The 50388-nt window shown below is 71.8% G+C and carries 55 protein-coding genes and 2 pseudogenes; 30 read left to right on the forward strand and 27 right to left on the reverse strand.

The window, feature by feature from the left end:
- Positions 1-245 (reverse strand): ATP-binding cassette domain-containing protein (locus ABZS51_RS29255; protein ID WP_355447494.1); only part of this gene is annotated, 245 nt, incomplete at its 3' end.
- Between the two features lie 133 nt (positions 246-378).
- Here ABZS51_RS29255 and ABZS51_RS29260 point away from each other — a divergent pair.
- The 4 genes from ABZS51_RS29260 (at position 379) to ABZS51_RS29275 (ending at position 4449) form a co-directional block, all read left to right on the forward strand.
- On the forward strand, positions 379-1617 hold the full coding sequence (locus ABZS51_RS29260) for a sensor histidine kinase (protein ID WP_355447497.1): 1239 nt from the start codon (positions 379-381) through the stop codon (positions 1615-1617).
- A complete protein-coding gene (locus ABZS51_RS29265; RefSeq protein WP_355447500.1) occupies positions 1614-2270 on the forward strand; it encodes a response regulator transcription factor in 657 nt (218 codons plus the stop codon). The genes ABZS51_RS29260 and ABZS51_RS29265 overlap by 4 nt, the downstream gene beginning before the upstream one ends.
- Before the next feature lie 113 nt (positions 2271-2383).
- Positions 2384-3001, forward strand: coding sequence for a TetR/AcrR family transcriptional regulator (locus ABZS51_RS29270; RefSeq protein WP_355447503.1), 618 nt, complete (start codon positions 2384-2386; stop codon positions 2999-3001).
- Positions 2998-4449, forward strand: a complete 1452-nt coding sequence (locus ABZS51_RS29275; RefSeq protein ID WP_355447505.1) for an FAD-dependent monooxygenase — start codon at positions 2998-3000, stop codon at positions 4447-4449. Before ABZS51_RS29270 ends, ABZS51_RS29275 begins: the two co-directional genes overlap by 4 nt.
- Before the next feature lie 33 nt (positions 4450-4482).
- Here the strand turns inward: ABZS51_RS29275 and ABZS51_RS29280 are convergent, their stop codons facing one another.
- Positions 4483-5340: an SDR family NAD(P)-dependent oxidoreductase gene (locus ABZS51_RS29280; RefSeq protein ID WP_355447508.1), complete on the reverse strand. Its 858-nt coding sequence runs from the start codon at positions 5338-5340 to the stop codon at positions 4483-4485.
- 91 nt (positions 5341-5431) lie between these two features.
- On the opposite strand from ABZS51_RS29280, the gene ABZS51_RS29285 reads away from it, so the two are divergent.
- Positions 5432-6043, forward strand: coding sequence for a TetR family transcriptional regulator (locus ABZS51_RS29285; RefSeq protein ID WP_355447511.1), 612 nt, complete (start codon positions 5432-5434; stop codon positions 6041-6043).
- A gap of 152 nt (positions 6044-6195) precedes the next feature.
- On the opposite strand, the gene ABZS51_RS29290 is transcribed toward ABZS51_RS29285, so the two are convergent.
- From ABZS51_RS29290 to ABZS51_RS29320, 7 genes are all read right to left on the reverse strand, one after another.
- Positions 6196-7146, reverse strand: a complete 951-nt coding sequence (locus ABZS51_RS29290; RefSeq protein ID WP_355447514.1) for a catechol 2,3-dioxygenase — start codon at positions 7144-7146, stop codon at positions 6196-6198.
- Positions 7147-7158: 12 nt separating this feature from the next.
- Positions 7159-8277: a 4-oxalomesaconate tautomerase gene (locus tag ABZS51_RS29295; RefSeq protein WP_355447517.1), complete on the reverse strand. Its 1119-nt coding sequence runs from the start codon at positions 8275-8277 to the stop codon at positions 7159-7161.
- A complete protein-coding gene (locus ABZS51_RS29300) occupies positions 8274-8984 on the reverse strand; it encodes a 4-carboxy-4-hydroxy-2-oxoadipate aldolase/oxaloacetate decarboxylase (RefSeq protein WP_355447520.1) in 711 nt (236 codons plus the stop codon). The genes ABZS51_RS29295 and ABZS51_RS29300 overlap by 4 nt, the downstream gene beginning before the upstream one ends.
- Positions 8981-9733 (reverse strand): PIG-L deacetylase family protein, encoded by a 753-nt coding sequence (locus tag ABZS51_RS29305; RefSeq protein WP_355447523.1) that lies wholly within the window; start codon positions 9731-9733, stop codon positions 8981-8983. Before ABZS51_RS29305 ends, ABZS51_RS29300 begins: the two co-directional genes overlap by 4 nt.
- A 47-nt stretch (positions 9734-9780) precedes the next feature.
- A complete protein-coding gene (locus ABZS51_RS29310; protein ID WP_355447526.1) occupies positions 9781-10434 on the reverse strand; it encodes a GntR family transcriptional regulator in 654 nt (217 codons plus the stop codon).
- Positions 10435-10585: 151 nt separating this feature from the next.
- A complete protein-coding gene (locus ABZS51_RS29315; RefSeq protein WP_355447529.1) occupies positions 10586-11923 on the reverse strand; it encodes a xylan 1,4-beta-xylosidase in 1338 nt (445 codons plus the stop codon).
- Between the two features lie 203 nt (positions 11924-12126).
- Positions 12127-12654, reverse strand: coding sequence for a MarR family transcriptional regulator (locus tag ABZS51_RS29320; RefSeq protein WP_355447532.1), 528 nt, complete (start codon positions 12652-12654; stop codon positions 12127-12129).
- Positions 12655-12774: 120 nt separating this feature from the next.
- Between ABZS51_RS29320 and ABZS51_RS29325 the strand changes: the two genes are divergently transcribed.
- Positions 12775-13668 carry an NAD-dependent epimerase/dehydratase family protein gene (locus ABZS51_RS29325; RefSeq protein WP_355447535.1) on the forward strand — a complete coding sequence of 298 codons (894 nt, stop codon included), beginning with the start codon at positions 12775-12777 and terminating at the stop codon, positions 13666-13668.
- 44 nt (positions 13669-13712) lie between these two features.
- On the opposite strand, the gene gap is transcribed toward ABZS51_RS29325, so the two are convergent.
- A complete protein-coding gene (gene gap / locus ABZS51_RS29330; protein WP_310713792.1) occupies positions 13713-14717 on the reverse strand; it encodes a type I glyceraldehyde-3-phosphate dehydrogenase in 1005 nt (334 codons plus the stop codon).
- 78 nt (positions 14718-14795) lie between these two features.
- On the opposite strand from gap, the gene ABZS51_RS29335 reads away from it, so the two are divergent.
- The 3 genes from ABZS51_RS29335 to ABZS51_RS29345 all read left to right on the forward strand — a co-directional run bounded on the left by ABZS51_RS29335 (position 14796) and on the right by ABZS51_RS29345 (position 17103).
- Entirely contained in the window at positions 14796-15263 is a 468-nt protein-coding gene (locus ABZS51_RS29335) for a MarR family transcriptional regulator (protein ID WP_355447538.1), read from the forward strand.
- A gap of 310 nt (positions 15264-15573) precedes the next feature.
- Positions 15574-16830, forward strand: coding sequence for an NAD(P)/FAD-dependent oxidoreductase (locus ABZS51_RS29340; RefSeq protein WP_355447541.1), 1257 nt, complete (start codon positions 15574-15576; stop codon positions 16828-16830).
- Between the two features lie 132 nt (positions 16831-16962).
- Entirely contained in the window at positions 16963-17103 is a 141-nt protein-coding gene (locus tag ABZS51_RS29345) for a hypothetical protein (protein ID WP_355447643.1), read from the forward strand.
- A gap of 515 nt (positions 17104-17618) precedes the next feature.
- Here ABZS51_RS29345 and ABZS51_RS29350 read toward each other — a convergent pair.
- Positions 17619-17834, reverse strand: a pseudogene (locus tag ABZS51_RS29350) (sigma factor); the annotation flags it as partial.
- A 168-nt stretch (positions 17835-18002) separates the two neighbouring features.
- Between ABZS51_RS29350 and ABZS51_RS29355 the strand changes: the two are divergent.
- A complete protein-coding gene (locus ABZS51_RS29355; protein ID WP_355447544.1) occupies positions 18003-18215 on the forward strand; it encodes a hypothetical protein in 213 nt (70 codons plus the stop codon).
- A gap of 121 nt (positions 18216-18336) precedes the next feature.
- Here ABZS51_RS29355 and ABZS51_RS29360 read toward each other — a convergent pair whose 3' ends face one another.
- The 3 genes from ABZS51_RS29360 to ABZS51_RS29370 form a co-directional block, all read right to left on the reverse strand.
- Positions 18337-18912: a GNAT family N-acetyltransferase gene (locus ABZS51_RS29360; protein ID WP_355447547.1), complete on the reverse strand. Its 576-nt coding sequence runs from the start codon at positions 18910-18912 to the stop codon at positions 18337-18339.
- 555 nt (positions 18913-19467) lie between these two features.
- On the reverse strand, positions 19468-19689 hold the full coding sequence (locus tag ABZS51_RS29365) for an integrase core domain-containing protein (protein WP_355447549.1): 222 nt from the start codon (positions 19687-19689) through the stop codon (positions 19468-19470).
- A gap of 203 nt (positions 19690-19892) precedes the next feature.
- Positions 19893-22595: an AAA family ATPase gene (locus tag ABZS51_RS29370; RefSeq protein ID WP_355447553.1), complete on the reverse strand. Its 2703-nt coding sequence runs from the start codon at positions 22593-22595 to the stop codon at positions 19893-19895.
- 136 nt (positions 22596-22731) lie between these two features.
- On the opposite strand from ABZS51_RS29370, the gene ABZS51_RS29375 reads away from it, so the two are divergent.
- The 6 genes from ABZS51_RS29375 to ABZS51_RS29400 all read left to right on the forward strand — a co-directional run bounded on the left by ABZS51_RS29375 (position 22732) and on the right by ABZS51_RS29400 (position 27631).
- The gene (locus ABZS51_RS29375; RefSeq protein WP_355447556.1) at positions 22732-23817 is read left to right on the forward strand and encodes an alkene reductase; all 1086 of its coding nucleotides are present in this window, start codon (positions 22732-22734) and stop codon (positions 23815-23817) included.
- A gap of 209 nt (positions 23818-24026) precedes the next feature.
- Entirely contained in the window at positions 24027-25217 is a 1191-nt protein-coding gene (locus ABZS51_RS29380; protein WP_355447559.1) for an MFS transporter, read from the forward strand.
- Positions 25218-25312: 95 nt separating this feature from the next.
- The gene (locus ABZS51_RS29385; protein ID WP_355447562.1) at positions 25313-25684 is read left to right on the forward strand and encodes a hypothetical protein; all 372 of its coding nucleotides are present in this window, start codon (positions 25313-25315) and stop codon (positions 25682-25684) included.
- Positions 25685-25810: 126 nt separating this feature from the next.
- Positions 25811-26779, forward strand: a complete 969-nt coding sequence (locus ABZS51_RS29390) for an NAD(P)-binding domain-containing protein (protein WP_355447565.1) — start codon at positions 25811-25813, stop codon at positions 26777-26779.
- 8 nt (positions 26780-26787) lie between these two features.
- Entirely contained in the window at positions 26788-27198 is a 411-nt protein-coding gene (locus ABZS51_RS29395; RefSeq protein ID WP_355447568.1) for a hypothetical protein, read from the forward strand.
- A 301-nt stretch (positions 27199-27499) separates the two neighbouring features.
- The gene (locus ABZS51_RS29400) at positions 27500-27631 is read left to right on the forward strand and encodes a hypothetical protein (protein WP_355447570.1); all 132 of its coding nucleotides are present in this window, start codon (positions 27500-27502) and stop codon (positions 27629-27631) included.
- A 252-nt stretch (positions 27632-27883) separates the two neighbouring features.
- On the opposite strand, the gene ABZS51_RS29405 is transcribed toward ABZS51_RS29400, so the two are convergent.
- The gene (locus ABZS51_RS29405; protein ID WP_355447572.1) at positions 27884-28546 is read right to left on the reverse strand and encodes an MFS transporter; all 663 of its coding nucleotides are present in this window, start codon (positions 28544-28546) and stop codon (positions 27884-27886) included.
- Between ABZS51_RS29405 and ABZS51_RS29410 the strand changes: the two genes are divergently transcribed.
- Positions 28505-29179, forward strand: coding sequence for a TetR/AcrR family transcriptional regulator (locus tag ABZS51_RS29410; RefSeq protein WP_355447575.1), 675 nt, complete (start codon positions 28505-28507; stop codon positions 29177-29179). The two genes, ABZS51_RS29405 and ABZS51_RS29410, sit on opposite strands and share 42 nt — an antisense overlap.
- A 386-nt stretch (positions 29180-29565) precedes the next feature.
- On the opposite strand, the gene ABZS51_RS29415 is transcribed toward ABZS51_RS29410, so the two are convergent.
- Positions 29566-30174, reverse strand: a complete 609-nt coding sequence (locus ABZS51_RS29415) for a dihydrofolate reductase family protein (protein ID WP_355447578.1) — start codon at positions 30172-30174, stop codon at positions 29566-29568.
- 244 nt (positions 30175-30418) lie between these two features.
- On the opposite strand from ABZS51_RS29415, the gene ABZS51_RS29420 reads away from it, so the two are divergent.
- Positions 30419-31123 (forward strand): DUF4328 domain-containing protein, encoded by a 705-nt coding sequence (locus ABZS51_RS29420; protein WP_355447581.1) that lies wholly within the window; start codon positions 30419-30421, stop codon positions 31121-31123.
- Here ABZS51_RS29420 and ABZS51_RS29425 read toward each other — a convergent pair.
- On the reverse strand, positions 31114-31908 hold the full coding sequence (locus ABZS51_RS29425) for a class I SAM-dependent methyltransferase (protein WP_355447584.1): 795 nt from the start codon (positions 31906-31908) through the stop codon (positions 31114-31116). The genes ABZS51_RS29420 and ABZS51_RS29425 overlap by 10 nt on opposite strands.
- 98 nt (positions 31909-32006) lie before the next feature.
- The gene (locus tag ABZS51_RS29430) at positions 32007-32624 is read right to left on the reverse strand and encodes a LysE family translocator (protein ID WP_355447587.1); all 618 of its coding nucleotides are present in this window, start codon (positions 32622-32624) and stop codon (positions 32007-32009) included.
- Positions 32625-32734: 110 nt separating this feature from the next.
- Between ABZS51_RS29430 and ABZS51_RS29435 the strand changes: the two genes are divergently transcribed.
- The gene (locus tag ABZS51_RS29435; RefSeq protein ID WP_310713806.1) at positions 32735-33187 is read left to right on the forward strand and encodes an Lrp/AsnC family transcriptional regulator; all 453 of its coding nucleotides are present in this window, start codon (positions 32735-32737) and stop codon (positions 33185-33187) included.
- Between the two features lie 4 nt (positions 33188-33191).
- Here the strand turns inward: ABZS51_RS29435 and ABZS51_RS29440 are convergent, their stop codons facing one another.
- Positions 33192-33884, reverse strand: coding sequence for a hypothetical protein (locus ABZS51_RS29440; RefSeq protein WP_355447591.1), 693 nt, complete (start codon positions 33882-33884; stop codon positions 33192-33194).
- Between the two features lie 152 nt (positions 33885-34036).
- Between ABZS51_RS29440 and ABZS51_RS29445 the strand changes: the two genes are divergently transcribed.
- Positions 34037-34534 carry a potassium channel family protein gene (locus ABZS51_RS29445; protein WP_355447594.1) on the forward strand — a complete coding sequence of 166 codons (498 nt, stop codon included), beginning with the start codon at positions 34037-34039 and terminating at the stop codon, positions 34532-34534.
- A 310-nt stretch (positions 34535-34844) separates the two neighbouring features.
- The gene (locus ABZS51_RS29450; RefSeq protein WP_355447597.1) at positions 34845-35261 is read left to right on the forward strand and encodes a hypothetical protein; all 417 of its coding nucleotides are present in this window, start codon (positions 34845-34847) and stop codon (positions 35259-35261) included.
- A gap of 1 nt (position 35262) precedes the next feature.
- Here ABZS51_RS29450 and ABZS51_RS29455 read toward each other — a convergent pair whose 3' ends face one another.
- Both ABZS51_RS29455 and ABZS51_RS29460 read right to left on the reverse strand, forming a co-directional pair.
- Positions 35263-36459, reverse strand: a complete 1197-nt coding sequence (locus ABZS51_RS29455) for a HAMP domain-containing sensor histidine kinase (protein ID WP_355447600.1) — start codon at positions 36457-36459, stop codon at positions 35263-35265.
- Between the two features lie 53 nt (positions 36460-36512).
- A complete protein-coding gene (locus ABZS51_RS29460) occupies positions 36513-37172 on the reverse strand; it encodes a response regulator transcription factor (protein ID WP_355447603.1) in 660 nt (219 codons plus the stop codon).
- 339 nt (positions 37173-37511) lie between these two features.
- On the opposite strand from ABZS51_RS29460, the gene ABZS51_RS29465 reads away from it, so the two are divergent.
- A complete protein-coding gene (locus ABZS51_RS29465) occupies positions 37512-39047 on the forward strand; it encodes a hypothetical protein (protein ID WP_355447606.1) in 1536 nt (511 codons plus the stop codon).
- A gap of 23 nt (positions 39048-39070) precedes the next feature.
- Here the strand turns inward: ABZS51_RS29465 and ABZS51_RS29470 are convergent, their stop codons facing one another.
- On the reverse strand, positions 39071-39682 hold the full coding sequence (locus ABZS51_RS29470) for an SUKH-4 family immunity protein (protein ID WP_355447609.1): 612 nt from the start codon (positions 39680-39682) through the stop codon (positions 39071-39073).
- A gap of 219 nt (positions 39683-39901) precedes the next feature.
- Between ABZS51_RS29470 and ABZS51_RS29475 the strand changes: the two genes are divergently transcribed.
- The 8 genes and pseudogenes from ABZS51_RS29475 to ABZS51_RS29510 form a co-directional block, all read left to right on the forward strand.
- Complete coding sequence (locus tag ABZS51_RS29475; protein ID WP_355447612.1) at positions 39902-40432, forward strand: PadR family transcriptional regulator; 531 nt, start codon at positions 39902-39904, stop codon at positions 40430-40432.
- Positions 40433-40563: 131 nt separating this feature from the next.
- The gene (locus ABZS51_RS29480; RefSeq protein ID WP_355447615.1) at positions 40564-41577 is read left to right on the forward strand and encodes an alpha/beta fold hydrolase; all 1014 of its coding nucleotides are present in this window, start codon (positions 40564-40566) and stop codon (positions 41575-41577) included.
- Positions 41574-42023, forward strand: a complete 450-nt coding sequence (locus ABZS51_RS29485) for a nitroreductase family deazaflavin-dependent oxidoreductase (RefSeq protein WP_355447618.1) — start codon at positions 41574-41576, stop codon at positions 42021-42023. Before ABZS51_RS29480 ends, ABZS51_RS29485 begins: the two co-directional genes overlap by 4 nt.
- A gap of 199 nt (positions 42024-42222) precedes the next feature.
- Positions 42223-43965, forward strand: a complete 1743-nt coding sequence (locus tag ABZS51_RS29490; RefSeq protein ID WP_310713826.1) for a cellulase family glycosylhydrolase — start codon at positions 42223-42225, stop codon at positions 43963-43965.
- Between the two features lie 80 nt (positions 43966-44045).
- Positions 44046-45146: a cellulose binding domain-containing protein gene (locus tag ABZS51_RS29495; protein ID WP_355447622.1), complete on the forward strand. Its 1101-nt coding sequence runs from the start codon at positions 44046-44048 to the stop codon at positions 45144-45146.
- An 85-nt stretch (positions 45147-45231) separates the two neighbouring features.
- Positions 45232-46026, forward strand: coding sequence for an SDR family oxidoreductase (locus ABZS51_RS29500; RefSeq protein ID WP_355447624.1), 795 nt, complete (start codon positions 45232-45234; stop codon positions 46024-46026).
- Between the two features lie 71 nt (positions 46027-46097).
- Positions 46098-47477: an FAD-dependent monooxygenase gene (locus tag ABZS51_RS29505; protein WP_355447627.1), complete on the forward strand. Its 1380-nt coding sequence runs from the start codon at positions 46098-46100 to the stop codon at positions 47475-47477.
- Between the two features lie 18 nt (positions 47478-47495).
- A pseudogene (locus tag ABZS51_RS29510) lies at positions 47496-47774 on the forward strand (cytochrome P450); the annotation flags it as partial.
- Positions 47775-47993: 219 nt separating this feature from the next.
- On the opposite strand, the gene ABZS51_RS29515 reads toward ABZS51_RS29510, so the two are convergent.
- From ABZS51_RS29515 to ABZS51_RS29535, 5 genes are all read right to left on the reverse strand, one after another.
- Positions 47994-48347, reverse strand: coding sequence for an antibiotic biosynthesis monooxygenase (locus ABZS51_RS29515; RefSeq protein ID WP_355447629.1), 354 nt, complete (start codon positions 48345-48347; stop codon positions 47994-47996).
- Between the two features lie 391 nt (positions 48348-48738).
- Complete coding sequence (locus ABZS51_RS29520) at positions 48739-49353, reverse strand: substrate-binding domain-containing protein (protein WP_355447632.1); 615 nt, start codon at positions 49351-49353, stop codon at positions 48739-48741.
- Complete coding sequence (locus ABZS51_RS29525; protein ID WP_355447634.1) at positions 49354-49548, reverse strand: LysR family transcriptional regulator; 195 nt, start codon at positions 49546-49548, stop codon at positions 49354-49356.
- On the reverse strand, positions 49535-49855 hold the full coding sequence (locus tag ABZS51_RS29530; RefSeq protein ID WP_355447637.1) for a recombinase family protein: 321 nt from the start codon (positions 49853-49855) through the stop codon (positions 49535-49537). The genes ABZS51_RS29525 and ABZS51_RS29530 overlap by 14 nt, the downstream gene beginning before the upstream one ends.
- 4 nt (positions 49856-49859) lie before the next feature.
- Positions 49860-50388: dienelactone hydrolase family protein (locus ABZS51_RS29535; RefSeq protein ID WP_355447640.1), on the reverse strand; the 529-nt coding region annotated here is incomplete at its 5' end.

Raw genomic sequence — 50388 nt, forward strand, 5'->3', positions numbered from 1 at the left:
CCACGATGCGCATGATCCTCGGCCTGAACCGGCCCACCGCCGTGCCGCCTGAAGGGGCGGCCGCCGATGGTGGCGGTTCCGGCGGTGGGCCGGTTCAGGCCGAGGATCATGCGCATCGTGGTGCTCTTGCCGGCGCCGTTCGGGCCGAGGAACCCGGTGACGTGCCCGGGCCGCACCGTGAACGTCAGGTCGTTCACGGCCGTCACGCCTCCGTAGCGCTTGGTCAGTCCATTGACTTCGATCACGTCGTCAACGCTGCCGTGGGCGGCCTTCCCGCGGCATCGGGCCACGGGCCCGTTCCGGTGCGACGAAGGTGGCCCGCGGGCGTACGCCCCTGGGCCGATGCCCGGCCGGCAGGCGGTGGCTACGATCGACCGCGTGCACCACGACCCGCCCCGCCCGCCTCTGACGCAGCGGCTGCCGCCGGGCGCGTGGACGGCGCTCACCTGGTGCGCGGTGGCGGTCTTCGCCCTCGTGCTGTTCGTCACGCTGCTGAACCAGGACCGGGACGTCCACCCGGAGGCCCCCGCCGCGGCGGCCGCGGCCGCCGTCATGGCGCTGCCCCTGGCCGGGTCGCGGCGCCGGCCGTCGGCGGTGCTCGCGGTGCTGCTGGCCGAGATCCCCGTCGCGGCGGCCGCGGGGGTCATGGCCGATCGGATCTGGCCGGTGTTCCTGGCCGCCGACATCCTGACCGGCCTGGTCACGGCCGGACGCGCACGCCGGGCCGGCGTCGTCGCCGCGGTCGCCGCGCTGGCGGTCCAGCAGGCGGCCTGGCAGTTCGACCTGTGGCGCGGCGGCCACCGCGCCCTCGCGCCGGGTTTCGTCGGGCTGACGCTCGTGCTCGCCCTGGGCGTCCTGGTCGCCTGGCTGGCGGGCACCTCGATCCGCCAGCGGCGCGAGTACGGCCGGGCGCTGCGCGCGCACGCCACCGCCGAGGCGGTCACGGCGGAGCGGCTGCGCATCGCCCGTGAGCTGCACGACATGGTCGCCCACAGCATCGGCGTCATCGCCATCCAGGCCGGCGCGGGCGCCAGGGTGATGGACGCCGAGCCGGCCAAGGCTCGCGAGGCGCTGACCGCGATCGAGACCACCAGCCGCGAGACCCTGAGAGGGCTGCGGAGCCTGCTCGGCGTGCTGCGCCGGCCGGAGCCGCGGCCCGCGGAGCCGGCGCCGTTCGCGGGGCTGGCGGACCTCGACGCGGTCGTGGCCATGACCGCCGCCGCCGGTGTCCGCGTGGACGTGCGCTGGAGGGGCGAACGCCGCCCGCTGCCGGCCGCCGTCGACCGGTCCGCGTTCCGCATCGTCCAGGAGGCGGTGACCAACGTGGTCCGGCACGCGGGCGTCGCCCGCTGCGCGGTGTCGATCGACTTCCGCGACGAGGAGCTGCGCGTCGAGATCGTCGACGACGGGCACGGCCCCGCCCCCGGGGCCCCGCCCCGCGGCGGCGGGTACGGCATCGCCGGAATGCGGGAGCGCGTCGCGCTGCTGGACGGCGACCTCAGCGCCGGCCCGCGGCCCGGAGGCGGCTTCCGGGTCGCCGCCCGGCTGCCCGTCCCGGACAGGCCCGACGACGACCACGCGCCGGGCGCGATGACGAGTGCCGAGGGGGTGCGGTGACGATCCGGGTCGTGCTGGCCGACGACCAGCCGCTCATGCGCGCCGGGCTGCGCACGGCCATCGCCGGGACGCCGGACGCGGACGTCGTCGGGGAGGCCGGGACCGGCGCCCAGGCCGTGCGGCTGGCCAGGGAGCTGCGCCCCGACGTGGTGCTGATGGACATCCGCATGCCCGGCATGGACGGCATCGAGGCCACCCAGATGATCACAACCGGCGAGCCGGCCCCCCGGGTCGTCATCTTGACCACCTTCGACGACGACGACAACGTCTACGCCGCCCTGCGGGCCGGGGCCAGCGGCTTCCTGGTCAAGGACATGGCGCTGGAGGACATCCTGGCGGCCGTCCGCGTGGTCGCGGCCGGGGACGCCCTGATCGCGCCCGGCGTCACCCGCCGCCTCATCGAGGAGTTCGCCGCCCGGCCCCCCTCCACGCCGGGCTCGCGGGATCTCGGCGGTGTGACCGGGCGCGAACGCGAGGTGCTGACCCTGGTCGGGCGCGGCCTGTCCAACGCCGAGATCGCGGCGCACCTGCACATCAGCCCCGGCACCGCCAAGGCGCATGTGGCCAGCCTGCTGGCCAAGCTCGGCGCCCGCGACCGGGTCCAGCTCGTCATCGCCGCCTACGACGCCGGCCTGGTCTCGCCCGCCCGCTGACCGGCCGGGATCGCTGGCCCCGGGCGCGGCGTCCGATCCGGCCTTGTGATGGTGAGCAGTCCGGAGTACGGTCGAACCGTACGGTACGGTTCGACAATGGGAGAGAGGCTCGGATGGAGCAAGAGGACGCCAAGGTCCGCCAGATCCGGACGGCGGCGAAGACGCTGTTCCTCCGGCACGGTTTCGCCCAGGTGAGCACGGCGGCCCTGGCCAAGGAGGCGGGGGTGTCCAAGGAGACCCTCTACACGCGTTACCCGAGCAAGGAGGCGGTCCTCGCCGACGTGCTCGAACACCTGATCACCACCACGGAGGACACGCCGGAGGCGGCTCCGGCCGTCACGTCGAGGGCCGCCCTGGAGAGCGCGCTGCACGTCTTCGCCCGCCGGCTCCTGGCCGGACTCATGGACCGCGAGTACATGGAGCTGGCTCGCATCGTCATCGCCGAGACGCCCAGGTTGCCGCACGTCGGCGAGACGTTCCGGAACGCCGTCCCCGAGCGGGCGCTGGCCGGCGCGAAAGGTCTGCTGACCGCCGCCCGCGAGGCCGGGCTCATCGACGACGTCGATCTGGACGCCGCGGCACTCCTGCTGGTCTCGCCCCTGGTGATCCACGCGCTGCTGCAGGTTCTGCTCGTCGCTCCCTCGGTCGGGCGGCCCCCCGAGGCGCTGGACGTCGACGCGCACGTGGCCCTGTTCCTCAGGGCGATCCCCTTCACGGAGGAAGCATCATGAACACGGACATCATCATCGTCGGAGCCGGCCCGGCAGGGCTCCTGCTCGCCGGGGACCTGGCCGGCGCCGGGGTGCGCGTGACGGTCGTCGAGCGCCGTACCGGCGAGTCGCCGCTCTCGCGGGCCTTCGCCGTGCACGCGCGCACCCTGGAACTCCTCGACATGCGTGGCCTGGCCGACCAGGCTCTCGCCGGCGGCACCACGGTCCCGGGCCTGCTGATCTGGGACCACGTCGTGATCGGCATGACCGACCTGCCGGGCCGGCACCCGTACATGCTCGTCACCCCGCAGTACGAGATCGAGCGGTTGCTGATGCGACGCGCCCTCGGCAACGGCGCCGAGTTGCTGTCCGGGCACGAGGTCACCGGCGTGGAGCAGGACGGCGAAGGCGTCACCGTGCGCGTCCGCGCGCTCGACGGGGCCGACGGCACCCTGCGGGCGTCGTACGTGGTCGGCGCGGACGGCAGGCACAGCACCGTGCGCGAGGCCGCCGGCATCGACTTCCCCGGCCACGCCGTCGCCCGCTCGGTGATGCTCGCCGACGTCAGGCTGACGGAGAAGCCCCGGGAGCTGCTGTCGGTCAACGGCGTTCGCCAGGGCTTCGTGTTCATCGCCCCGTTCGGCGACGGCTGGTACCGCATCATCGGTCGCGACCACGCCGACGGCGACCTCCCGGACGACGTCCCCGTCAACTTCGAGGAGCTGAAGCGGCTGACCCGCGAGTGTTACGGCACCGACTTCGGCATGCACGATCCGCGCTGGATGTCGCGCTTCCACAGTGAGGAACGGCAGGCCACCCACTACCGCGCGGGCCGGGTGTTCATCGCCGGCGACGCCGCGCACGTGCACGCGCCCGCCGGCGGCCAGGGCATGAACACCGGCCTGCAGGACGCCGCCAACCTGAGCTGGAAGCTGGCGGCGGCCGTTCAGGGGTGGGCCCCGGCCGGGCTGCTGGAGAGCTACGAGGCCGAGCGGCACCCCGTGGGCAGGACCGTCCTGCGCACCAGCGGCCTCCTCACCCGGTTGGCGCTGCTGCGCTCGCCCGTGGCGCGCGCGGTGCGCAACCAGGTCAGCGGCGCCGTCATGAACATCCGGCCGCTGCGCCGCGCGGTGGCGCTCAACATGCTCTCCGGCATCGCGGTCCGCTACCCCGCGCCGGACGGCGCCCACGCGTGGGTGGGACGACGCGTCCCCGACCTCGCGCTCGAAGGCGACGCGCCGGGCAGGTTGTACGAGGCGCTGCGCCGCGGGAGGTTCGTGCTCGTCACCCGCCTCGCCCCGCCGGCGGGGTGGAGCGACCGCGTCGACCACGTCGCCCCGGCCGAGGTTTCAGGTGCGGCGAGGTGCATGCTCGTCCGTCCCGACGGCTACCTCGCCTGGGCCGGCGACCGGAGCGACGACGCCGGCCTCGCCGAAGCCCTCACCCGGTGGTGCGGCCCCGCCGCCTGAGGCCGCGGGGGAGCGGCGGGCACGGCCTCACCCTCACGTGCCCAGGCCGAGCATGCGCCTGAACAGGGCGTCCACGGCACGGTCCGGCAGCGCGCGCTGGAGCCGGGTGAGCAGCTTGGCGTGGCCGCCGACGGGGTAGCGCGTTCTCGGCCGGCGGGCGGTCAACGCCGTCACGACGGCGCGGGCGATCGTCTCGGGCGGGCTGCCGCTACGCCGGTGGTTCGCGGCGATCTTCTCGATGACGTGTCCGAACGTGTCGCCGTAGTCGGCGCGGCCCTGGGGGGAGAACCGGTCGGCGATCGCCCGCCGGCCGCTCGCCACCAGCTTGGCCGGGGCGTCGCTGCGGGTGGCGCCCGGCTCGACGATGCTGACGTGCACGCCCCACGGGCGCAGCTCCATGCGCAGCGCGTCGGTGACGGAGACGAGGCCGTGCTTGGCGGCGGTGATCGGGCCGAGGAACGGCAGCGTGATGCGCCCGCCCTCCGAGCCGACGTTGACGATCCGGCCCCGGGCGCGCTTGACCAGCGGCAGGAACGCCTGCGTCACGGCGAGCTGGCCGGTCAGGTTGACCTCGAGGTGACGCCTGAACTCGTCCAGGGGCACCAGCTCGATCGGCCAGGGCGCGCCGATGCCGGCGTTGTTGACGAGGCCGGCCAGCCCCGACGCGCCGACGTTCCGCTCCACCCGGTGGGCGGCGGCCGCGATCGAATCCTCGTCCGTGACGTCGATGCGGACCGGGACGATCCCGCCACCGGACGCGGCCCGCAACGCCTGGCCGTCCGCCTCCTTGCGTACTCCGGCGAAGACCGTGAAGCCCCGGGCATGCAGGGCCAGCGCCGAGGCCCGGCCGATCCCTGACGACGTTCCGGTGATCACTACGGCTGGTGACATGCCGAACCTCTCACGAAATAACTCAACAATGGTGAGTTGAACGTAAACGACACCGGCGCAGAACTCAACAAGGGTGAGCTACTCTGCCGGGGTGACCGAGACACGTGAGAAGGGAGCCGGCGGGCGACGGCCGGGAGTGTCGGGAACGCGCGAGGCGATCCTGGCGGCCGCCCAGCGGAGCTTCGCCGAGCATGGATACCTGGCGACCACCATCCGCGGCGTCGCGTCGGCCGCCGGCGTCGATCCCGCGCTGGTCCTGCAGTTCTTCGGCAGCAAGGACGGGCTCTTCGACGCCGCCCTGCGGGCCGATCCACCCACCCGGCCCCTGACGGCGCTGGTGCGCGACGGCGACGTCGACCACCTGGGGGAGCGGCTGGTGCGGCGTTATCTGGAGCTCTGGGAGGCCCCGGACACCGGAGCCCGGCTGCTCGCGATCGTGCGCGGCGCGTCGGCCTCGCCCAGCGCGTCGGCGATGGTGGCCTCGTTCATGACCGACGAGGTGATGCTGCCCCTCGCCCGCGCCATCGGGACCGACCGGGCCGAGCTGCGCGCGAACCTCACAGGCGCGCACCTGCTGGGCGTGGCGACGGCCCGGTACGTGCTGAAGGTCGAACCGCTCGCCTCGCTCGAACGCGAAGCGCTCGTCGCCATCCTGGCCCCCCTCGTGCGGCACCACCTCACCGGTGATCTGGGACGGCCGTGAGCCTGACCTGACCGCCCGAAGGTCCGCGCCTTCGGTGCAGGCCCCATCACCGCCCCCTCACCTTTCGCGTCACCGGCGACCCGTTCCAGCGCGCCGCCACCTCCTGGGCTCGATCCGTCCTGGCCGCCGCCCGGGTGGGTTCGCAGGGTGGCTCAGTCGAGCGGCGGGGTGCCGTGCGTATGGAACGACTCGATCGTCTTCAGGCCCCACGCCTGGCCCTTGGCCCGCTCGGCCTGGGTCCAGGTGATCAGGGGCCAGTCGGGGGCGAGCACCAGCCGGGTCAGGGGGTTGCACAGCTCGATCCGGTTGCCGCCCGGCTCGTAGACGTACAGGAAGAACGTCTGCTGGATGGCGTGCTTGTGCGGACCGGTCTCGATGTGCACGTCGTTGTCCAGGCACAGGTCGGCGGCCCGCAGGATGTCCTCGCGGGAGTCGGTGGCGAACGCGACGTGGTGCAGGCGCCCTCGCGACCCCGACCGGTCCTCGGTGTAGACGATGTCGTACGACTTGTTGGTGAAGGTCAGCCACTGCGCGCTGAGCCTGCCGCTGTCGAGCACGATCTGCTCGGTCGGCCTGGCGCCGAGCAGCCGGTGCGTGAAGCCGGAGTTGGGCGCGACCTCGGCGGCCAGGAAGTTGACGTGGTCGAGCCGCCGCACGCCGACGCCCTGGCACGGCTTGGCCTGCGGCTGGTTCTTCAGCCCGGGGCGCAGCTCGGGGGGCGCCTCGTACCACTCGCTCTCCCAGTAGAGGGCGATCTCGTGCCCGTCCGGGTCGCGGGTGACGTACAGCGGCCCGATCCCGGGCTCGTCCTCCACCCACGCGCCGCCCATGCCCGCCTCCTCCAGGGCCTTGACGCGGGCGTTCAGCGCCTGCTCGCTCGACGTGCGCAGCGCCGTGCGGCGCAGGCCCGAGGTCGGGTGGGCGGTCAGCGTGAGGCTGTGGTGCTCGTAGTCGTCCCACGTACGCAGGTACACGGACTCGCCCGAGCGGCCGTTCTCGGTCATGCCGAGCAGCTGGGTGAAGAACCACAGGCTGCGGTCGGGGTCGGGGGTGAAGAGTTCGACATGGCCGAGATGGGCGATGTCTCCCAGGGGTGGGGCCATCGGGGAGCCTCCTCAGGAGCCGGATGCGGGCGGGCGCGGGAACACCGTGCCGTCGAAGATCTTGCGGGCCGTCCGGACGACGGCGGTGCGGGCCGCGTGGGGAGCGCCGGAAGGGCCCTTCTCGACAGCGGTCTCGATGTCGAGGAACCCCGTCGGATGCTCGACGCGCACCCGGCCCCCGTTCTCGGGAAGCACGGCCAGGTCCTCGCCCACCCCGCCGGGGACGAGCAGACCGGCGGCGACGCTCGCCGCGCCCAGCACGCCGATGGCGGTGTGGCAGCGCACCGGGATGAACGTCCGGGTGCAGACGGCGCCGCCGCTCCTGGGCGGAGCCAGCAGGGTGAGCTTGGGCACGGTCGTGCCGCTGACGTCGCCGAGGCCCATCAGCTCGGCCGCGGCCAGGCGGATCTCGCGCAGCCGGGCGGCCAGCGACTCGTCCCCCTCCAGCTCGGCGGGGCTCTCGTACCCGCTGACGCCGAGGCCGGCGGCCCGGAGGAGGACGACGGGCATGCCGTTGTCCACGCACGTCACCGTGACGCCGGCCGCCTCGTCGCGGACGCGGCCGGTCGGCAGCAGCGGCCGGCCGCTCGCGCCCCCGGGGAACTCGATGACGATGGCCGCGGCGGTCCCCGGCACGCCGGAGATCTCGGTGGGGCCGTCGTAGCGGACCACGCCGCCCGGGGTCGGGAAGGTGGCCGCGGCCAGCTCGCCGGTGTTGAGCATGCGGACGCGCACGGTGGTCTCGCCGTCGGCGGCCGGGACCAGCCCGCGCTCGACGGCGAACGGGCCCACCCCGGCGAGGAGGTTGCCGCAGTTCTGCCGGTCGCTGACCTGCGCGGTCTCGACGCCCGTCTGCAGGAACAGGTAGTCGACGTCGGCGGCGTCGTCGGCGGAGCGGGAGACGACCGCCACCTTGCTGGTCAGCGGGTGGGCCCCGCCCAGGCCGTCGATCTGGCGCGGGTCGGGGCTGCCCATGACGCGCAGCAGCAGGTCGTCGCGGTCCGCCCGGTCCGCCGGCAGGTCCCCGGCGAGGAAGTAGGCGCCCTTGGAGGTGCCCGCGCGCATCAGCACGCAGGGCAGCCCACCGTCCGGGGTCGGGGCGCCGTGCCGGGGCGTGGGTCCGGACGTCATGGCGCCGTCCCCTCGCGCTCGTACTCCTCGGCCGTCACGTGACGCACGCCGAGCCGGGCCAGCGTCGCGCGCAGCCCGTAGCGGTCCAGGCCCAGCTCGCCCGCGGCGAAGGCGGCCCGCGAGGCCTCCTCCTTCGCCGTCCTGGCCACGGCCGCCTCCACGGCCGTGGCGACCAGGTCGCGGGGCACGAGCATCACCCCGTCGTCGTCGGCGAGCACCGCGTCGCCGGGCCGGACGAGCTGGCCCCCGACGACCACGGGCACGTTGACCGACCCGGCGGTGGCCTTGACCGTGCCCTGCGCGCAGACGGCCGCCGACCAGACCGGGAACCCCATCGCGCGCAGCTCGGCGGTGTCGCGCACGCCGGCGTCGATGACCAGCCCGCGCACGCCGCGCCGCTGGAGGGCCGTGGCCAACAGCTCGCCGAACATGCCGTCGGTGGACGGCGAGGTGGTGGCGACCACCAGCACGTCGCCCTGGCGGCACTGCTCGACCGCCGCGTGGATCATGAGGTTGTCGCCGGGCCGGCACAGGGCGGTCACCGCGGTGCCGCAGACGCGCACGCCCTGCTGGATCGGCCGCAGCCCCGGGCCCAGGCTTCCCGTACGGCCCAGCGCCTCGTGCACGGTGGCCACGCCGAACCCCGCCAGCGCGGCCACCGCGTCCGCGTCCGCCCGGCGGACGCCGGTGACGATCACACCGCTCATGCCAGGACGCCCGTCACCTGCGGGTACGGCCGCATGTACGCCTCGCCGTACGTGGTGTGGGGCAGCCCCAGGTTGGGGCCGGCGTTGCGCTTGAGCTGCACGCCCCGGCGCGTGGCCAGGTCGGTGTAGTAGTCCCACAGGTGCCGCTGGGCGGGCAGGCACTCCATGGCCTTGCGCTTGGTGTCGAAGACCTCGGTGATGTCGAGCAGGACCTGCGGGGTGAAGCCGCACATCTCGGGCTGGTGCGGCTCGAAGAAGAACACCGGCGGCGCCCCGAGCGGCTCGCCCGGCGCCGGGTAGCCGGCGGCCTGCGCCAGCACCCGGGCCTCCAGCGCCATCCGGGCCGCCGCGGGGTGGTCGCCGTTGTACGGGTCCTCCGGCGGGTGGGTGAGCACCACCGTGGGCGCCACCTCCCGGTAGAGGCGTACCAGCTCGTCGACGAGCTCGGGCGTCTCCCCCAGCGGGTAGTCGCCGGCGTCGAGGAAGCGGATGCCGGCCCCCAGGGTGGCCGCGGCCTGCTCCGCCTCCCCGCGCCGCAGCTCCTTGATCTCGTCGAGCGATCTGCCCTCGCGCCAGGCCTTCGCGGACTCGCCGCGTTCGCCGTAGGAGAGGCACACGATCGTCACCTTCTCGCCCCGTGCGGCGGCCAGGGCGATCGCCCCGCCCGCGCGCCAGACGAAGTCGCCGGCGTGCGCGCTGACGACCAGGGTGGACGGCGCCGGAGCTGCCTGGTTCACGGCGTCTGTCATCGGGTTGTCCTCCTCGATGGATGGGGGAGCCGTGCCACCGGACGGCGTCAGGTGCTGCTGAGCGCCTCGATGACGCTGGCCAGGTGGGCGTGCGCGGCGGCCTCGGCCGCCTTCGGGTCGCGGGCGCGGATCGCCTCGATCAGCGCCAGGTGCTCGTCGAGCGACCGCTGGGGCCGCCCGGGGCGAAGCGCGAGCTGGAAGCGGTGCCGGACCAGCTGGGCGTTGAGCCGCTCCAGCAGCTCGACCGCCACCTGCTGCCCGGAGATGTCGCGGATGCGGGCGTGCAACCGATGGTTGAGCTCCGAGTAGGTCAGGGGCTCGCCGTCGGCGACCGCCTTGGCCATCGCCTCGCCCAGCGCGGCGAGCTCGGCCACCTGCTCGTCGGTGGCCCGCGCCGCCGCCTTGGCCGCGCACAGCCCTTCGAGCACCATCCGGCACTCGGTGATGGCGACCGCCTCCTCGACGCTGACGACCCGTACGCGGGCGCCGCGGTTGGGGATGCGCTCGACCAGGCCCGCGGCGGTCAGGTCGATCAGCGCGGCGCGGATGCTCGCCCGGGTCACCCCGAACTGCTCGGCGAGCTCGGCCTCCACCAGGCGCTGGGCGGGAACCATGTCCCCCCGCGTGATGGCTTCGCGCAGCCGTACGAGCGCGTGCTGTTTCGCCTGTTCGCCGGTGATCGGGCCGTCCCGGTGCGGCATCGTCGCCCTTTCCCTCGCGGTGTCCCAGGAGGCTAGATCTCGGGCGACAATATTGTCAACAATCTTGCTGGGCATAGTGCCGACAGAGTTGGGGCGGCCGCCATGACCGGCCGCCCGACGACAACCGTGCCCCGCCGGGGGCTGGGCGGTTCTAGCGGCCGCTCCACTTGATCTCGTACGGCTGGAGCGTGACCTGCCTGCCGTCCACGGTCGCCGTGACGGCCTTGTCCGCCGTGTTGACCGCCAGCAGCTGCTGCTTCTGCGCCAGCACGCGGACCCGCGGGTCGGAGGAGGTGACGTCCTCCAGCTCGGCCCCCGCGGGGAACCACCGGGCGAACTCGCTCACCAGCTGCCCCGTCGGCAGCATCGAGCCGGTGCCGGGCGCCCACATGCAGGCCCGGCATTCCCCCTCCTTGGCCTGCGGGTTCCAGTACAGGGCGGTGGCGGCGCCGCTGCGGGCGAACTCCATCATCGAGACGGCCTGCACGGCCAGGCGCTTCGGCTCGGGCCACGTGGTGCCGTCCTCCGGCACGACGTACCACTCCGACCACCAGACCGGCAGGTCACCGGTCCGCTCGCGCAGCCACGCGGTGATCGCGCCGAACTTGGCCAGCGCCCCGAACTCGTCCGGCCGCAGCTCGTGCGTCTCGGTGGGGGAGGCGCCGTCCACCACGACGAAGTCGGCGCCCTTCTTGTTCTTGAACCAGTACTCGAAGGCGTCGAGCGCGTTCTGGTTGACCACGCCCCACGCGCCGCGCAGCTCCGACGGTCCTTCGTTGTCGCTGTCGAAGCCGATGTACGGGCCGCCCACCTGGGCGTCGGGGCGGGCCACCTTGACCGCGTCGTACACCTTGTTGTACAGCTCCGTATAGCCCTTGACGTCCGCCGGCTTGGCGTGGTCCCGCCAGAAGCCCTTCAGCTCGTTCCAGACCATGAAGTACTTCACGTCGGTGTACCGGGTGGCGACGGCCGCGGCCAGCTTGGCGAAGTCGTCGAAGTGCTCCGGGTACGGGGCGTCCTCCAGGTGCTCCTTCCACGCCGACTCCTCGGTCGGGCCCTGGGGACCGCCCTTCATCCAGTCGGGGGCGCAGCACAGCGTCATGACCGGGGTGGCGCCCGACTCGCGCATGAGGTTCATGCGGCTGTCGAGGTCCTCCCAGAAGAACTCGCCGGGCCGCGGCTCCGGGTTGAGCGCGCCGAAGCCCATGATGTGCTGGTTCTGCAGCATCGGCGTCCGGGCCAGCGCCCCGGCCACGTCCTGCTCGAACCGCGGGCTGACGTTGTTCGCGCTGACGCCCGTGTGGGTGAAGCCCCAGCGCGGCCAGGCGGCGTCCACCGGCGGCGGCTTGCGGATCTCACCGGCCGCGGGCGGCGAGGAGGCGCCGGACGCCTCCGAGGTGGGCGCCTTGTCGCCCGTGCCGTTGCCCGTGGCGCTCTCCGGAGTGCAGCCCGCGAGGACGAGCGCCGCCGCGACGACCGCCGCGGCCATCCACCTGGAACGCCCCCGCCCTGACGACGCAGGGAAACCCGATGACACGTGATCCCCATCCGATCCTTGGTAGACGACGGGGATGTAGCGTTCCACGCGTGGCGTAAGGCCGTCGTATCCCGGACCCGGTTCACAGCCAATCGTTACAACGGTCCCGGCTCATCGGGGATGGAGCGTTTCGGGCAGGAACGTAGGTTGCGGCATCAGGTGTCGGCCGGTTGCCGTCCGTTGTCTCCGAGGGAGATGAGCAGGCGGCGTAGCAGCGCGGCGAGCTGATCGCGTCCGGCCACGGGCAGTCCCTCCAGCAGCCGGCGCTCGTTGGCCAGGTGGTGTTCGACGACCTGGTTCACCAGCCGCAGCCCCTGTTCGGACAAGGAGATCAGGACACGTCGCCGATGCGCCGGGTCCACCTCGCGCTCGACCAGTCCCTTGCTCACCAGCCGGTCGACGCGGTTGGTCAACGCCGCCGAACTCACCATGCCCGCGCTGCTCAGCTCCCCTGCGCTGAGGACGTGCGGCGGCCCCGCGCGCAGCAGTGTGGCCAGCACGTCGAACTCCCAGGACTCCAGGCCGTGCTCGGCGAACTCGTCCTTGATCGCGCGTTCGAGCAGCCGTGAGGCCCGGGAAAGGCGGCCGACGACCGCCATGGGGGAACAGTCCAGGTCGGGCCGCACCGCCTGCCACTCCTGAATGATCACATCGACCCCGTCCTGCTCGGTCGCGTCAGTCACGGTCTTCCCTCTCGGTCAGGCGGCTTCTCTCACAGTCTAAGTCTTCGATGTCGAAGAGTTTGACCTTGGGAGAGTTTCGACCTAAAGTTTCGACATCGAAATTTTCGAGGGAGTGTTGAGATGCGTACTCTGATCGTAGGAGCTCGTGGTTACCTGGGCTCGGCCGTCGCCGAAAGGCTGGCGGCAGCCGGCCACCAGGTCGTGGAACTCGCCCGTCCAGGCGGCGATCGGCCAGAGGAGCGGTACGAGCGGCGAATCGGCGACCTGACCGACCCGGACTCGCTCACCGCGGCGGTCACCCCCGACATCGACGCGGTGATCAATCTGGCCACGCCCACCGGTGACGCCGCGGCCGACGCCGCGGCCGTCGCGGCGTTGACCGCCCCGCTGCGCGGCACCGGGCGCGCGTTCGTCTACACCAGCGGCGTCTGGGTCCTGGGCGCCACGGGGGCGGCGACCGCCCACGAAGAAACGCCCACCGACCCGATCCCGATCGTGGGATACCGGCCCGGCATCGAGCACCAGGTGCTCGCCACCGCCGAGAACGGCGTCCGCGCCACCGTGATCCGACCCGGCATCGTGCACGGCCGCGGCGGCGGCATCCCCGCGTTGCTGGTCGACCTGGCCCGCAAGCATGGGGCGCCCCTGATCATCGCGGACTCGACGGTGCGCTGGCCCATGGTCCACCTCGACGACCTGGCGGACCTTTTCACCAGAGTGGTCGAGCAGGCGCCCGCCGGAACGCTGTGGCACGGCGTGAGCCAGCCGGCGGTTCCCGTCCGGGACCTGGCCATCGCCGCCGGCCAGGCCGCCGGAATCTTCGCCGAGCCGCGGGTCTGGCCGCTGGACCAGGCGCGAGAGGAACTCGGCGCGCTGTTCGCCGACGCCCTGGCACTCGACCAGTCCGTCAGCGGGGAGCAGGCACGCGACCGGCTGGGCTGGCAGCCCCGGCACCCCGACGCCGTCGCCGACCTGCGCGACGGCTCCTACCTCCCGGCCCGTCGTGTTTCATGAGGCGCGGAGCCACACGTTGATGGCGGCCCTGGTGACGGTGGCCCCTAGAGCGTGCCGCCCACGAGGAGGGCCAGGTCGATGAGGCGGTTGGAGTAGCCCCACTCGTTGTCGTACCAGCCGACCACCTTGACCTGCGTGCCCAGCACCCGGGTGAGCTCGGCGTCGAAGACGCAGGACGCGGGGTCGGTGACGATGTCGGTGCTGACGATGGGCGCCTCGGTGTAGGACAGCAGCCCCTTGTACGGGCCAGCGGCGGCCTCGGCGTAGGCCTCCTTGACCTCCTGCACGGTGGTCGGCCGGCGGGTGGTGACGGTCAGGTCGGTGACCGAGCCGGTGGGGACGGGCACCCGCAGGGCGAAGGCGTCGAGACGGCCCTGCAACTCGGGCAGGACCAGGCCGATGGCCTTGGCCGCCCCGCTGGAGGTGGGCACGATGTTGAGGGCCGCGGCGCGGGCGCGGCGCAGGTCCTTGTGCGGGGCGTCCTGGAGGTTCTGGTCCTGGGTGTAGGCGTGGACCGTGGTCATCATGCCCGACTCGATGCCGACGGCGTCATGCAGCACCTTGGCCAGGACGCCGAGGCAGTTGGTGGTGCAGGAGGCATTGGAGATGATCGTGTGGCGCTCGGGGTCGTAGGCGTCGTCGTTCACGCCGAGCACGATCGTGACGTCCTCGCCGCTGGCGGGGGCGGCGATGATGACCTTCTTCGCGCCGCCCTCGACGTGCGCGCGGGCCTTGGCGGCCTGCGTGAAGACGCCGGTGGACTCGATGACCACGTCCACTCCCAGGTCGCCCCAGGGCAGGTCGGCGGGGTCGCGCTCGGCCAGCACCCTGACCGTGGCGTCACCGGCGTGGATCGCGCCCGGCTCGGCGGTGACCTCGCCGGGGAAGCGGCCCAGGATCGAGTCGTAGGCCAGCAGGTGGGCCATGGTCGCCACGTCGCCGAGGTCGTTGACCGCGACGATCTCCACGTCCGCGTTCCGCGCGACGGCGGCGCGGAAGACGTTGCGGCCGATCCGCCCGAACCCGTTGATGCCGATACGAACAGTCATGCGTACCTCTTCTCACGCTGACAGGTGTGTCGGCCAACATCATAAGCATCTTATATAAGTTCGCGATATATTGGGGGCGTGGACGAGACCCCGGACGACGACCTGGACGTGGAGGCCTTCACCGCGGCCGTCGAGAGCTTCAACCGCTTCTACATCCGGCTGCCGACGCTGGAGAAGCTGTCGTTCACGACGCTGTCGGTGCTGGACACCCTCGCGTGCGCCGACGGCCCGATGCGGCTGACCGACCTGACCAGGACGGAGCAGGTCAGCCAGCCCGCCATCACCCAGCTCGTCACCCGGCTGGAGCGCGACGGGCTGGTCGAGCGCCGCCCCGACCCGAGCGACGGGCGCGCCGTCCTCGTCCGCCTCACCGAGGCCGGCCGGCGGATCGGCCGCTCACGCCACGAGGACCGCACGCGCCACCTCGCTCCGCTGGTCGCGCAGCTGACCGCCGAGCAGCGGCGGGCGATCGCCGGCGCCCTGCCCGCGCTGGCCCGCCTGGCCGAGCTCGGCCGGACCCGGCCCCCGGGCACGCCGGGCCGGTGACACGCCGGCTCCGTCGGCGAGCGCCCGGCTGACCCCGGAGGCCGAGCACCCGCCGCAGGTCGGACGTACGTATTCGACCAGCGCGACGTCGTCGCGTCGGCCCGGTGGGCGAGGGGCGCCTGGACCCCCGCAGGCACGTTCTCGCACGCCTCCGGCAGCGAGTCGTCCGAGGTCGCTCACCGCTGCCTGGAGAGCGCCCGGCGAACCTCCGGTCCACACACACCTCCCTGGTCGGTGCACGCCGTTGCCGGTGCCGCCTACGTGAACAATGTACACGTGAACGTTGTTCACCTGGGACGGGAGGGTCACGGTGACACGGATTCTGGCGATCGGGGCAGGGCTCGGCGGGCTGACGATCGCGCACGCACTGGTTCGCGCCGGCCTGGACGTACGCGTGTACGAGGCTGACGACGGCAGCGGCGAGCGGGCCCAGGGCTACCGGATCGGGCTCGCGCCGCCGGCGATGGAGGCGTTGCGCGGCAGCTTGCCGCAACGGCTGTACGAGCTGGTCGAGGTCACCAGCGGCAGCCTGGCCGGGCCGGGGCTGCTGTTCGACGAGCAGCTCACGCTGCTGAGCGGCGACCTGCCGGGACCGCCGGAGGAGGCGAGTGCGTTCGACCGGCAGGTGCTGCGCCGGATCCTGCTCGGGGACCTCGGGCGGCGGGTCGAGCACGGCAAGCGGCTGACAGGCGTCGCCGAGGAGGCGGACGGGACCGTGACCGCGCGTTTCGCCGACGGCACGCGGGCCACGGGCGAGGTGCTGGTCGGCGCCGACGGCGGGAACTCCGTGGTGCGGCGGTACCTGGCGCCCGAGGTCGGTCTCGTCGACGCGGACCTGTGCGGGGCGATGGGCCGCACCCCGCTCACCGGCCGCTTCCTGGAGCTGGTGCCGGGGCGCGGCACGATGGTGAAGGGCCCCGGCACCACGCTGATGCTGGGTCGGATGGAGTTCGGCAGGGAGCCGTCCGAGGCCGCCGCCGAGCTGGCCCCCGGCCTGGGCATGCCGTACCGGGACAGCTATGTGAGATGGGTTCTGCTGGTGCCGCCGAGGCACCCGGCGGCACGCGAGAGCGGCCGGAGCGACGCGCGCGAGCCGGCGCTGGAGCTCATCGACGGATGGCACCCCGACCTGCGGGATCTGGTGCGCGGTGCCGACATGAACGTCGTCGGCCGGTCCAAGGTCTTCGACCGGCCGATGCCGCCCTGGCCGGCAGGCCGCGTCACGCTGCTCGGCGACGCCGCGCACCTCACCCTGGCCAGCGGCGGCAACGGGGCGAACACCGCGCTGCTGGACGCCGTCCTGCTGGCCCAGCGGCTGGCCGAGGCCGGCCGGGGCGAGCGCGACCTCGCCTCGGCGCTCGCGGAGTACCAGGCGGAGCTGCTGGAGCGCGGGAACGCGGCGGTGGAGGCCGGCAAGCGGGCGCAGAGCAGGTTCGTCCCGTCCGCGTCCCGTCCTCAGGGGGGGCCGGCCGGAATACGCCAGAAACGGGCCGCGTGGTGGCGAGAGGGATTGATCGCTAAGGTAGGAGCGCTGCCAGCTCTGATCTTTCCGGGAGTTTTTGGATGACGTCGATCGATCGGACGGCGTATCCGCGGTTTGGGCGGGTGATGCCGACAATCCGGCGGACCTGATCAACGTGGCGTTGGAGGGTTGGTGCGGGCCCGGTGTGAGTTACCGGGCTACACCACGTTGGACGCGATGACCGCGACGATCCGTACGGAGATCAACACCGGCTTGTTCGCGATGGTCGCGGGCCGGGTGGATGGGGCGGCGCGTGCACGGCTGAGCCGGCTGCTGCTGGTGGATCCGGTCAGTCGGCGCGCGAGTTCGACAAGCTGAAGGAGGTGGCCCAGGCCGCCTCGCTGATCAAGTTCAAGACGCGGCTGAAGTTCCTGCGCCACCTGGACGCGCTGGGCCCGACCGAGGACTGGCTGGAAGGCGTGCCGCCGGGCAAGGTGGCGCATTTCGCCGGTGAGGCGAAGGTCACTGACGTGGCCGACCTGCGCAAGGTGCTGGCCGAGGACAAGCGGCTGAGGCTGATCATCAGCCTGCTGCACACCGTGCGGACCAGTACCCGCGATGAGGTGGTGACCATGTTCTGTAAGCGCATGGCCGCCATCCACAAGAAGGGCCGCGACCAGTTGGAGGCGCTGTGCGAGGCGCACCGGGCCGAATCCGAGCGGCGCGGCGGCCAGGCTTCGCTGTACGGCGTGGGCGCTCAGACGCTCGTCGCTGCGCGCGGTGAAGGGTTCGGTGACCGGGTCCATACCGGTACGGGCCAGCAGGTTCAGCTGCCGGGCCTCGGTGCGCTTGTGGCGGCCGATGAGATTGGTGGCGATGCCGTACAGCCAGGGCAGGGCGTCGTGCCTGGCCAGGTCATAGCGGCCGCGCTGGCGGAAGGCAGCGAGAAAGGTCTCCGCCACCACGTCCTCGGCGACGTCGAGTCCGAGGCGGCGGATGACGAATCTCTTGATTTCGGGCGCGTGTCTGCGGAAGATCTCCGCGAACACCTCGGGCTCCTGCCGGGACCGCGCGATGACGGCGGAATCGTATGGGCTCGTTTCTGACATGCTCTGGCTCTCGAGCTTCCCGACGGCCACGCCGACGGGCCCGTCCGCACGCGAGGACCGCTGTTCCTCGCCGACCAGCGGCCGGTCCCCGCACGGCGCCCCGGCCCCGAGCACATCTGCCCGCACACCGGGCAGCCCCGCCTGGGCTACGACCGCGTCCGCGTCCTCATGGACATCCCAGATCGGCCTCGATCCCCACCAGCTCCGCCACTCCGCCACTCCGCCGCCACCCACCTCGGCGAGCAGAAAGTCCCGCTCCAGCTCATCATGGCCAAGACCCGGCACAAGAACCCCCGCACCGCCATGCGCTACATCCGCCCCGGCGGCGAAGCCGTCGCCGAGATCACCGGCATCCTCGCCCCATCACGCCGAACGCACTGAGCCGTGCCGGTGCGGTGGCGTCCCTGGGTTCCAGCCGCAGCGCCGGCAGGAGAGCGGCCGCGTGTATGAGTGACAGCGTGATCTTCCTCCCGGCGGGGGCTCCCAAGCGTCTCCGCCGTAATCACTCGTGAGCGGGCCATTCCTCGGCCAGGAGCGCGTATGAGAGACCGTCGAGCCATCCCTTGGTGCGGTGGAGTGAGTCTCTCACCGTGTGCTGCTCGCGGCGCATCCCGACCCGCTCCATCAGCCGCCACGAGGATTCGTTGTCGTAGAAGCAGTCCGCGTGCAGGCGGCGCAGGCCAAGACTCTTGAAGGAGATGTCGATGAGGGCGCGTACCGCTTCGGTGGCGTAGCCCTTGCCGCCGTAGGAGGGATCGAGCGTCCACCCGAGCTCTCCTTGGACGCTTTCCGCCTGGTCAGCGACCTCTTCCTGGGCCCAACCGTCCTGGACCTTCAGTGTCAGGTCGCCGATCACCCGGCCGTCCAGTTCGACGATGAGCAGGTCCACGAGCCGCTCCTCGCGGAGGAAACGCTCACGGTAGTCGTCGTAGGTCTCTGTGGCGGCCGCGACCCATTCGTGAGTCTCCGGCAGCTGCCGGAAGGCCCAGGTCGCGTCCAGGTCGTCGGGGGAAGCCCGGCGCAACAGCAGCCGCTCGGTGGAAATCGGCCAGTCCAGCGTGTCAAGAGGGTGACGCATGGGCCCTCATACTGACAGCGGGCTGTGGTGATACACAAACGGATTACTTGCGGACGACGTCTCCGACAACGACGCGGCGATCGCCCTACAGGAACCGAAAGGACACCGAAGCGACCAGGGCTCCCGGAAACCCGCGTCCTGAAAATCAAGTGGGCTCGGAGGCCGGGGCGAGATTGGTCGGGTGTCACAGTGCCGGCGGGGTCGTCGGCTCCGTCCGGAGGGCGTCGCGGAGGGCGTCGGCGAAGCTCGGATGAGCAAGGCGCGTTCAGATCAGTCAGTTTGAAGACGACCTCGGGAATCAGTGCAGAGGACTTCAGGAACCGACAGACGTCACGGTTCGCTACTCGATGTCCAATTTTCGAGAGGGGCTTGCAGGGCCCAGCCAGAGGGTGTCGTTAAATCTTCTAATCCCGACGCCCCTCACAAGGACGCCACCCAAGATCAATTCCTACTTTAGGGCTGGGGCCACGCTCGAGAGCGGAGGGCCGACAAGTACAAGGCAATCCGGTCCGCGTTGAGCTTGATCCGCTTTGACGGACATCATCGTTGTGGTGGTCAGGCCGCCGTTACTGCCTCGTAGTCGGCAGGGCTACGGTAGCCCAGGCTGCTGTGCAGGCGGTGCAGGTTGTACCAGCCCTCGATGAACTCGAAGATCGCGCTGCGGACAGCGGCACGGGTAGGCCAGGACCGCTGATCGAGGAGCTCGCCCTTGAGGGTGGCGAAGAACGATTCGGCCAGCGCGTTCTCCCAGCACTGGCCGGTGCGCCCGACCGGCAACCGCACCCTGGAGTTGGCCCGGTCTGGTGGACACCTGATCTCTGGGGAACCCTGGTTCCCGGAAGAAGGAGTCTGCTGTGCCGAACACCTATCCGCCGGAGCTTCGCCGGCAGACGGTGGAACTGGTGCGCGCCGGGCGGACGCCGGAGGAACTTCCATCGCGCTCACGCACGGTCGCAAGGCGGCCGCCGCGTGCTCGGCAGTCATGAGGAAGCCAGGTCGAGGTGGGCCAGCTCGCGGCGGGAGCGGATGCCGAGCTTGCGGAACGCTCGGTAGAGGTGGTGCTCCACGGTGCGCGGGCTGAGGAACAACTGGGCGGCGATCTCCCGGCTGGTGCCGCCGTCCGCGGCCAGCCGGATGACGAGGAGCTCCTGTGAGGTGAGCCGGTCGAGTGGGTTGGCGGCCGTGGGTTCGGCCGCGACGGGTGACTCTCCGGTCGCCGTCAGCTCGGCGCGCGCACGTTCCGCCCAGGGTTGGGCGCGCAGCCGCTCGAAGGTCTTGAGGGCCGAGCGCAACGGGACGCGCGCGTCGCTGCGCCGCCGGGCGCGCCGCAGCCATTCGCCGTACAGCAGCTCGGTCCGCGCCTGCTCGAACGGGCGGTCGACGCGCTCGTGCGCGGCGAGCGCGCGCAGGTAGTCGTCCTCGTCGTTGGTCAGCAGCGCCCGGCCGTGCGCGGCGAGGGCGTGCGCCCACGGCTGCTCGCCCGCCCGCGCCCACTCCTCCAGCCGGCGCAGCGGCTCGGCGGCCCGGTCCGGCTCGCCCAGCCGCACTGCGGCCTCCACCTGGTCCACCCCGGCCGCGACGAGGCCGCCGGCGTGCCGCAGCGGTCCTCGCGTGGCTGTCTCCAGCCGGTGCAGCGCGGCTTCGTACCGGCCGAGGCCCAGGTCGAGCAGACTGAGCGCGGCGATGCCGGCCATGCCGCCGGTGTCTGGCTCGACGGACGCGAGACGTGCGCAGCGTTCCTCGTCGCCCTGGATGGCGGCGACCTTGGCCAGCACAGCGTTCAGCCGGGGCAGCCGCTGTTCCAGCCCGGTGTCGCGGACGATGCGCGCGGCCTCCGCCACGGACGCCTCGGCATCGCGGTGCCGTCCGGTCAGCACCTGCACCCCGGCCAGGTCCTGCAGCACCTGCGGCAGCGTTCCCACCAGCCCGTGCCGGCGGCACCGCGCCACCTGTGCCTCGGCCAGCTCGGCGGCGACCGCGTCCTCGCCGAGGATCATGGCGCAGAAGCAGGCCCACGACATGGTGATGTCGTCGGTGACGGAGTCGTCCGGCTGTTCCGGCCCCGCAGCTCGGGGACCGCTCAGGACGTCCGGCACGGCGCGCGGCGCGCCCGCCACGAAGTCCGCCAGCAGCGGCAGCCCCCGCGCGTAGTCCTCCTCCATCAGATGGGCCAGGCCCAGCACCATCGGGTCGGCCCGGCCCAGCGCGAGCAGGCGCGCCGCCGCCTCCCGGATGGACTCCCGGTCACCGCTGAACCATCCGTACCCGGCGGCGGTGCGCAGCATCGTCACGGCCGAGTCCGGGTCAGCGTGCGCCGACCGTTCCACCAGCACGCGGGCCGCCAGCCGCCGCTCGCCCAGCTCGAACTCCACCACGGCGCGCACCCGAGCCAGCCGCGCCAGCGACTCGCCGTCGTCCACCAGGCGCTCGGCCTCGTCGGCCAGGGCGGCGGCCTGCGCCGCCTGGCCGGCTGACAGGGCCAGTGACGCCGCCTCTCCCAGCCGCGCCGCCCGAATGCGCGGGTCGGGGGTGAGGCCCGCCGCCTGCTCGTACAGGCGCGCCGCGGACGCGTACGTGATGCGGGCGCGGGCACGCTCGGCGGCGCGTGCGATCTGCGCGGCGACGTCCTCGTCGGGCGAGGTGGTGGCGGCGGCCAGATGTCGGGCGCGTGCGCCCTCCTCGATGGCCGTCTCCGCCAGCGCCTTGTGGACGGCGACTCGCCGCGCCAGGGGTACGCCCTGGTAGGCGGCGGTGGCGATGAGGGGATGGCGGAAGGCGATGACGTTGCCCGTGACGTCGACCAGCCCCGCCTTCTCGGCCTCCTCCAGGTCCTCGACCCCGACGCCGAGCGCAGCCGCGGCGCCCACCAGCGTCGGCAGGTGCCCGCGTCCCTCGGCTGCCGCCGTCAGCATCATCAGGCGGGTCCGCTGCGGTAGCTGCCCGATGCGGGAGCGGAACGACGCGAGGAGCCGGTCGGGCACCGGCATGGGTCCGGTGGCGGAGGGGTGGCGGCGTCGCGCGGCGGCGAATTCGATCAGTGCCAGTGGGTTGCCCGCCGAATCGGCGATCACCTCGTCGCGGAAGACCGGCGTGAGCCCGCGCTCCTCCAGAAGCAGCGCCGAGTCCTGCGGTGACAGCCGTGACAGCCGCAGCTCCGGCAGCCCGGTCGCGGGAAAGCCCTCCTCGCGCGTGGCGAACAGCATCGCGACCCCTTCGGCGGTCAACCGCCGGGCCGCGAACAGCAGCGCGTCGGCGCTCGCCCGGTCCAGCCATTGCACGTCGTCCACCAGGCAGAGCAGCGGGCCGTCCTCGGCCGCCTCCGCCAGCAGGGTGAGGACGGCCAGCCCCGACAGGAACCTGTCGCGCCCGACCGTCCCGTCCTCGCCGAGCACCGCGCGCAGCGTGGCGGCCTGCGGGGCGGGCAGCGCCGCGATGTGTTCCTGCATCGGCCACACCAGCTGGACGAGCCCGGCGAACGCCAGGTCGGCCTCAGCCTCCATGCCGGTGACGCGCAGCGTCCGCAGCGGGTCGCCCGCCGCGGCTTCCCGGCAGGCCCACGCCAGCAGCGCCGACTTGCCTATGCCGGGCTCGCCGCGCAGGACCAGGCTTCCGCTGCGGCCGGCGCGCGCGGCGTCGATCAGCTCCCGGATCGCCGCCTGCTCGCTCGCCCTGCCGTACAGCACCGGCGCCTCCGTCCGTATGTACGTACGCCCCAACCTCCGTAGGCAACTACCGAAACCTTACCGATTCGGCCCGTAATCGCCCGCTCATACCGTCGGATCAGCGCAAACACACCAAGCAAGACGGAGGGAGACCGTCGTGGACGATCTTTTCGAGCCCATGACCATGGGTGAGCTGACCTTGCCCAACCGCCTTGTGATGGCGCCGATGACGCGCAACCGGGCCCGGGGCGGGCTGGTCACCGAGCTGACCGCGGAGTACTACGGCCAGCGCGCCGCCGCAGGGCTGATCATCACCGAGGGCACCCAGCCGTGCGCGCTCGGGCAGGGCTACATCGACACCCCTGGCCTGCACACGCCGGAACAGGCGGCCGCCTGGCGGCGCGTCACCGAGGAGGTGCATCGGCGTGGCGGACGCGTCTTCGTCCAGCTGATGCACTCCGGACGCATCGGTCACCCCGTCCTCTATCCCGGTGGAGAGCTGCCCATGGCTCCCTCGGCGATCGCCTCGGGAGAGCGGCTGTACACCCCCGAGGGATTGCTCGACCATCCCACGCCCCGCGAGATGACCATGGCCGACATCGCCCGTGCCGTCGACGACTTCGCGACCGCGGCCAGGTACGCGATCGAGGCCGGGTTCGACGGAGTGGAGCTGCACGGGGCCAGCGGCTATCTGATCCACCAGTTCCTGTCGGACAACACCAACCGGCGCACCGACGCCTACGGCGGCTCGGTGGAGCGGCGCGTCAGGTTCGCCACGGAGGTGGCCATGGCGGTCAGCGACACGATCGGACAGGCTCGCACCGGCATCAGGATCTCGCCCGGCATCACCTACAACGGCATGGCCGAGAGCGACACCGAGGCACTCTACGCCGAGCTGGCCCGCGCCCTTAAGTCGCTGGGGCTGGCGTACCTGCACGTGTCGGAGAACGGCACGCGCGGCGTCACCAAGCTGCTGCGCGCCGAGTGGCCCGGCACGCTGATCCTGAACCCGCATCCCACGGACGGCGACGCCCAGGCCACCCCGCAGGACGGGATCGAGGCGCTGCGCTCAGGCCTCGCGGATGCCGTCGCCTACGGCCGGCTGTGGCTGGCCAACCCCGACCTGCCGGCCCGGATCGCGGCGGGCGGGCCGTACACGGAGGCCGATCCCGCCACCTTCTACGGCGGCGACCACCACGGCTACACCGACTACCCGGCCCTCACTGAAGCGGGCGCCCGATGAGGCGCGACTTCCTGCCCGGCGCCGACGATCGAGCAGGGCGTCATGGCGAGGCCCCCGCAGCAGGGTCGCGCGGCCCGCACGCAGCCCGTGCGGAGGTGACACGCACCCCGAAAGGCGATTCGGAGGTGAGCAGCGGCCCTTCAGGGAGTGGGCTCACCACCCACGCCCGTGGCGAGGAGCGCGTCGCGCAGCGGCGCACAGCTGGGCGCGTGCCCAGCGGGTGGCTGGGACTGCTGGCCGGACCGATGTCCTTCGGCATCGCCGGACCGGCGCTGGTCCTGCCGGACGCCGCCCGCGACCTGGGCCTGACGACCCCCGCGATGACGTGGATCGTCACCGCGTTCGGCTGGGCCATCGCGGTCGGCACCCCGCTGATGGCGGGCCTGCAGATCCGGCGCGGCACCCGCACCGCCCTGGCGGCCTGCGCCGCGCTGGTACTGCTCGGCACGGTCCTCGTTGTGACAGCGCCGCTACTGCCGCTGCTGGTGGCGGGGAGCGCGCTACAGGGCCTCGGCACCGCGGGACTGACCACGATCGCGATGAGCCGCGCCGCCTCGGCCCGGACGATGGGCCTGGTCACAGCGTCGCTGGCAACGGTCGGCTCCACCGCGCCGCTGGCCGGCGACCTGGCCGCGAGCGTGCTGCACTGGCGCGCCGCGCTGGCACTGCCCGTACTCAGCGTGCTCGCCGTGCCGGCCGTGCTGAGCCGGCGGCCGGACACGCCGCTGTCGGCCGCCCGGCTCGACCTGCCCGGCGCGATGCTGCTGACGGCGCTGGTCACGGCGCTGGTGTTCGTCCCGTACGCCTGGCAGGCGGCCGGCGCCGTCGCGGTGGCCGCCGGGGTGGCCCTGGCGCTGTGGGTACGCAAGCGGCCGGACGGGTTCGTGCCGGCCGTGGTGCTGCGGTCCCCGGTCTTCCCGGTCGCGGCCGGAGCGGCTTTCCTGCTGGCCGTGGCGAACTTCGGGATGATGTACGCCCTGCCGCCTCTGCTCACGGAGGGCGTGGGCTGGACCGGGGCCCAGGTCGGAGTGGCGATCACGTGGCCGCTGCTGTTCGGCGGGCTCGCGTCCTACGGAGTGATCGCGCTGACCGCGAGAGTGTCGTTCAGCGTCCTCGCCACGCTCTTCCCCGCGCTGGCCGTGGCAGGCGTCGCACTGGCGGGCCTGGTGGCCGCCACGGCGCTGCCTGCCGGCGCCGCTCTGGGGGCGTCTCCCCTCGCCCTGCTCGTCGCCCAGGGGCTCACCTCGGTCGCGGCCGCCTCCGGACAGGGAGCGTTCGCCACCCGCGCCGGCGCGGCCGTGCCAGAAGCGGCGCGCCCCGCGGCGATGGGCCTTTTCAACCTGGCCTACCTGCTCGGCGCCGCCTTCGGCCCGGCGATCGCCACGCTGCTGGTCGGCTGACCGGTCGTGCGGTGTAGTCGTGATGGATGGCTCGCAGGATCGCCCACGCCGTATCCCACTGCGGTACGCCAGGAAATCTGCGAAGTCCACCAAGAATGTCGAGAACCCGCGTGTGGCGCGCCGAGATCCTCGCCAGCCCGTTCGCGACCTGCCGGCGGTGGCATCACCGGGCGGTGGGGCGCCTGGTCGGGGGCCGCGGCCGGTTCACCCCGGCCACCAGCGACCACACCGAGCTCCTTAAGCGTTTCCTGAGCGCCGCACAGAACGGCGACGTGACGGAGCTGGCGGAACTGCCGGCCGAGGACGCGATCGCCTACAACGACGGCGGCGGCAAGGTGCGCGCCGCGCTGCGGCCGGTCACCGGTCGCGCCAACGTGCTGGCGTTCGTGGCCGGGCTGATGTCCCGGTATCCACTGGAGGAGGCCCGCCTGGTCGAGGCCAACGGCGAGCCCGCGATCTGGCCGTGATCGGCGGGCAGCGGCAGCTGGTCACCTTTGGCATCCGCGACGGACGCGTCCACGAGATCTTCGGCAGCCCCAATCCCGACAAGCTATCGAGCGTCGACCCGGCGAGCACAGCATGACCGCTGTTGGATGGGCTTCCCGGGTCGAGCCGGCGGCAATTACTTCACCCAATCCGACACGAAAGGGATCGCCATGATGGCGACAACAGAGATGACCGACAACCCCACGACCGCGGCGAGCCGGGTCACCGTGCTCGGGCTGGGTGCCATGGGCTCGGCAATCGCCAGGACGTTCGTCGAACGCGGATATCGCACGACGGTCTGGAACCGGACGGCGAGCAAGAGCGCGCCGCTGGTCGACGCCGGCGCCACGGCGGCCGCGACGGCCGCGGAGGCGGTGGCGGCCAGCCCGCTCGTCGTGGTCTGCCTCCTCGACAGCGCGGCGGTCGACGAAGTGCTGGCCTCGGTCGATGACGTCGTCGCGGGCAAGGTGCTGGTGAACCTCACCAGCGGCTCACCCGCCCAGGCGCGCGCCAAGGAGCGCTGGGCGAGTGAGCGCGGTGCCGAGTACATCGACGGCAAGCTCATGGGAGACCCGCCGTACGTCGGCACACCGAACGTCACCGTCCTGCTCAGCGGTTCCCGCAGCGCCTTCGATGCCCACGCATCGACCCTGCGGGAGCTGGGCGGCGTCGGCTACCACGGCGAGGACGCCGGCTTGGCCGCCGTGGAGTTCATGGCCCAGGTCGCCATGGGCTACGAGATGCTCATCGGCTTTCTGCACGTGCTCAAGCTGGTTCGGGCGGAAGGGGTCGACGTGACGGAGTTCGGCGAGCGCGTCGCCGGCTCGCTGGCCGCATATCCGCCGTTGCTGACCGCGATCGCCACGGCGGTCGCGAGCGGGGAATACCCGCCGGACCTCGGTCCGATCCGCGTCCAGGCCGCGCTGATGGACGACATGATCGACCACCGGGAGTCCGTCGGCGTGGAAGCCGTGCGGATGCGCCAGGTCAAGGAACTGATGGATCGCCGGATCGCCGACGGTCACGGCGAACAGGGATTCTCGAGCCTGTTCGAGCTGCTGGCGAAGGAAGGCTGAATCGCGTCATGAGCCACCACGACGAAACAATCCTCCTCTTCCGCAACACCATGCGAATCACCGACGGCCACCTGGAGGATTTCCGCAACGCCATCGCCCGAGCCGTGGAGTTCGCGCAGCAGCACGGCCCGCAGCTGATGGTGCAGACCTTCGTGGACGAGAAGCGGATGCTCGCGCACAGCTTCCAGCTCTATCGGGACTCCGACGCTGTCCGCCTGCACTGGAAACTCGCGGACCCGTTCATCCAGGACGTCATGAAGCACTGCCGGGTGGAGCACTTCGAGGTGTTCGGTGAGCCGGACGCCGAGGTGGCGGCGGGTCTGCGCTCGTCGCTCGGCGAGCAGACCCCGCTCACGTTCTCCCCCCGTATCGCCGGCTTCCTACGCTTCGGCGCGGCCCTGGATATCGCTGCCGAGTGAGGTGCCGCCGGTCGCTGCGTTCAAGGCCCGGCACTCGGGTCGCCGTCACTCAGGGCAAGTAGCTCTGCGTGACAGTTGTCAACAATGTCGTTCGCCTTAAGTGTCCCCTGCCGGGATCGCGGGGACTGACTGTACGGCTTTCCGGACACACCCCGTTCTGGAGCGCGCTCAACGCGTAGCGCTTGTAGGTGAGTTCTGACAGCGGTTGAAGATCAACACGAGGCGAAATGTTGGTGAGAAATGACAGCGCCCGCTCCGCCATGATCCCGTGGAGGCGGGCGCTGGATGGTCCTCAGCCGCGGTGGGAAGGAGCGACATCGCCCAGGTCACCGACCCCGACGGCGCCCGCCGACAGGACCTGAGCTGGAAACAGGAGATCGACGCGGCCGTGCCCGGGATCGAACGGGCCGGAGTGAGGCCCGCCCGGCTGTAGCGCAGCACCCCCGCCTACGGCCCGGCCGAGCAAGCCCGGTGCGTGGTGCTGGTCACCCGCGACTTCGACGGCCCGGACCTCGAGCGGGCCCGCGCCCTGGTGGAGGCGATGTTCGACGGCGGCTCGGACACACCGCCCGCCGCCGGGATGATCTCCGCCCACTTCTACTGCAGCCTGGACGGCTCCCAGGTGTTCAGCTATGCCCTGCAGCGGGCCGTAGCCGAGCACGTGCTGCAGGGACAGGGTCAGGAATTACCACATCGGGTTCAGGCCCGCCCCGGCCAGCAGCATGGCCAGGTTGCCCAGCCAGATCGGGCGTGGCCGCAGCAGGCGCGGCGGCAGCAGCGGCGCGCGGGCCAGGCACGCCTCGACCAGCACGAACAACCCCAGCAAGACGGTGGCCGCCGCGGCGGTCAGGGGGACGGTGAGGGCGGCGGCGGGCGGGCCGGACAGGCTGTAGGCCAGCATGGCCAGCCCGCCGGTGGCCAGCAGCGCGCCCGGCACGTCCAGGCGCTGCCCGCGCCGGGTCGGGCCGATGGGCAGGGCGCGGGTCGCGGCCAGGCAGGCCAGCCCGATCGGCACGTTGATCAGCAGGATCCAGCGCCAGGACAGGTACTCGGTCAGCGCGCCGCCGATGAGGTTGCCCGCGGTGCCGCCCGCCAGGCTCACCGCCGTCCACACCGCGATCGCCCGGGTGCGGCGCGGCCCCTCGGGAAAGGGGGTGGTCAGGATCGTCAGCGTGGCCGGGGCCAGGACGGCCGCCCCCATCCCCTGGCTGGCGCGGGCGGCGATCAGCAGGCCCGGCGAGGTCGCCAGCCCGCCCGCCAGGCTGGCGACGGTGAACAGGGCCAAACCGATGGCGAAGATGCGTCGGTGCCCGTACAGATCGGCCAGCCGCCCGCCGAGCAGCAGCAACCCATCGAGAAGATTGGAGCGGTGATGGGCCGGGGACCGGGAGCACACCACGCCCAGCGGCGGGCGGAGATCGCCGACGCGGTGCTCGCCATCGTCGCCGAGCGCGGCCTGGCCGCCGTCTCCCAAGCCGAGGTGGCCGCCCAGGCGGGCATCTCACCCGGCCGCGTGCGGCACTACTTCCCGGCCAAACGCCAACTCCTCGAGGCCGCCTTCGAACGCGGCAACGAACTGTCCAGCCTGCGCATCCAGGCCAAGACCGGCGCCGACCTGCAAGCCGCCGACCCGCGCCTGGTGCTCACCACCGTGCTCACCGAGCTCATCCCCTACGACGCCACCACCGAGGCCCACATGCGGGTGCGCCAGTCCTTCCACGCCTACGCCTTCGCCTTCGCCGATGAGACCATCGCCGCCCACCTGCGCGTCCTCTACGCCGACTTCCACCGGCAAATGGCCGACCTGATCCACAAAGACCAGCAGACGGGCCGCATCCCCAGCGATGCGGACCCCGAGAGAACGGCGCTGGCTCTGGTGGCGCTGACCGAAGGACTGGCCGCCTACGTGCTGACCGGTGTCACTCCCGCCGTCCACGCCCGCGAGCAGGTGCTGGAGGCCATCGCAGCCCTCTACCGCTGAGCCGTCACCCACCCTCCAGAACCGTCTCACCCGGCTCCGACACACTGGATTCCGACACTTCACCGTGGGGTGGGATCGCCAGGTCACAGGCAGGACTGCCCCTTTCTCCCGTACTTGGTCTGCCCCCTCGAAAGCCTGTCCCCGGCGGACGTGCGGATCCTCCTGTAGCGAGGGCCACTCCAACTGGTCTGCGGTGGACGTGTGGTCCGCGATCAGCACCGTCGTGCACAATCGTCACTGCACCTGAAGCCGCAGGTGACAGCTAATCAGGGACTTCACGTGGCCCGTTTCTGGCGTATTCCGGCCGGCCCCCCTCAGTCGCGGGCGACGGGAAGGGGGAGCGCCCGGCCGGAGGGACCCCCCGAACGGCCCGGCCCGCGTGCGCGTCAGACGACGGAGCCGTACGAGGGCTTGCCCGCCCAGTCGTAGGTGACGTAGACGACGCCGGCGCCCGTGGTCCTCGATCCGGTGAGCTTCAGCCCGGCAGGGGCGGTGCCCTCGGCGAACAGGCGCTTCCCCTCGCCCAGGATGACGGGGAAGACCAGCAGGCGGTACTCGTCCACCAGCTCGGCCCGCTGCAGGGTGCGCAGCAGGTCGCTGCTGCCCTGGACGAGGATCTCGCCGTCGGTCTCGCGCTTCAGGTCGGCGACCGTCTGGGCGGCGTCGCCCACCAGCACCCGGGTGTTGCGCCACGTGGCGTCCATCGGCGTCCTCGTGGTGACGTACTTGGGCATGCTGTTGATCTCGGCGCCGCCCTCCTCGTCGGGCACGTTCGGCCAGTGCGAGGAGAGGATGTCGTACGACCGGCGGCCCAGGAGCATCCCGTCCGCGCGGGCGAGCTGCTCGCCCATGATCTCGCCGAAGCCCTCGTCCACGTGCGGGGGCAGCCATCCGCCGTGCGGGAAGTCGTGGGAGTCGTCCTCGCCGGGGCCGCCGGGACCCTGCATGACGCCGTCCAGTGAAAGGAACGCCGAGACCACCAGCCTGCTCGCCATCTTCTGCTCCCTGTGTCGCGTTTCGTCGCGGCGCCCTCGTGAGGGCCGCCGTCCTCATGTGCCTTCAGCTTGGCGCAGCCCGTTTACGGCTTCCTTAAGGCTTTCCTACGGTGCGAGCGGGCGCGGCCGGGGAGTCCCAAGTTGATCACGAAAGGGTGCGGGGTGGAAGACGCCCTCCCGCGGGGCCCGCTGTGCCGGTGATACTGGCGGGTCGTCCCATGGGATCCGTTGTGAAGGGCGTGAGGTGTACCCCCCATCGTCGCCATCGGCATGGCAGCCACCGCTGCCGCTGCTGCCGGTACGCAGCCTGGCCAACCTCGCTCTCGGCGCGCTCGCGCTCGACTGCCTGGCGGGCGTGGCGTCCGCCGCGTCGGACGTGTGGGAGGTGTCGGTCATCGACCGCCTGCTGACCGACCCCTACTCGGTCAGCGACGCCGAGCTCGACGCGAGCGACCTCGTCTACACCGGCTCGGCGTTCGTGCAGACGGGGACGTTCGTGGTGGCCGCCGTGGCCTTCCTCGTCTGGCTCTTCCGGGTCCGGTCGAACGCCGAGCTGCTGGCGCCGGACGGGCACCGGCATCCCAGGCCCTGGCTCGTCCTCGCCTGGGCGGTGCCGATCGTCTGCTGGTGGTACCCCAAGCAGCTGGTCGACGACATCTGGGCCGCCTCCCGGCCGGCCGCCCCGCCGCGCCGGCTCCGGGTGATCACCGCCTGGTGGACGCTCTGGGTTCTCACCTCGTCGGTGACCTACGTGGCGAGCCGCGTCCTCGGCCAGGCCGACGAGGTGGAGTCCCTGGACGATCTGGAGGGCCTGGCGGTCGTGGCCATGGCCGACATGGGGAGCGTCGCGTTGTGGATCGTCGTCGCGGCCCTGGCGGCGTCAATGATCGGCCGCATCACCGACGCCCAGGAAGCCCTGACCACGAGGCAGGTGGCCGTTCAGACGTGACGGTCCCGGTAGGCGGCGGTCAGCATGTGGCCGCTGACGCCGAGGAGCGACGGCACGCTCTCCATGGAGCGCTGGGCGTCGAGGAGGAGCGTGCGGCGTTCCGGGTCGTCGAGCCAGTCGTCGATGTCGCCGTAGAGCCAGAAGGCGCCCTCCAGCCCGTAGCGCCGGAGCTCGGGCAGCCCGGCGTCGGCGAACTCGCCCGGAACCTCGTCCGGGTCGTGGAAGTAGGCGGTGAAGCCGTGCCCGGGGGAGAACATGATCCCGTCGGTCGCGGCGGCGTGCGCCGCCTGCCGCTCCCGCTCGCCCAGGTAGTCGCCCAGGTAGACGGTGTCGTGCACGGCCGCGTGGCGGTTGATGGTCGCGGCCGCCACCAGGCCGCCAGGCCGTACGGCGCGCCGGGCCTCCGACAGGGCCCGCACCCGGTCGGTTCGCTCGGAAAGGTGGTAGAGCGGCCCCAGCAGCAGAACCGCGTCCACGCTCGCGTCCGGAACCGGCAGATGCCGGGCGTCGCCCAGCCGCGCGCTCACCCCGCGCAGCTCCGCGGCGCGCTCGACGTGCAGGGGGACCGGATCCAGCAACTCCACGTCGTAGCCGTCGGCGCTCAGCCACTCGGCGTGCACCCCGGTCCCGCCGCCCACGTCCAGCACGCGGGCCGGCGCCGGCGGCAGCGTCCGGCGCAGCACGTCCTGCGTGCGCCAGAACTCCCATCGGCCGCGCCCCTCGCGCAGCCTGTCGTGCTCCCTGTCCTGCTCGTAGTAGGCGAGCAGCTCCCGTGTCACCGTCATACCCGATCATGTGCGGGGGCCCGGACCTCCGGCAACCGGTTTGCCGGCTGCTCGCTCGCCGCTTGCCCGCCGCGCGCCGAGGTTCGCGCGGTACGCCGTCAGCGCAGCAGGTGGTCGATGATGAGCCAGGCGCCGATGGCGGCCATGGCGGCTCCCGACAGGCGGCTGATGAGGCGGGCGGCGGCGGGGCGGCCGTGCAGGACGACCCGGGTGAGCCGGCCCACGCCGAGGTAGAACAGCCCGCAGGTGATCATGAAGGTGAGGCCGAGCACGCCGATCTGCGCGGACACCGGCCAGGCGCCGTGCAGGTTCGTGAACTGCGGGAGAAGGGCGAGGAAGATCAGCAGGCCCTTGGGGTTGAGCGCGCTGACGCCGATGCCGCGCAGGAAGACGGCCCGGTCGGTGCCGGCGGCGGCCTCCCGCGGGGAGGCGGGGGTGGAGGGACGGGCGAAGGTCATGGCGCCGTGCCACACCAGGTAGAGGCCGCCCACCAGGGTGAGGCCGGTGAGGATGACCGGGTTCCCGGCGACCAGGGCGCCCACGCCGGCCGCGACGACGACGGTGATGGCCGCGTAGCCGACGACCAGCCCGCCCACAGCCGGGCCCACGGCGCGGCCGCGCAGCCCGGCGCCGATGGTGAACGCCCAGTCGGCGCCCGGGACGACGATGAGCAGGAGTGCGACCGCCCAGAAGGCGAGCACGGAACTGGCGGCCATGGAGCAGAATCCCCCCGCTAGCTGGTCATATGGGAAGAATAGTGCTCATCACGCCGAAGAGGCTTCCAACTTTCGCCCACCCAAGGCGCTTCGGTGGAAGAATCTGCTCCATGGACGCGATCGACCGGAAGATTCTTGCGCTGCTGCAGCAGGACGGCCGTCTGACGGTCACCGAGCTGGCGGCACGGGTGGGCCTCAGCGTGTCGCCGTGCCATCGCCGGCTACGCGAGCTCGAACGCGGCGGGACGATCCGCGGCTACCGGGCGATCGTGGACGCCGCGGCGCTCGGGCTGACGTTCCAGGCGCTGGTGTTCGTCACCATGCGCCAGGAGGACCGCGAGACGCTCCTGGGGTTCGAGGCGGCCGTCGCCCGGGTGCCGGAGGTGGTGCAGGCGCAGCGGCTGTTCGGCGACCCCGACTATCTGCTGCGGATCGTCACCGCCGACCTGACCGCGTACCAGGAGCTGGAGGACGACGTCCTGGCCGCGCTCCCCGGCGTGCAGAGGCTGAACTCCACCCTCGTGATGAAGCACGTGGTGGACGACCGGCCCCTGCCCACGTGACGGCCTACCCCTGGGCCGGGACGGCCGTCCTGTCGTGGACGGCGGAGGGGTAGTAGGCGGCCCACGCCTCGTCACCCATGCGCAGGATCTTCAGCCCCGTCCAGCCCAGGCCGATCACCGGCAGGGCCCAGAACGCCACGGTCACGGGCCCGTACTCCAGGGGGAAGGAGGCGACGTACCCGACGAACACCAGCAGCGGCACCCACCAGCCGACGAAGCCCGCCCGCCACACGGCCACGGTCAGCAGCGGCAGGCCGAGGACCGCGAAGAAGATCCACGGCATGTGGAAGCCGAAGACGACGCCGGGCAGGTTCAGCATCTCGTCGAGGATCTTCTGCGCCTGCTCCGGCGGGTAGTGCCGGCCCAGCCACCACTCGACCGGGTCGCTCATCAGCAGCGCGGAGGTGGAGATGTACCCGATGACCGTCGCCGCGCCCGCGATGTGGCCGAGCCTGGTCGCCTTGCGCCGGGTGAGATGGGCCAGGCCGAGGGCCGCGACGGCCATCAGCATCCAGCTCCAGTGGTACAGCGCCGATTCGGTCTGCGCGAGCGCGGGGTTGTCGCCGTAGCTGACCGCCTCCCTGTCGTCGCCCCAGGTGCCGGGATCGACGACGACGGCCACGGCCTGGAGCAGCGGGGCCACGATGAGGACGGTGCCGGCCGCCACGCGGCGAAATGTCACCTGGTCGTTGAACATGCCGCTGACGTTAGAAGTCGGGGGCGCCTGCCGTCGTCCGCCTGCGGGGCGACGGGGCGTCACCTCCGAGACGGAGAAGATCCCCGACATTCTTGGGCGATTCCATACCGTGTCCCACGTTGCGCGCCGGGCGACCGCGGAACGTTGACCGCATGTCCCCTTACGGAGCCCGCATGCTGGCATGGACGCGCACGGCGGGCGCCATCGCGGTCGTCACCGGCCTCTACTTCGTCGTGCCACTGCCGCAGGCGGGGCCGGGAGGCGGCCTGTTCCAGTGGCGTTCCTTCGCGTCCCTGGCGGGTCTGGCCATCCTGACCTGGCTGCTCACGCGGCAGGTGCAGCGGGCGCTGCGCCCGGAACGGCTCCTGGTGGAGCAGGTCACGATGCTGCTGACCGGCGTCAACGTGGTGGTGGTCTTCTTCGCGGCCACGTACGTGGTGATGGCCGACCAGTTCGCCGGGATCCGCACCAGGCTGGACGCTCTGTACTTCGCGGTGGTGACGCTGGGCACGATCGGGTACGGCGACATCATTCCCGTCGGCCAGGCGGCGAAGGCGGCGGTCATCGTGCAGACGGTGTTCGACCTGGTCATCGTCACCTCGGCCATCACGATCGTCGTCAGCGCGTTGCGCCCGCGCGGACGGCCATGAGGCTTTCGTCCAGGGGCCTATGCGGCGGAGGCCTCCCATTCGTGACAGGGGCTGAGAGGGTGGTGCCGGTAGATGGTGCCGACGGCCTCTCCGCTCAGCTTCAGGCTGACTTCCTGACTCACGGGGCCGCACACGCACTGCGGGGACATCTCATGCCCCACCGCGTCGTCGACCGGTCGCACGTGAACAATCTGGTGCATCGGATTTCTCCAGGGAGAGGTAAACGCCCTGGCAGTTTACCCTCTATATGCCCATATGTCGCTTTTGTCTCTCCTATCGAGACGAGCGATCCCGTCTAGAGTCCGGTGGCATGACGGCCGTCGTGATCCCCATGCACCGACTGTCGGGAGGCACCGTCGAGCTGCACCAGGTTCTCGGCGTACTGCCCGAGAACACGTGGACGTGGAGCGTCTTCGACCTCTGGGCGGTCGGTGTCGCGCCCCGGGGGATGGCGATGCCGTCCTTCGAGGACCTCATCCGCACCTCGAACACCGGATGCCCCATGACCTGGCACGAGCTGACGGACATCGCCTCCCGTCTCGACCAGGTGCACGACTGCCTCATCGTGGCCGCCGACACCCCGCACGCTCTGTCATGGCCGCTCCCCGAACGCTCCGAACTCCTCGTGGTGATAGAAGCCGTGGACAGCGGCCGATGGGAGGTCGAGATCAGCGAACGTCTTGACGGCGCCGATGTGATGAGAGAACGACTCGCGTCACTGAGGTGACTCATGGCCCACGGGATAAACGGCGATGGTGATCTACAATGTAAAGGGCCCGGCCTGTCGTGAAAATCGAGGAGCCGTCCCCTGGCGTCAGAGGTCGCTCGGAGGGGAGGCGTAACCGCACGGCGACGGACAGGCCGCCTTCAGGGCGTGCACCGGTGGTGAGGGTGGCGTGGTGGGCTTGCGTGACGGCGCTGACGATGGCGAGGCCGAGGCCGTAGCCGTCGTGGTGGCCATGACGCTCCGGTGCCAGTTTCTGGAAGGGTTGAAAGAGGCGCCGGATCTGGTCGCCGGGGACGGCCGGCCCGCTGTTGGTGACCGTGAGAGTCGCCTCCGTGCCGGAGGTCCGAGTGGTGACCTCGACATGCCCGCCTGCGTGGTTGTGGCGGATGGCGTTGTCGACGAGGTTGGCGACGAGGCTTTCGATGAGTCTCGGGTCTCCGGCCGTCACCGCGGGCGCCAGGTGTCCGGCGAGGTCGATGCCCTTTCTCGTGGCTTGGTCGCGGCGGGTGGCGAGCACCCCTTCGACGACCTGGGCGAGGTCGAGGGTGTCCCGGCGGGTGACGCCGCGCTCGCTGGTGGCCAGAGCGAGCAGTGCTTGGACGAGCCGCTCCTGGTGCCCGCCGAGAGCGAGGGCCTCCTGGCATACCGAGCGCAGGGTGTCGGCGCCGGCGTCGGGGTCGGCGAGGGCGACCTCGAGGAGGGTGCGCAGGCCGGCCAGTGGGGTGAGCAGCTCGTGGGAGGCGTTGGCGACGAAGTGGCGTTGGGCGTCGAAGGAGGCTTGCAGGCGCGCGAACAGGTCGTCGAGGGTGTGGCCGAGTTCGGTCAGCTCGTCGGCGGGCTCGCCGAGAGCGAGTCGCCGGTGGAGGTCTCCGGCGGAGATGATCTTGGCGGTGGCGGTGATGGCGCGCAGCGGGCGCAGGAACCGGCCGGCGACGAACCAGCCGAGAGCCAGGGCGACGGGAATCAGGATGACCAGGGCGACGGCGGAGCCCATGAGGAGTTGGGACAGGCCGATCCCGGGCCCGGCCTGGTGCATCACGCTCGATGGGGGCCCGCCTTCGGGTGCGGCCGCATCGATGCTGGCGAGCGGGACGGCGACGAGGACGAGCACGAGGACTCCGGCGGCGTAGATGCCCGCCGCGTAGGCGAGCGCCAGCCGCGTCTGCAGGGACCTTCTGGCGAGCGTCTGAGGGGTCATGACGGTCCTGCGCGTTGACGCGCTCAGCTGCACCCCAGCTGAAGGCCGGAGCACTACGGACCGAGCCGGTAGCCGGCTTCGCGGACGGTCTCGATCACAGGAGGGTCGCCGAGCTTGGCCCGCAGCCGGTGCATGGTGTGCTTGACGGCGCTGCTGAAGGGGTCGGCGGCCTCGTCCCAGACGCGTTCGAGCAGCTCCTCGGCCGAGATGACCAGGCCGGGTACGGCGAGCAGGCATTCGAGCAGGGCGAACTCGCGGGGGCTCAGGTCAAGGCGCCGGCCCGCCCGGGACGCGGTACGGCGGGCCGGATCGAGGGTGATGTCCCCGCATGCCAGGGTGGGCGGCAGCGGCGGGGCGGCGCGGCGGGCCAGGGCACGGACGCGGGCGACCAGTTCGGCGAACGCGAACGGCTTGGGCAGGTAGTCGTCGGCGCCGATGCCGAGCCCGTCGACGCGGTCCTCGATCGTGCCGGAGGCGGTGAGCATCAGGACGCGGGTCTCACAGCGGCCGTGGGCGAGCCGCCGGCAGATCTCGTCCCCGTGGACGCCGGGCAGGTCGCGGTCGAGGATCACCACGTCGTAGCGGGTGGCGGCCAGGCGGTCGAGGGCGGCGGTTCCGTCCAGGACGACGTCGACGGCCATGCCCTCGCGGCGCAGCCCCGTTCCGATGGAGCGGGCGAGGACCTCGAAGTCCTCGACGACGAGGACCCTCACCGCCGCTCACCGCCGATCATCGTGCGGGCGCGGCGGCCCGGTCGAGGTGCCATGGTTCAACGATGCCAGATCCCGGGTCTCAGCCACGTCGCAGCCGCTGCGACCCGGCTGGAACCGGAGGCCGCGTACAACCGTCGGCATGAGTCCATCCACCAACCCCATGAGCGCCCCGGGGATCATCGTCGCCGGGCCGCGCATGCGATATGCGGCGTCCCCGGCGGGGCCGGCGACCCGCTCCGGACGGCCGCACGGAGCGGGGGAGTCCGCCGCGGCGGGTCGCCCTGCGGATCGGAGCGAGGCGCCGGCGCACCGTGCCGCGACGTCCACGGAGGTGTCACGGTGACCCCTTCCGGTACACCTCACCGATCCGCCCGGCGGGCCGGGCGGGACGGCTTCCCCCGGTTGCTGCACGAGCAGTGGACCACGTTCCGTACCTCGCGCGGCTGGGCGCTCGCCATGGCGGCCTCCGTACTGGTCACCGTGTCGCTCGGCCTGCTGATCGCCGGGGGCGTGCGCAGCAGCTGCGTGACGGGGAAGGGCGAGGGCCCCTGCCCCGCGCCGCTGGTGGGACCCGATGGCACCGCGGTGAAGGACAAGTACTACTTCGTGCACCAGCCGCTCAAGGGGAACGGCAGCCTCACCGCCCGTGTGTCGGACATGACCGGGCAGATCCGGCTGCCGGACGCCGTACCCGGGGTGCGCAACATCAAGGAGGGGGTGGTGCCGTGGGCGAAGGCCGGGCTGCTCGTCAGGCAGAGCCTCAAGCAGGGCACACCGTATGCCGCCGTCATGCTCACCGGAGAGCACGGCGTGCGGATGCAGTACAACTTCACCCACGACGTGCCCGGCGGCCCGCACAACGGCCCGCAGTGGCTGCGGCTGACCAGATCGGGCGACACCATCACCGGCTACGAGTCGGACGACGGCAGGACGTGGACCGAGGTCGGCACGGTCAAGCTGACCGGGCTGCCGGAGACGGTCGAGATCGGGCTGTTCGCCACCTCACCGGGCGCCTTGTGGGACATGGCGTCGGCCTTCGCCCAGGCCACCGCCACCTTCGACCAGATCGAGCTGCGGGGCGCGAACGGTTCCTGGCGTCGCGACGACGTCGGCGTCTCCCTGGAGTCCGACGGCAGGACCCCGCATCACCCGGGCGGGGTCGTCGAGTCCGGTGACAAGCTCGTCGTGACGGGGGGTGGCGACATCGGGCCCGCCACGGTGGAGGGCGGTGTGCGCGCTGACCTCATGCTGATCGGCGGGGCCCTGGGGCTGATCCCGGTGCTCGTGGTGGGGGTCACGTTCTTCACGGCGGAACACCGGCGAGGGCCGATCGGGGCCGGCCCGCCGGCCGAGCCGCGGCCGGCGCGGCTGCTGGCGGCCAAGGCCGCGGTGGTCGGCGCGGTCGCGTTCGTGGCGGGGCTGGTGGCCTCGGGGGTCGTGGTCCCTGCCGGCCTGGCGATGTTGCGTGCCCATCAGAACCCGGTCCAGCCGATCACTCCCGGTACCGAGCTGCGGGTGATCGTCGGCTACGCGGCGCTGACGGCAGCCGCCGCCGTGCTGGCTCTGGGCCTCGCCGCGCTGGTCGAGCGGGGCGTCGTCGCCATCGGGCTGGCCATCGCGCTGGTCGTCGCCCCGTACCTGCTGGCGACCGCGGGGCTGGCGCCATGGCTGCTGACGATCACCCCCGCCGCCGGGTTCGCGATCACGCAGAGCGTCCCCACGTTCGCGCATGTGGACGTGTACCGGTCGCTGCTCGGGGGCTATTACCCGCTCCCGCCATGGGCAGGTCTGGCCGTGGCCTGCGGGTACGCCGCCCTCGCCCTCGGGGCGGCGACAGCCGTGCACCGCAGGAGAACTCCGCGCGCGACAGGCTGAGCACTTCCTCGCCTTCGTCGGCATCACCCGTAGAGCGAGCGGGCTCCCGGGCTGGTGCCCTTGAAGCGCTGGCCCGCGGCGATCTCGTCGCCGACCACCGACCAGAGGGTCTCGTCGTCCTGGAAGGGGAGCGGGTCGATGCTGCTCGTCTCCTGACGGATACGCTCGATCTCGCGCTCCAAGCGCTCGAAGCCGGCATCCTCGTCGCCGCCGCTGAAGGTGAACTCCTCGAGCAGGCGCTGGAACCGGACGGTGACCTGGAGGAGGGAGGAGACGTCCGTGTGGAGCTCCTGCACGGTCTCCTCGTCGGGGTCGAAGGCGTGCACCTTGCCGGAGCCGGGGTCGAGGGCGAGGTGGGCGTTGAGCAGCCAGCCGATGACGGGCCATTCGCCCGCGTCCCCCGGGGCGTCCTCGAGGTCCTCGGTGTGGACGACGTCCTGGACGAGGGGCAGCCGACCGGAGTCCTCGTCGGGCTCGCGCAGCCAGAGCGTTCCGGTGGGGACGCCGACGGTCTGCAGGAGGCGGGCGCCCTCGAGGTCCGCGGTGGAGGGCGGGAAGGCGGTGGCGGGCAGGGTCGTGAGCCGGTCGTCGCCGAAGATGTCGGCGAGTGCGCTGCGGGTGACGTCGAAAAGCAACTGCCGGAACTCCGAACTCGGCGGTGGCACGGGCGCCGTGGGACTCTCAGCAGATGTTACCGGTGATCGAGTCCGATCGGGTGTTCGCCGAGCCTGCCGACGGAGGACCCCGGACGGGGCTTCCCGCCGGCCGGCCTGATCGCCCGCCGACCGGCTCAGACCGGGCGTGCGGGCTAACCTGGTCCGGGATGCCAGGTACCCCGGCGAGTGAGGGAGACGATGTCGGCGACGCGACTGCTGGTTCTCGGCGTGGTGCGGCAGCACGACCGGGCGCACGGCTACCTGGTGGGCTCCGAGCTGGAGTCGTGGGAGACGGAGAGGTGGGCCGGGCTCAGGTCCGGCTCGATCTACCACGCCCTGCGCCAGCTGGCCAAAGAGGGGCTGCTGGACGCGAGCGAGGTGCACGACTGGCCGGGCCGCGTCGACTACGCCATCAACGAGAAGGGCGAGGCGGAGTTCCTCCAGTTGCTCAGAGGCGCCCTGCGCATGCCCGACAGGCGTCCGGAACTGCTGGGCGCGGCCCTGGTCATGCTGCCCGCGCTGCCCGTCGAGGAAGTGATCGCGCTGCTCAGGGAGCGGGTACGCGCTCTGGAGGACGAACGGGCGCGGATCGTGGCCACGGCCGGTGAGGGAGAGCGCCCAGGGCATGTGGCGGAGCTGTTCGCGCTGCGCGCCGCGCAGGCCGAGGGTGACGCGTCGTGGACCCGTGAGCTGATCGGACGGCTGGAACGGGGCGAGAAGCCCGCCTGACCGGGGACGGCAAGGCGGCTGGAACGGCCGACCTGAACGGTAGGGGACCGGTTTGACGGTGGGGACGTGGGTGCGCCATAGTGCGATACCCAAATTTGGTTAACCAAATTTGGCTACACCGAAGGAGTTCTATGCGCATCACCACCGCGGTGCTTCTGGCGCTCGCCTCGATCCCCGTCACCTCGGCGCCCGCGGCCGCGAACGCCGCCCCCGTCTGCCGATCCATCGACGCCAAGGTGGCGATGACCGCCGACGGCCCCGCCGACCAGCGCCTGGCCGGCACCCTGTGCCTCCCGCGCGGCCATGCCGCCACCGTCCAGTTGCTCATCCCCGGCGGCTTCTACGGCCAGGCGTACTGGAGGATGCACGGCGACCGGCGGCGGCCCTCGTACGTGGAGACGATGACCGCCGCCGGATACGCCACGCTGGCCATCGACCGGCTCGGCACCGGTGCAAGCTCCTACCCGCCGAGCGCCCGCTTCCGGCAGGACACCCACGAGATCGTCATCCGCCAGCTCATCCGGCAGCTGCGCGAGGGCCGGTTGGGCGGCCGCCGGTTCGCCAAGGTCGTCCTGGTCGGGCACTCGCTGGGCTCGACACTCGCCCGCATTCTGGCCGCCCGGCACCCGGCGGAGGTGGACGGCGTCATCCTGACCGGCGAGTCGAGCATGCCCGACACGGCCGCCTTCGAGCAGATGGGCGCGGGCATCCGGCGCGCCGCCGACGATCCCCGCTTCGCCGGGCGCGGACTCGACGACGGTTACCTCACCACCCGGCCCGGCCTGCGGGCCACCTGGTTCTACCACCGGCCCGACGCCGACCCCGAGGTCATCGCCGCCGACGAGGCCGCCAGGACGACCGACGTCTTCCCGCCCGGCGACTCCTACACCCCGCCCTCGATCAACAAGGGCATCCAGGTCCCCGTACTGATCGTCAACGGCGAGCACGACCGGCTGCTGGCCGGAGCCCGTACGTCCGCCGCGCTGCACGCCCAGGAGGCCCCCTTCTACGGTCCGCGCGCCGAGCTGGAGACCGTCGTGATCCCCGGCGCCGGGCACGTGCTCAACGGCCACCGCACCGCGCCCCGCTGGTTCGCGCAGGCCCGCGCGTGGTCCGACCGGCACGTGGGCGGGGCGGCCCGATGAGCCGGGAGCCGATCGACAGCCCGACCGGGTGGGTGGCCCGGCACGTCAGGAGCTACGCCGAGTCAGGCGGCGCCCGCGGTCACCTCTTCCACGGCGCGCCCACCCTGCTGATCACCACGATCGGCCGCCGCTCGGGGCTCCCGCGCCGCACCGCCCTCATCTACGGCCGTGACGCCGGCCGCTACCTCGTGGTCGCCTCCAACGGCGGCGCCGACGTCCATCCGCTCTGGTTCCACAACGTGCTCGCCGAGCCACGGGTCACGGTGCAGGTCGGCGCCGAGGTGTTCGACGCGGTGGCCCGTCCGGCGGCCGAGGACGAACGGGACCGCCTCTGGGAGACGATGACCGGGCTCTGGCCGCAGTACACGGCCTACCAGCGCAAGACGTCGAGGCGGATCCCGATCGTGATCGTCCAGCCGGGCGGCGGCGGGCGACCGATGACCTGAGAGGGGTGAAAGTTTCAGCGGCGCCGACGGTGTCCTCCGAGGTCGGCACGGATGCCGGCCTGGAGGCCACCGGAGCCGGCTTGCGGAGGCTCCGCAAAGGGGCAGATCGTTTGGGAGCGCTCCCACCCCCCTTGGAGGGCCGATGCCGTCACGGAGAACCCTCATGCACATGCCCCGGAACCCGTGGCGCAGACCCTTGATGGCAGCAGCCGCCGTGCTGCTCGCCGGATCGGGACTCGCCACCGTCCAGACCGCCGCCGACGCCGCCGTGGCGTGTTCGGCCACCTACGCCAAGAGCTGGGACAACGGCACCGGTTTCGGTGCCTCCATCACGGTGACCAACACCGGCGACCCGCTGACCACCTGGGCCCTGAGCTTCGACTTCCCCGGCAACCAGGTGATCACCCAGATGTGGGGCGGCGTGCCGACCCCGGCCGCACCCACCCCCGCGGGTGCGGCCGTCACCGTCAAGCCGGAGTCGTACAACGCCGCCAAGGGCACCGGTGCGACCTGGACCGTCGGCTTCAACGGCACCTACACCGGCGCCAACACGTCCCCGACCGTGTCGTGCACCGGCACCGGCTCCGGAGGGACGCAGCAGGCCCTGGTGGTCTCGCCCACCAGCGTGAGCGTGCCGGAGGGCAGAACCGGCGCCTACACGGTGCGCCTGCAGTCCCAGCCGTCCGGCAACGTGACCGTCACCAGCACCGCGGGCACCGGCGACGGCGACATCACCGTGACCGGCGGCGCCGGCCTCACCTTCACCGCCGCCAACTGGAGCACCCCGCAGACCGTGACGCTCGGCGCCGCGGAGGACGCCGACAGCACCAACGGCACCCGGCCGATCAGCGTCGCCTCCTCCGGCCTGACCTCCGTCACCGTCAACGCCACCGAGGCCGACAACGACGCCGTCACCGGCGGCGCGGCGCCCGCCCTGCGCGTCTCCGGCAACCGGCTGGTCACCTCCGCCGGCGCCACGTACCGGCTGCTCGGCGTCAACCGGGCGAGCGGCGAGTTCGCCTGCGTCCAGGGCAAGGGCATGTGGGACAGCGGCCCCGTGGACCAGGCGTCGGTCGACGCGATGAAGGCCTGGAACATCCACGCGGTCCGCATCCCGCTGAACGAGGAGTGCTGGAACGGCACCAACGGCACACCCAGCGGCGCCACGTACCAGCAGAACGTCAAGGACTACGTGAACCTGCTCGTCGCCAACGGCATCACGCCGATCGTGGAGATGCACTGGAACTACGGCCAGTACACCGGCCAGGGCGCCGGCTGCTCCGACACCACGGCGACCTGCCAGAAGCCGATGCCCGACGCGCAGTACGCGCCGACGTTCTGGAAGGGCGTGGCCACCGCCTTCAAGGGCAACAACGCGGTCGTCTTCGACCTGTTCAACGAGCCGTACCCGGACGCCGCCGCGAACTGGAACGCGACCGCGGGATGGACCTGCTGGCGCGACGGCGGCACCTGCACCGGCATCGGCTACCAGGTGGCCGGCATGCAGTCACTGGTGGACACGGTGCGCGCCACCGGAGCCACCAACGTGATCATGCTCGGTGGCCTGGCCTGGTCCAACGACCTCAGCCAGTGGCTCACCTACAAGCCGTCCGACCCGGCCGGCAACCTCATGGCCGCCTGGCACACCTACAACTTCAACACCTGCTCCAACGTCTCCTGCTGGGACAGCCAGGTCGGCGCCGTCGCCGCGCAGGTGCCGGTGCACGCCGGCGAGATCGGCCAGAACTCCTGCGCCCACGACTACATCGACCAGGTCATGGCGTGGGCCGACGCGCACGGCGTCGGATACACGGCCTGGACGTGGAACCCGTGGGGCTGCAGCCAGGGCAACGTGCTCATCGAGGACTACAACGGAACCCCCACCAGCACCTACGGCGCGGGCTTCAAGGCACACCTGCTCACCCAGAACCCCCTGTCCTAGACCGAACCGTCCTAGAACCCGGCTTCCGGCCGGGCCCGCCGCGATCCGGCGGGCCCGGCCGGGTCCATCGGGAGTGAGCCATGCTTCGCAGATCCCACCTGTACGCCGCCCTGGCCGCCCTCCTCGCGGCACTCACCCTCGGCGCCGGCCTGTACGCGCCTCCGGCGGGCGGCGTACGGGCCCTTTCCGCGGCCGCGCCCGTCCGCATCATGCCGCTCGGCGACTCCATCACCGCGGGGCCCGGCTGCTGGCGCGCCATGCTCTGGCACCGCCTGCAGACGGCCGGATACACGAACATCGACTTCGTCGGCAGCGTCCCCGACGGCGGCTGCGGTTACGGCTACTCCTACGACGGCGACAACGAGGGCCACGGCGGGTACGCCGCCACCGGCATCGCCGACCAGAACCAGCTCCCACCATGGCTGGACGCGGCCAGACCGGACATCGTCCTCATGCACCTGGGCACCAACGACATGTGGGGCGGCTACCTCCCCACCTCCACCGTCCTCGCCGCGTACACGAAGCTGATCGGCCAGATGCGGGCGAACAACCCCGACATGAAGATCATCGTGGCGCAGATCATCCCCATGAACCCGTCCGGCTGCACCACCTGCGCGGCCGACGTGACGGCGCTCGACAAGGCGATCCCGGGCTGGGCGGCCGGCCTCACCACCACCCGGTCGCCGATCGTCGTCGTGGACCAGTGGACCGGTTTCGACACGGCCACCGACACCGGCGACGGGGTGCACCCCAACGACACCGGCTTCCAGAAGATGGCCGACCGCTGGTACCCGGCGCTCGCGCGGGTCCTGGACGGCGTGATCCCTTCGTCCTCGCCCTCACCCAGCCCCTCGCCGTCGCCTTCACCGACCGGGGGACGATGCGCCGCCACCTACCGGCTGATCTCCCAGTGGGGCGGCTCCTTCCAGGCCGAGGTCACGGTCAGGAACGAATCCCCGGCCGCGTCGGCCGCCTGGACGGCGACCTTCACCTTCGCCGACGGCCAGCGGGTCAGCCAGTCGTGGAACACCACGCTCACCCAGAGCGGAGCCGCCGTCACCGCACGCAACGCGGGCTACAACGGCGCCCTCGCGGCCGGCGCGTCCGCCACGTTCGGCTTCATCGCGAGCTGGAACGGCAGCGTCAACACCCCGCCGCAGGTGACCTGCACACTCGGTTGACCCCATCGGATCCGACATTCACCGCCCATCTCTGGGCACGTCCTACGCCGGTCGGTCGAAAGACGACCCGGAAAGGACGCAACCGATGAACATCGATCTGTCGGGCCGCCGGGCCCTGGTCTCCGGATCCAGCCAGGGCATCGGCCTGGCCATCGCCACCGAGCTGGCCCGCGCCGGCGCCGCCGTCGTCGTGAACGGGCGCGGCCAGGAGAAGACCGAGCAGGCGGCCGCCACCATCACCGGCCGGCTGCCGGACGCGGACGTGAGCGCCGTGGCCGCCGACCTGGCGACCGCGGACGGCGCGGCCGGGCTCCTCGGCCGGGTGCCCGACGTGGACATCCTCGTCAACAACCTCGGCATCTTCGGCGCCAGGCCCGTGCTGGAGATCGACGACGACGAGTGGCGCCGCTACTTCGAGGTCAACGTCCTGTCGGCCGTCCGCCTCACCCGCACCTACCTGCCCGGCATGATGGAACGCGGCTGGGGGAGGGTGCTCAACATCGCGAGCGACTCGGCGGTGGTCATCCCCGTCGAGATGGTGCACTACGGCATGACCAAGACCGCGCTGCTGGCGGTCACGCGCGGCTTCGCCAAGGCCGCCGCGGGGAGCGGCGTCACCGTCAACTCGGTCATCGTCGGTCCCACGCACACGCCGGGCGTCGAGATCTTCGTCGAGGACCTCGTCGGCGACGACCTGCCCTGGGAGGAGGCGCAGCGGCGGTTCATGCGCGAGCACCGCCCGAGCTCCCTCATCCAGCGGCTGATCGAGCCGTCCGAGGTCGGCAACATGGTCGTCTACCTCAGCTCGGACCACGCCTCCGCCACCACGGGCGGCGCCGTCCGCGCCGACGGCGGCTACGTCGACTCGATCCTGCCGTGACCACGCCACCTGGCCACCCGCCGGCAGGGCGGTGACAGGGATATGGCAGCGCGCCCTGGCACGGTCGGGGCATGACGGAGAAGACGAACGTGCTCATCGTCGGCAGCGGCCCCACGGGGCTCACGCTCGCGGTGGAGCTGGCCAGGCGCGGGATCGGCCACCGCGTCGTGGAACGGGCGCCGGAGCCCTCGCTCGGCTCCAAGGGCAAGGGGCTGCAGCCCCGCACGCAGGAGATCTTCGACGACCTCGGCGTGATCGACCGCGTGCTGGCGTCCGCGACGGTCTACCCGCCGCTGCGGGTGCGGGTCGGCCGGGTGCCGGTGTACCAGGGGCGCATGCACAAGCCGGCCACGGCGACGGACGCCGTGCCGTACCCGATGGTCGTGATGCATCCGCAGTGGCGCACCGAGCGGGTCCTGCGCGAACGGCTGGCGGAGCTGGGCGGGAAGGTGGAGTACGGCGCGGAGCTGACCGGCTTCGAGCAGGACGAGGGAGGGGTGACGGCCACGCTGCGCACGGGAGGCACCGTGCGAGCCGACTACCTGGTCGCGGCCGACGGCGGCAGGAGTTTCGTGCGCAAGGCGCTCGGTGTCGGGTTCGCCGGCGAGACCCGCGAGGAGGAGCGCATGGCGCTGGCCGACGTACGCGTCGAGGGGCTCGACCGGCACCACATCCACGTCTGGGTCCGGCCGGGCAGGGGCATGGTGGCGCTGTACCCCATGGCCGGCACCGACACGTTCCAGCTGCTCGCCCCGCTCAGGCCGGGCGTGACCCCGGACCTGACGCTGTCCGGCTTCCAGAGGATCTTCGCCGAGCGGTCGATGCTGCGCGGGGTGCGCGTCACCGAGGTGCTGTGGTCCTCGCTCTACCGGGTGAACATCCGGCTGGCGGACAGGTACCGGGACGGCCGGGTCTTCCTGGCCGGGGACGCCGTCCACGTGCACTCGCCCGCGGGCGGGCAGGGCCTCAACACCGGCGTGCAGGACGCGTACAACCTGGGCTGGAAACTCGCGCGCGTCCTGGGCGGGGCGCCGCGGTCGCTGCTGGACACCTATGAGGAGGAACGCCGCCCGATCGCGGCCCGCGTCCTCGGCCTCAGCACCGACCTGCTCGACAAGAAGACCTTCAAGCGCGACGAGGAGACCTACCAGCTGCAGGTCGGCTACCGGGGCGCGGCGCTGGCCCGCAGCGGCGGCGACCGGGTGCCCGACGGGCCGCTGCGCCTGGCCGACGGCAGCCGGGCCCGCATGTTCGACCTGCTGCGGGGCCCGCACTTCACGCTGCTCTCGCCGGATCCCGCGCCCCGGGTGCCGGACGGGCCGCGGGTACGGGCGTACGTGCCGGCCGACCCGTACGGCGGGGTACGCCACACCCTCATCCGGCCGGACGGATATGTCGGCATCTCCACTGACTCCTCCGACGAGCTCGCCGCATACCTCGCCATGGTCTGACGCGGCCCGGCCGGCTCCCGGCTACTGCTGAACTTCGCTGCCGCCGACCACGACCCGCGAGTCTTCCCGAACCCGGAGATGTTCGACCTCGACCGCGACACCTCCCGCACGCTGGCGTTCGGGACAGGCCCGCACTTCTGCCTCGGAGCGAGCCTGGCCCGCCTCGAAGCCCGCATCGTGCTGGAGGAGTTGGTCGCCGCCGTACACGAGGACTACGGCGTAGGCACACCCGTGCGCGTGCACCACCCGAACATTCACGGCTTGAGCAGCCTTCCGACCACCGTGAAGGCCCGCTAGCCAGGGGACGCGGCCGACGCCGGCCAAGATGCCGATCCGGTCGCCGCTGACACCTTCGGAGAGCCCGTCAGGGCGCCAGTCGGTGACCGGGACCAGGCCGGGCTCGACTCCGCTGGATCGGGCTCACGAGGGCACGCCGACCCGTTCGATGACAGCCTGTGGCGGGACGGTCGCTGAGGTGACTTCGATGGGTCGGCCTGCTGTCGGGCGCTGCGGGACCTACGCTCGGATGAACCCGTGGCTGCGCTCCACTTTCGCCACATGCAGCGTGTAGCTCTGGTACCACTCGACTTGCCCGCGCTTCTGCGCCGCGCGGTGCTCGGGGTTGGACCGCCATTCCGTGAGGGCGTCGGCGTCGCGGAAGTACCCGACGGTGATGGCCAGCCCACCAGGAGTCTGCGCGTGATCCATCCCCAGGAACCCAGGGATGTCCTTCACCAGCTCTTCCATGCGTGCGTTGGTCTCGCTGTAGCCGCTCTGCTCCTGGGTTCGCACCGTCGTGAAGACAGCCACGTAGTAGGGGGGTTCATAGGCTTCGACCGGCGTGACAGGCGCTTCGGAGTGATTGCTCATGGCGCCACTGTAAGACCGGGTGCGCCCAACGATCGTTCCCGTGCCGCACCGCCCGCTTCGACTCACGGTCCGGGCGGCGGGAGTGCTCACTCACCGGCACCGAGTCTGCCGGCGCGGCGCTCCCATCAGGCGGAGGTCAGGTCGGCATCCGGCCGCAGGCTGTTAGCCGCGCTAAACGTGCCTTGAGAGATTGGGCGTTGCCCGGCCGGAGCGTCAGATGCCAGCGTGTTGGGGACGGCGAGCGGGCAAGGCTGCCCGTCCATCAACGCGGCTGCGGCCGGCGCGGTCCACGCAGTGTGCTCAACCGACGGTCTCCTCAGCGGCCGTCGCGAGGCGGTTGGTCGTCGGCTGAACGCCCGCAGCCCGATCGTGTCGCCTGCGTTGCGCCACATCAGCGCGTAGTCGACGGGCGGTGCGTCATCAAACGGGACATAGACGATATCGGGCCGACCGTGGTAATGCCCCGCCCGGACGGTGGCCACCGTTGCCCCCTTGCCTGCCCCGACCAGTGAGAGACCTCCTGCCATCCGACGGCGGCCGGTCCATGACTGATGGGGCGGCCCTGGGGGGTGCGGCGGGGAAAGAAGGCGTCGCGCCAGGCACGGGAAACCCCGACAGCCGTGATCAGCGGCAGGACTGCCAGGGCCTCCAACGACACCGTTTCCCGTGTCGCCAGGGGATGATCAGCGGGCACGACCAAGGCGCGGGGTTCGGAGAACAGGACGGGGCCCACGATGATGGCAGGGTCTTCGACAGGCGGCTCGGCCACCACCAGATCGATGTCCTGGCCCTGCAACGCCGCGATGGCCGCGTTGTACGTCAGCTCCTGCAGCTCGACGGTGCACCGGGGCCGGCGCGAGTTGAACGCATCGGCCGCCCGCACGATGAGGGCACCGGACCATGGGGCGGTGAATCCTACGCGCAGCTCACCGCTGATCCCCGCGAAGGCCGCCGAAGCGTTGCCGAGGGCCCGTTGCATCTGCTGGTATGCAGGCAGCAGCTCCACTTAGAGCTGCCGGCCGACCGGGGTGAGGGCCACGTGGTGGCTGCTGCGTTCGAACAACGCGCCGCCGATACGACGTTCTGTCTTTTTGATCGTCTGGCTGACCCGACCCGGCGACACGAGTAGACGTTCGGCGGTGCGCGTGAAGTTGAGCTCCTCAGCCAGGGCCAGGAACGTCTCGATCTCATACCACTCCACTGGACCCCACACCCTGCGCAGCCTCGCTACCGCCGCTTCCGATTGAGCCGTCGGAGTCCGAGCGGCGGGTCACCTTTCCTGCTGAGCCACTGGCGGGATCTTCTGCCAGGGTCTTGTGAACGACGCCGATGCCGTCCAGGAACAGATCGTTGCGGACGATCAGCAATTCCGGCAGGTTGCGGCCGAGGCGGTCAACCTCCTGAACGGTCACCAGCAGGTCGCCGTCGCGGATGCGGGACAGTGCGTTCAGCAGCGCGGGCCGGTCGTCGGTGGCGACCTTGGCGCTACCGGCCGAGCTCGGACTCACCACATCACTCCGTTACGGGCAGACACTCGGCGAGCAGGTCGACGACGTCGCGCCACGCTCGCTGCGCGTGCCGCGGGTGGTGGCCGACGCCGGGGACCACGGGACCGTCGACCGGCGGGTGGTGGAAGGCGTGCAAGGCGCCGCCGTAGACCGTGAGGCGCCAGTCGACGCCCGCGGCCTGCATCTCGGCGGTGAACGCGTCCCGTTGCGCGCGCGGCATGATCGGGTCTTCTGACCCGACCCCCGCCCACACCGGGCAGCGAATGCGCGCCGCCTCGCCCGGTCGGCCCGTGGTCAGTCCGTTGACTGTCCCGATCGCGCGCAGGTTGACGCCGTCGCGCCCGAGCTCCAGCCCGATGATGCCCCCGGTGCCGTAGCCGATGGCGGCGATCCGGTCGGGGTCGGTCCGCGGTTCGGCTCGCAAGACGTCGAGCGCCGCGTGGCCGATGTCCCGCATCCGGTCGGGGTCGGCGAGCAGCGGCATGCAACGGGCCAGCATCTCCTCGGGGTCGGTGAGCAAGCGCCCGCCGTGG

The organism is Nonomuraea sp. NPDC005501, assembly GCF_040605905.1.
Taxonomy (GTDB): Bacteria; Actinomycetota; Actinomycetes; order Streptosporangiales; family Streptosporangiaceae; genus Nonomuraea.

Excerpts from the sequence above, each read along its gene's own strand:
- ABZS51_RS29270 (WP_355447503.1), top strand. The coding sequence starts at position 2,384 with ATGGAGCAAGAGGACGCCAAGGTCCGCCAGATCCGGACGGCGGCGAAG.
- ABZS51_RS29275 (WP_355447505.1), top strand. The coding sequence starts at position 2,998 with ATGAACACGGACATCATCATCGTCGGAGCCGGCCCGGCAGGGCTCCTG.
- ABZS51_RS29280 (WP_355447508.1), bottom strand. The coding sequence starts at position 5,340 with ATGTCACCAGCCGTAGTGATCACCGGAACGTCGTCAGGGATCGGCCGG.
- ABZS51_RS29290 (WP_355447514.1), bottom strand. The coding sequence starts at position 7,146 with ATGGCCCCACCCCTGGGAGACATCGCCCATCTCGGCCATGTCGAACTC.
- ABZS51_RS29295 (WP_355447517.1), bottom strand. The coding sequence starts at position 8,277 with ATGACGTCCGGACCCACGCCCCGGCACGGCGCCCCGACCCCGGACGGT.
- ABZS51_RS29300 (WP_355447520.1), bottom strand. The coding sequence starts at position 8,984 with ATGAGCGGTGTGATCGTCACCGGCGTCCGCCGGGCGGACGCGGACGCG.
- ABZS51_RS29305 (WP_355447523.1), bottom strand. The coding sequence starts at position 9,733 with ATGACAGACGCCGTGAACCAGGCAGCTCCGGCGCCGTCCACCCTGGTC.
- ABZS51_RS29310 (WP_355447526.1), bottom strand. The coding sequence starts at position 10,434 with ATGCCGCACCGGGACGGCCCGATCACCGGCGAACAGGCGAAACAGCAC.
- ABZS51_RS29315 (WP_355447529.1), bottom strand. The coding sequence starts at position 11,923 with ATGGCCGCGGCGGTCGTCGCGGCGGCGCTCGTCCTCGCGGGCTGCACT.
- ABZS51_RS29325 (WP_355447535.1), top strand. The coding sequence starts at position 12,775 with ATGCGTACTCTGATCGTAGGAGCTCGTGGTTACCTGGGCTCGGCCGTC.
- gap (WP_310713792.1), bottom strand. The coding sequence starts at position 14,717 with ATGACTGTTCGTATCGGCATCAACGGGTTCGGGCGGATCGGCCGCAAC.
- ABZS51_RS29345 (WP_355447643.1), top strand. The coding sequence starts at position 16,963 with ATGACCGCGACGATCCGTACGGAGATCAACACCGGCTTGTTCGCGATG.
- ABZS51_RS29355 (WP_355447544.1), top strand. The coding sequence starts at position 18,003 with ATGGACATCCCAGATCGGCCTCGATCCCCACCAGCTCCGCCACTCCGC.
- ABZS51_RS29360 (WP_355447547.1), bottom strand. The coding sequence starts at position 18,912 with ATGCGTCACCCTCTTGACACGCTGGACTGGCCGATTTCCACCGAGCGG.
- ABZS51_RS29385 (WP_355447562.1), top strand. The coding sequence starts at position 25,313 with ATGTCGAGAACCCGCGTGTGGCGCGCCGAGATCCTCGCCAGCCCGTTC.
- ABZS51_RS29390 (WP_355447565.1), top strand. The coding sequence starts at position 25,811 with ATGGGCTTCCCGGGTCGAGCCGGCGGCAATTACTTCACCCAATCCGAC.
- ABZS51_RS29395 (WP_355447568.1), top strand. The coding sequence starts at position 26,788 with ATGAGCCACCACGACGAAACAATCCTCCTCTTCCGCAACACCATGCGA.
- ABZS51_RS29415 (WP_355447578.1), bottom strand. The coding sequence starts at position 30,174 with ATGGCGAGCAGGCTGGTGGTCTCGGCGTTCCTTTCACTGGACGGCGTC.
- ABZS51_RS29425 (WP_355447584.1), bottom strand. The coding sequence starts at position 31,908 with ATGACGGTGACACGGGAGCTGCTCGCCTACTACGAGCAGGACAGGGAG.
- ABZS51_RS29430 (WP_355447587.1), bottom strand. The coding sequence starts at position 32,624 with ATGGCCGCCAGTTCCGTGCTCGCCTTCTGGGCGGTCGCACTCCTGCTC.
- ABZS51_RS29435 (WP_310713806.1), top strand. The coding sequence starts at position 32,735 with ATGGACGCGATCGACCGGAAGATTCTTGCGCTGCTGCAGCAGGACGGC.
- ABZS51_RS29440 (WP_355447591.1), bottom strand. The coding sequence starts at position 33,884 with ATGTTCAACGACCAGGTGACATTTCGCCGCGTGGCGGCCGGCACCGTC.
- ABZS51_RS29445 (WP_355447594.1), top strand. The coding sequence starts at position 34,037 with ATGTCCCCTTACGGAGCCCGCATGCTGGCATGGACGCGCACGGCGGGC.
- ABZS51_RS29450 (WP_355447597.1), top strand. The coding sequence starts at position 34,845 with ATGACGGCCGTCGTGATCCCCATGCACCGACTGTCGGGAGGCACCGTC.
- ABZS51_RS29455 (WP_355447600.1), bottom strand. The coding sequence starts at position 36,459 with ATGACCCCTCAGACGCTCGCCAGAAGGTCCCTGCAGACGCGGCTGGCG.
- ABZS51_RS29475 (WP_355447612.1), top strand. The coding sequence starts at position 39,902 with ATGTCGGCGACGCGACTGCTGGTTCTCGGCGTGGTGCGGCAGCACGAC.
- ABZS51_RS29480 (WP_355447615.1), top strand. The coding sequence starts at position 40,564 with ATGCGCATCACCACCGCGGTGCTTCTGGCGCTCGCCTCGATCCCCGTC.
- ABZS51_RS29485 (WP_355447618.1), top strand. The coding sequence starts at position 41,574 with ATGAGCCGGGAGCCGATCGACAGCCCGACCGGGTGGGTGGCCCGGCAC.
- ABZS51_RS29490 (WP_310713826.1), top strand. The coding sequence starts at position 42,223 with ATGGCAGCAGCCGCCGTGCTGCTCGCCGGATCGGGACTCGCCACCGTC.
- ABZS51_RS29495 (WP_355447622.1), top strand. The coding sequence starts at position 44,046 with ATGCTTCGCAGATCCCACCTGTACGCCGCCCTGGCCGCCCTCCTCGCG.
- ABZS51_RS29500 (WP_355447624.1), top strand. The coding sequence starts at position 45,232 with ATGAACATCGATCTGTCGGGCCGCCGGGCCCTGGTCTCCGGATCCAGC.
- ABZS51_RS29505 (WP_355447627.1), top strand. The coding sequence starts at position 46,098 with ATGACGGAGAAGACGAACGTGCTCATCGTCGGCAGCGGCCCCACGGGG.
- ABZS51_RS29515 (WP_355447629.1), bottom strand. The coding sequence starts at position 48,347 with ATGAGCAATCACTCCGAAGCGCCTGTCACGCCGGTCGAAGCCTATGAA.